Origin of the sequence: Streptomyces sp. ID05-26A, assembly GCF_033794685.1 — a bacterium.
In the GTDB taxonomy this organism is placed as follows: domain Bacteria; phylum Actinomycetota; class Actinomycetes; order Mycobacteriales; family Pseudonocardiaceae; genus Lentzea.
In genome coordinates, this window is the sequence record NZ_JARAYZ010000004.1 from 480,973 (window position 1) to 537,208 (window position 56,236).

General features: G+C 68.5%; 57 protein-coding genes, 1 tRNA gene and 2 pseudogenes (2 of these 60 running past the window's edge). 19 read left to right on the forward strand and 41 right to left on the reverse strand.

From position 1 onward, the window contains the following. Positions 1–169, forward strand: partial view of a glycosyltransferase family 4 protein gene (locus PV646_RS33490; RefSeq protein ID WP_500346303.1) — the 3' portion only. Its footprint begins 929 nt before the window's first position; only the last 169 of its 1,098 coding nucleotides appear in the window; the start codon falls outside the window, past its left edge; it ends in the stop codon at positions 167–169. Here PV646_RS33490 and PV646_RS33495 read toward each other — a convergent pair. Both PV646_RS33495 and PV646_RS33500 read right to left on the reverse strand, forming a co-directional pair. Beyond that, positions 150–1,385 carry a putative glycoside hydrolase family 15 protein gene (locus tag PV646_RS33495; protein WP_500346304.1) on the reverse strand — a complete coding sequence of 412 codons (1,236 nt, stop codon included), beginning with the start codon at positions 1,383–1,385 and terminating at the stop codon, positions 150–152. The two genes, PV646_RS33490 and PV646_RS33495, sit on opposite strands and share 20 nt — an antisense overlap. After that, positions 1,367–2,809, reverse strand: a complete 1,443-nt coding sequence (locus tag PV646_RS33500; RefSeq protein WP_500346305.1) for a sugar transferase — start codon at positions 2,807–2,809, stop codon at positions 1,367–1,369. Before PV646_RS33500 ends, PV646_RS33495 begins: the two co-directional genes overlap by 19 nt. A gap of 240 nt (positions 2,810–3,049) precedes the next feature. On the opposite strand from PV646_RS33500, the gene PV646_RS33505 reads away from it, so the two are divergent. From PV646_RS33505 to PV646_RS33525, 5 genes are all read left to right on the forward strand, one after another. Next, a complete protein-coding gene (locus PV646_RS33505) occupies positions 3,050–3,874 on the forward strand; it encodes a glycosyltransferase (protein ID WP_500346306.1) in 825 nt (274 codons plus the stop codon). Then, positions 3,874–5,208, forward strand: a complete 1,335-nt coding sequence (locus tag PV646_RS33510; protein WP_500346307.1) for an NAD(P)/FAD-dependent oxidoreductase — start codon at positions 3,874–3,876, stop codon at positions 5,206–5,208. The genes PV646_RS33505 and PV646_RS33510 overlap by 1 nt, the downstream gene beginning before the upstream one ends. Continuing rightward, positions 5,184–6,140, forward strand: a complete 957-nt coding sequence (locus PV646_RS33515; RefSeq protein WP_500346308.1) for a lysyl oxidase family protein — start codon at positions 5,184–5,186, stop codon at positions 6,138–6,140. Before PV646_RS33510 ends, PV646_RS33515 begins: the two co-directional genes overlap by 25 nt. 401 nt (positions 6,141–6,541) lie before the next feature. Next, complete coding sequence (locus tag PV646_RS33520) at positions 6,542–7,615, forward strand: tryptophan dimethylallyltransferase family protein (RefSeq protein WP_500346517.1); 1,074 nt, start codon at positions 6,542–6,544, stop codon at positions 7,613–7,615. A 203-nt stretch (positions 7,616–7,818) separates the two neighbouring features. Next, complete coding sequence (locus PV646_RS33525) at positions 7,819–9,180, forward strand: tryptophanase (protein WP_500346309.1); 1,362 nt, start codon at positions 7,819–7,821, stop codon at positions 9,178–9,180. Positions 9,181–9,233: 53 nt separating this feature from the next. Here the strand turns inward: PV646_RS33525 and PV646_RS33530 are convergent, their stop codons facing one another. The 10 genes from PV646_RS33530 to PV646_RS33575 form a co-directional block, all read right to left on the reverse strand. Then, positions 9,234–9,842 (reverse strand): GTP-binding protein, encoded by a 609-nt coding sequence (locus PV646_RS33530; RefSeq protein WP_500346310.1) that lies wholly within the window; start codon positions 9,840–9,842, stop codon positions 9,234–9,236. After that, the gene (locus PV646_RS33535) at positions 9,823–10,200 is read right to left on the reverse strand and encodes a DUF742 domain-containing protein (RefSeq protein ID WP_500346311.1); all 378 of its coding nucleotides are present in this window, start codon (positions 10,198–10,200) and stop codon (positions 9,823–9,825) included. The genes PV646_RS33530 and PV646_RS33535 overlap by 20 nt, the downstream gene beginning before the upstream one ends. Continuing rightward, entirely contained in the window at positions 10,197–10,634 is a 438-nt protein-coding gene (locus PV646_RS33540; RefSeq protein ID WP_030475700.1) for a roadblock/LC7 domain-containing protein, read from the reverse strand. The genes PV646_RS33535 and PV646_RS33540 overlap by 4 nt, the downstream gene beginning before the upstream one ends. A 26-nt stretch (positions 10,635–10,660) precedes the next feature. Further along, a complete protein-coding gene (locus PV646_RS33545) occupies positions 10,661–13,057 on the reverse strand; it encodes a sensor histidine kinase (RefSeq protein ID WP_500346312.1) in 2,397 nt (798 codons plus the stop codon). Between the two features lie 744 nt (positions 13,058–13,801). After that, positions 13,802–14,791 carry a hypothetical protein gene (locus tag PV646_RS33550; protein ID WP_500346313.1) on the reverse strand — a complete coding sequence of 330 codons (990 nt, stop codon included), beginning with the start codon at positions 14,789–14,791 and terminating at the stop codon, positions 13,802–13,804. Positions 14,792–14,843: 52 nt separating this feature from the next. Then, entirely contained in the window at positions 14,844–15,863 is a 1,020-nt protein-coding gene (locus PV646_RS33555) for a hypothetical protein (RefSeq protein WP_500346314.1), read from the reverse strand. Between the two features lie 12 nt (positions 15,864–15,875). Continuing rightward, complete coding sequence (locus PV646_RS33560) at positions 15,876–16,382, reverse strand: hypothetical protein (RefSeq protein WP_500346315.1); 507 nt, start codon at positions 16,380–16,382, stop codon at positions 15,876–15,878. Positions 16,383–16,439: 57 nt separating this feature from the next. Next, positions 16,440–17,465, reverse strand: coding sequence for an NAD(P)-dependent alcohol dehydrogenase (locus PV646_RS33565; protein WP_500346316.1), 1,026 nt, complete (start codon positions 17,463–17,465; stop codon positions 16,440–16,442). Continuing rightward, on the reverse strand, positions 17,462–18,118 hold the full coding sequence (locus PV646_RS33570) for an iron-sulfur cluster assembly protein (protein ID WP_500346317.1): 657 nt from the start codon (positions 18,116–18,118) through the stop codon (positions 17,462–17,464). Before PV646_RS33570 ends, PV646_RS33565 begins: the two co-directional genes overlap by 4 nt. Then, on the reverse strand, positions 18,115–19,128 hold the full coding sequence (locus PV646_RS33575; protein WP_500346318.1) for an amidohydrolase family protein: 1,014 nt from the start codon (positions 19,126–19,128) through the stop codon (positions 18,115–18,117). The genes PV646_RS33570 and PV646_RS33575 overlap by 4 nt, the downstream gene beginning before the upstream one ends. 149 nt (positions 19,129–19,277) lie before the next feature. On the opposite strand from PV646_RS33575, the gene PV646_RS33580 reads away from it, so the two are divergent. After that, positions 19,278–20,675 carry an AAA-type ATPase lid domain-containing protein gene (locus PV646_RS33580; RefSeq protein ID WP_500346319.1) on the forward strand — a complete coding sequence of 466 codons (1,398 nt, stop codon included), beginning with the start codon at positions 19,278–19,280 and terminating at the stop codon, positions 20,673–20,675. On the opposite strand, the gene PV646_RS33585 is transcribed toward PV646_RS33580, so the two are convergent. The 4 genes from PV646_RS33585 to PV646_RS33600 all read right to left on the reverse strand — a co-directional run bounded on the left by PV646_RS33585 (position 20,665) and on the right by PV646_RS33600 (position 25,773). Further along, a complete protein-coding gene (locus PV646_RS33585; protein WP_500346320.1) occupies positions 20,665–21,741 on the reverse strand; it encodes a serine hydrolase domain-containing protein in 1,077 nt (358 codons plus the stop codon). The two genes, PV646_RS33580 and PV646_RS33585, sit on opposite strands and share 11 nt — an antisense overlap. Positions 21,742–21,828: 87 nt before the next feature. Beyond that, positions 21,829–22,497, reverse strand: coding sequence for a phosphoribosylformylglycinamidine synthase subunit PurQ (locus PV646_RS33590; RefSeq protein ID WP_500346321.1), 669 nt, complete (start codon positions 22,495–22,497; stop codon positions 21,829–21,831). Beyond that, complete coding sequence (locus PV646_RS33595) at positions 22,494–25,277, reverse strand: AIR synthase-related protein (RefSeq protein WP_500346322.1); 2,784 nt, start codon at positions 25,275–25,277, stop codon at positions 22,494–22,496. The genes PV646_RS33590 and PV646_RS33595 overlap by 4 nt, the downstream gene beginning before the upstream one ends. A 304-nt stretch (positions 25,278–25,581) precedes the next feature. Then, a complete protein-coding gene (locus PV646_RS33600) occupies positions 25,582–25,773 on the reverse strand; it encodes a hypothetical protein (RefSeq protein ID WP_500346323.1) in 192 nt (63 codons plus the stop codon). A gap of 241 nt (positions 25,774–26,014) precedes the next feature. Between PV646_RS33600 and PV646_RS33605 the strand changes: the two genes are divergently transcribed. From PV646_RS33605 to PV646_RS33620, 4 genes are all read left to right on the forward strand, one after another. Beyond that, positions 26,015–26,854, forward strand: a complete 840-nt coding sequence (locus tag PV646_RS33605) for an SAM-dependent methyltransferase (protein WP_500346324.1) — start codon at positions 26,015–26,017, stop codon at positions 26,852–26,854. A gap of 117 nt (positions 26,855–26,971) precedes the next feature. Beyond that, entirely contained in the window at positions 26,972–27,808 is an 837-nt protein-coding gene (locus PV646_RS33610; protein ID WP_500346325.1) for a hypothetical protein, read from the forward strand. Then, positions 27,805–28,122, forward strand: coding sequence for a transcriptional regulator (locus PV646_RS33615; protein WP_500346326.1), 318 nt, complete (start codon positions 27,805–27,807; stop codon positions 28,120–28,122). The genes PV646_RS33610 and PV646_RS33615 overlap by 4 nt, the downstream gene beginning before the upstream one ends. Before the next feature lie 88 nt (positions 28,123–28,210). Continuing rightward, positions 28,211–29,083: a phosphotransferase gene (locus PV646_RS33620; protein ID WP_500346327.1), complete on the forward strand. Its 873-nt coding sequence runs from the start codon at positions 28,211–28,213 to the stop codon at positions 29,081–29,083. On the opposite strand, the gene PV646_RS33625 is transcribed toward PV646_RS33620, so the two are convergent. Continuing rightward, positions 29,084–31,024, reverse strand: a complete 1,941-nt coding sequence (locus tag PV646_RS33625; protein WP_500346328.1) for an FtsX-like permease family protein — start codon at positions 31,022–31,024, stop codon at positions 29,084–29,086. A 3-nt stretch (positions 31,025–31,027) separates the two neighbouring features. After that, a complete protein-coding gene (locus PV646_RS33630; protein WP_500346329.1) occupies positions 31,028–31,807 on the reverse strand; it encodes an ABC transporter ATP-binding protein in 780 nt (259 codons plus the stop codon). A 137-nt stretch (positions 31,808–31,944) separates the two neighbouring features. On the opposite strand from PV646_RS33630, the gene PV646_RS33635 reads away from it, so the two are divergent. Together PV646_RS33635 and PV646_RS33640 are read left to right on the forward strand one after the other, a co-directional pair. Continuing rightward, a complete protein-coding gene (locus tag PV646_RS33635) occupies positions 31,945–33,267 on the forward strand; it encodes a sensor histidine kinase (RefSeq protein ID WP_500346330.1) in 1,323 nt (440 codons plus the stop codon). Beyond that, on the forward strand, positions 33,264–33,929 hold the full coding sequence (locus tag PV646_RS33640) for a response regulator transcription factor (RefSeq protein ID WP_500346331.1): 666 nt from the start codon (positions 33,264–33,266) through the stop codon (positions 33,927–33,929). The genes PV646_RS33635 and PV646_RS33640 overlap by 4 nt, the downstream gene beginning before the upstream one ends. Positions 33,930–34,090: 161 nt before the next feature. Here the strand turns inward: PV646_RS33640 and PV646_RS33645 are convergent, their stop codons facing one another. From PV646_RS33645 to PV646_RS33670, 6 genes are all read right to left on the reverse strand, one after another. Further along, positions 34,091–34,531, reverse strand: a complete 441-nt coding sequence (locus PV646_RS33645; RefSeq protein ID WP_500346332.1) for a copper resistance CopC family protein — start codon at positions 34,529–34,531, stop codon at positions 34,091–34,093. Continuing rightward, positions 34,528–35,130, reverse strand: coding sequence for a DUF1775 domain-containing protein (locus tag PV646_RS33650; protein WP_500346333.1), 603 nt, complete (start codon positions 35,128–35,130; stop codon positions 34,528–34,530). The genes PV646_RS33645 and PV646_RS33650 overlap by 4 nt, the downstream gene beginning before the upstream one ends. Before the next feature lie 65 nt (positions 35,131–35,195). Then, positions 35,196–35,780, reverse strand: coding sequence for a hypothetical protein (locus PV646_RS33655; protein ID WP_500346334.1), 585 nt, complete (start codon positions 35,778–35,780; stop codon positions 35,196–35,198). Between the two features lie 11 nt (positions 35,781–35,791). Beyond that, complete coding sequence (locus PV646_RS33660) at positions 35,792–36,232, reverse strand: hypothetical protein (protein WP_500346335.1); 441 nt, start codon at positions 36,230–36,232, stop codon at positions 35,792–35,794. A 238-nt stretch (positions 36,233–36,470) separates the two neighbouring features. Continuing rightward, positions 36,471–37,169 (reverse strand): lipase family alpha/beta hydrolase, encoded by a 699-nt coding sequence (locus tag PV646_RS33665; RefSeq protein WP_500346336.1) that lies wholly within the window; start codon positions 37,167–37,169, stop codon positions 36,471–36,473. Positions 37,170–37,384: 215 nt separating this feature from the next. After that, positions 37,385–38,158 carry a DeoR family transcriptional regulator gene (locus PV646_RS33670; RefSeq protein ID WP_500346337.1) on the reverse strand — a complete coding sequence of 258 codons (774 nt, stop codon included), beginning with the start codon at positions 38,156–38,158 and terminating at the stop codon, positions 37,385–37,387. 139 nt (positions 38,159–38,297) lie between these two features. On the opposite strand from PV646_RS33670, the gene PV646_RS33675 reads away from it, so the two are divergent. Together PV646_RS33675 and PV646_RS33680 are read left to right on the forward strand one after the other, a co-directional pair. Continuing rightward, entirely contained in the window at positions 38,298–39,056 is a 759-nt protein-coding gene (locus PV646_RS33675) for a DeoR family transcriptional regulator (protein ID WP_500346338.1), read from the forward strand. 134 nt (positions 39,057–39,190) lie between these two features. Continuing rightward, entirely contained in the window at positions 39,191–40,324 is a 1,134-nt protein-coding gene (locus tag PV646_RS33680) for a hypothetical protein (RefSeq protein ID WP_500346339.1), read from the forward strand. Positions 40,325–40,345: 21 nt separating this feature from the next. On the opposite strand, the gene PV646_RS33685 is transcribed toward PV646_RS33680, so the two are convergent. Then, positions 40,346–41,167, reverse strand: coding sequence for an IclR family transcriptional regulator (locus PV646_RS33685; protein ID WP_500346340.1), 822 nt, complete (start codon positions 41,165–41,167; stop codon positions 40,346–40,348). 450 nt (positions 41,168–41,617) lie between these two features. Between PV646_RS33685 and PV646_RS33690 the strand changes: the two genes are divergently transcribed. Then, positions 41,618–42,766, forward strand: a complete 1,149-nt coding sequence (locus tag PV646_RS33690) for a chymotrypsin family serine protease (protein WP_500346341.1) — start codon at positions 41,618–41,620, stop codon at positions 42,764–42,766. A 17-nt stretch (positions 42,767–42,783) separates the two neighbouring features. Here the strand turns inward: PV646_RS33690 and PV646_RS33695 are convergent, their stop codons facing one another. From PV646_RS33695 to PV646_RS33730, 8 genes and pseudogenes are all read right to left on the reverse strand, one after another. Further along, entirely contained in the window at positions 42,784–43,908 is a 1,125-nt protein-coding gene (locus PV646_RS33695; protein ID WP_500346342.1) for a hypothetical protein, read from the reverse strand. 46 nt (positions 43,909–43,954) lie between these two features. After that, a pseudogene (locus PV646_RS33700) lies at positions 43,955–44,261 on the reverse strand (helix-turn-helix domain-containing protein); the annotation flags it as partial. Between the two features lie 251 nt (positions 44,262–44,512). Then, positions 44,513–44,932: a hypothetical protein gene (locus PV646_RS33705; RefSeq protein ID WP_500346343.1), complete on the reverse strand. Its 420-nt coding sequence runs from the start codon at positions 44,930–44,932 to the stop codon at positions 44,513–44,515. A 428-nt stretch (positions 44,933–45,360) separates the two neighbouring features. Continuing rightward, positions 45,361–46,401: pseudogene (locus PV646_RS33710) on the reverse strand (hypothetical protein); the annotation flags it as partial. A 254-nt stretch (positions 46,402–46,655) separates the two neighbouring features. Next, positions 46,656–47,060: a MobC family plasmid mobilization relaxosome protein gene (locus PV646_RS33715; RefSeq protein ID WP_500346344.1), complete on the reverse strand. Its 405-nt coding sequence runs from the start codon at positions 47,058–47,060 to the stop codon at positions 46,656–46,658. A 437-nt stretch (positions 47,061–47,497) separates the two neighbouring features. Further along, positions 47,498–48,205: an AAA family ATPase gene (locus tag PV646_RS33720; RefSeq protein ID WP_500346345.1), complete on the reverse strand. Its 708-nt coding sequence runs from the start codon at positions 48,203–48,205 to the stop codon at positions 47,498–47,500. A gap of 28 nt (positions 48,206–48,233) precedes the next feature. Next, entirely contained in the window at positions 48,234–48,458 is a 225-nt protein-coding gene (locus PV646_RS33725; protein ID WP_083471711.1) for a helix-turn-helix transcriptional regulator, read from the reverse strand. Further along, on the reverse strand, positions 48,451–48,708 hold the full coding sequence (locus PV646_RS33730; RefSeq protein ID WP_500346346.1) for a helix-turn-helix domain-containing protein: 258 nt from the start codon (positions 48,706–48,708) through the stop codon (positions 48,451–48,453). The genes PV646_RS33725 and PV646_RS33730 overlap by 8 nt, the downstream gene beginning before the upstream one ends. 100 nt (positions 48,709–48,808) lie before the next feature. On the opposite strand from PV646_RS33730, the gene PV646_RS33735 reads away from it, so the two are divergent. After that, positions 48,809–49,396: a hypothetical protein gene (locus PV646_RS33735; RefSeq protein WP_500346347.1), complete on the forward strand. Its 588-nt coding sequence runs from the start codon at positions 48,809–48,811 to the stop codon at positions 49,394–49,396. A gap of 15 nt (positions 49,397–49,411) precedes the next feature. Then, the gene (locus tag PV646_RS33740; RefSeq protein WP_500346348.1) at positions 49,412–50,578 is read left to right on the forward strand and encodes a tyrosine-type recombinase/integrase; all 1,167 of its coding nucleotides are present in this window, start codon (positions 49,412–49,414) and stop codon (positions 50,576–50,578) included. A gap of 117 nt (positions 50,579–50,695) precedes the next feature. On the opposite strand, the gene PV646_RS33745 is transcribed toward PV646_RS33740, so the two are convergent. The 7 genes from PV646_RS33745 to PV646_RS33775 form a co-directional block, all read right to left on the reverse strand. Beyond that, positions 50,696–50,769, reverse strand: a tRNA-Pro gene (locus tag PV646_RS33745). 172 nt (positions 50,770–50,941) lie between these two features. Beyond that, positions 50,942–51,787 carry a sensor histidine kinase gene (locus PV646_RS33750; protein ID WP_500346349.1) on the reverse strand — a complete coding sequence of 282 codons (846 nt, stop codon included), beginning with the start codon at positions 51,785–51,787 and terminating at the stop codon, positions 50,942–50,944. Between the two features lie 263 nt (positions 51,788–52,050). Further along, positions 52,051–52,683 (reverse strand): response regulator, encoded by a 633-nt coding sequence (locus tag PV646_RS33755; protein WP_500346350.1) that lies wholly within the window; start codon positions 52,681–52,683, stop codon positions 52,051–52,053. 71 nt (positions 52,684–52,754) lie between these two features. Then, positions 52,755–54,176: a ribosome biogenesis GTPase Der gene (gene der / locus PV646_RS33760; protein ID WP_500346351.1), complete on the reverse strand. Its 1,422-nt coding sequence runs from the start codon at positions 54,174–54,176 to the stop codon at positions 52,755–52,757. Further along, complete coding sequence (locus PV646_RS33765) at positions 54,173–54,805, reverse strand: lysophospholipid acyltransferase family protein (protein WP_500346352.1); 633 nt, start codon at positions 54,803–54,805, stop codon at positions 54,173–54,175. The genes der and PV646_RS33765 overlap by 4 nt, the downstream gene beginning before the upstream one ends. Further along, a complete protein-coding gene (gene cmk, locus PV646_RS33770) occupies positions 54,802–55,536 on the reverse strand; it encodes a (d)CMP kinase (protein ID WP_500346353.1) in 735 nt (244 codons plus the stop codon). The genes PV646_RS33765 and cmk overlap by 4 nt, the downstream gene beginning before the upstream one ends. Before the next feature lie 27 nt (positions 55,537–55,563). Beyond that, positions 55,564–55,689: a hypothetical protein gene (locus tag PV646_RS33775; protein WP_500346354.1), complete on the reverse strand. Its 126-nt coding sequence runs from the start codon at positions 55,687–55,689 to the stop codon at positions 55,564–55,566. 88 nt (positions 55,690–55,777) lie between these two features. Between PV646_RS33775 and PV646_RS33780 the strand changes: the two genes are divergently transcribed. Then, positions 55,778–56,218, forward strand: a complete 441-nt coding sequence (locus PV646_RS33780; RefSeq protein ID WP_500346355.1) for a pyridoxamine 5'-phosphate oxidase family protein — start codon at positions 55,778–55,780, stop codon at positions 56,216–56,218. Here the strand turns inward: PV646_RS33780 and PV646_RS33785 are convergent. After that, positions 56,208–56,236: the 3' end of a hypothetical protein gene (locus PV646_RS33785; protein WP_500346356.1), read on the reverse strand. Its footprint extends 781 nt past the window's final position; the window shows 29 of its 810 coding nt (coding positions 782–810); its start codon lies off the right edge, out of view; the stop codon is at positions 56,208–56,210. The two genes, PV646_RS33780 and PV646_RS33785, sit on opposite strands and share 11 nt — an antisense overlap.

A 56,236-nucleotide genomic window follows, 5' to 3' on the forward strand; every position in this document is an offset into this window, starting at 1 on the left:
CGGCGACGTGCCCGCACTCGCGGCACGGCTGGAAGCGCTGTTCGCCGACCCCGACCCGGCGAGCACCGGGGACCGGCTCGCCACGAGGGCACGGGAGCGGTTCACCCCGGAGGTCTGCGCCCGCAGGCACCTCGACCTCTACCGCAAGCTCACCGCCGCGGGCCGTTGACCAGCACCACCGCGTCGGCCGACGGCAGGTCGAGCTGGGCGGGCACCGCCTCGCCCTTGAGCGTCACGAGGCCCGGCGGAGGCGTCATCAGCACGGACGTCTTCGTCGGGTTCACGGCCACCCAGCCGCCCGAGTAGCGGCGGTTCCACACCCCGCTGGGCAGGCGGTTGGCCGACTCGACGGCCTCACCGAGCCGCGCGTCCTGGTACAGCGACCAGTACGGGTTCTTGTAGTCGGGCTGAGCCCTCGTCCAGCAAGTGTGGGGGCTCGCGAGGAGCGCGGCCGAGGCGTACCCGACGCGTTCCTCCTTGTCCGTCTTCGTGTGCGTGATCAGCAGCAGCCACGACTCGCCGAGCGCGGCCTGGGCGCGCTGCTCCTTGAACTGGTTGCCCTGGAACGTGATCAGCTCGCCGGTGCCGTCGTCGCCCTGCAGGCCGAAGTTCTCCTCCATCGCGCCCGCGTAGCGGGAGTGCGCCGACCAGCGGCCCGGGGTGAGCTGCGACTCGGAGACGTTGGGGATCAGCATCTTCCCGGCCTTCTCCAGGGCGTCACCGGTGAGCTGGAGCATGCCGTCGAGGCCGTCGCGCAGCAGCCGGTCCGTCCCGGCGGCGTCCGCGGTCCCCGCGAGCACACCGGACGAGTAGTACTTGAGCGAGCTGAAGTCGTTGTCCGCCAGCACGCCGTCCCAGCCCTCGCGCAGCACCTCGCCGACGACCGCGTCCGCCCACGCCTTCTGGTAGGCCGGGTCCCACACCGTCATCTGCCAGTGCTTCGGGTAGCCGTCCCACTCGATGCGCTGGCCGAGCGTGTTGATCGCGAACCACGCCGGCTGCTTCTGCTCCGCCGCGACGTACCCGACCCCGGTCGGCAGGTACCGGGCGTCCCGATCACCCTCGACCGCGCCGAAGTAGTTGCGGGTGCTGGAGAAGTCTTTGTAGACCAGCACTTTGACCTTGGGATTCAGCTCGTGGAGCTTGCGCATGGCCGCCGTCTCCCACGCGTTGAGCACGACCACGTCGTAGTGCTTGGCGGCCGCGCGGATCTCCCACGACGAGGGCGAGTCGCCGATGCCGTACCACCACGCGCAGGGCGCGAGCGCCTTCGGCAGCGGCCCGGTGATGATCGGGTCCGACTCGGCGGCACTGACCGCACATGCACTCGAAAGAAGTACGAAGGCGACAGCGACGAATCGACTTATCAGCGATTTCTCCGACAACACAACTCACCCGCTGTCATCAGTAGAATCCTCAGGTCGAGCCACAACGACCAATTCGCGATGTAGTAGTTGTCGTATCGAGACCTGTCGGCGATGGAGGTGTCACCTCGCAGACCGTGCACCTGGGCAAGTCCAGTGAGTCCGGTCGGGACGCGATGGCGCGCCCAATATAGCTCGTGAATAGCGGAAAACTCGCGAACGAAACCGGGACGCTCCGGGCGTGGCCCGACCACGCACATGTCGCCCCGCAGCACGTTCCACAGCTGGGGCAGTTCGTCGAGCGAGGTGCGGCGCAGGAACCGGCCGACCGGGCCGACCCGGGAGTCACCGACGACGGACCACGTGACCTGCGAGTCGTCCGCTCCGGACTGCCGGACGCTGCGGATCTTGAAGAGCGTGAAGGTGCGGTCGTCCATGCCGACGCGGACCTGGCGGAAGAACAGCGGCCGGCCGCTCTCGACCAGCACGGCGAGGGCGCACAGGCCGATCACCGGCGAGAGCACGACCAGGGCGAACGCGGCCAGCAGCAGGTCGGCCGCGCGCTTGATCCACCAGGTGGGCCTGCTGGTCGGGGCCGTGCCGAGGCGCATCAGCGGGTAGCTGCGCAGTCGTTCGATGCCGGGGCCGTCGGGGTGCAGCTCGTACATGCGGGGCACGACGAGCGTCGAGCACCCGAGCCGGTGGGCGGTGATCGCCGCGTCGACCAGCGGTGAGTCGCGGGTGTGCGAGAACGCGAGCACGACGGTGCCGGCCTTGAGCCGCACGATCGCGTCGGCCAGGTCGCCGTCGACGACGTCGAGCATCGGCGGCTCGCGGTCCGGATCGGGGCCGGAGTCGGCGAACGCGACGGGCCGCAGGCCGAACTGGGGGTGCTCCAGCATGGTCCGCGCGAGGTTCACGCCGACCTCGCCCGCGCCGACGATGATCGTGCGGTCGCAGCGATCGAACCGGCGCCGGCACCAGCGGCCGAACGCGAACACACCCCACCGCACCGGCTCGATGACCAGCGCGAACTCGATCATCGCCCACTGCACGGCGGTGAGCCCGGCCGGGTCGACACCGCTGATCAGGCCAGCGCCGGACAGCAGCGCGAAGGCCAGCGCCGTGCTCGCCGCGGACCGGGGCAGGTCCTGCAGCCACGACAGCCAGAGCCGACGCCGGTATAGCCGCCAGGCTCCCCTGATCGTGAGCACCGCGGCCAGGACCGCGCTGCTCCAGCCCCAGCCCAGACCGTGCCGCACGCACACCACGACGAGCGCCACGGTGTCGGCGAACGCGAGCAGGACCGCGACCGCGTTCACCCGGCTGAGCAGGTCCCGGCCCACCGAGGACGGCTTGAGCGGGCGCTGCGACGGGCGTCTGTGATCAGCCTCGCGCGCGTGCAGTGGGGCAGTGGGAACGGCAACCGCCGAGAATCGCCTCATTGGAAGATCATCCGATCGAAGGAGTTGTGGTCGCAGGAGCGCACGAAAGAGTGAATGAACTCTGAGAAATCATCTCTTCGGGTATCAATATTCCCTCTTCAGTGTCCCGCGTGACCGCAGTTGGTGAGGTTTCGACGCTGTTCCTGCCCTGAACTCACCCAGGGCCGCACTCAAAGCTTTAGCACGCCGTGTCAATAATTCTCGCCATCAACCACGAGCCACCGAAGAGGGGGCGTCAGAGTGAGAGTCGACGAACACGGCATCCGGCATTCCGCCGGTGAACCGGTCGCGATCGTGCAGAAGCCGATCCGCACGTGCGGCGATGTCCACGTCGTCCTGCCCGCCTACAACGAGGCCGTGGCGCTGCCGTCCCTGCTGGCGCGCATCGCCGGCACCGACCTCGCCGACCGGATCACGGTGTGGGTGGTCGACGACGGCTCGTCCGACGGCACCGGTGCCGCCACCAAGGGCGTGCGCGGGCTCGACGTCCGGCTGGTGACCCACCCGGTCAACCTCGGGCTCGGCCAGGCCGTCCAATCAGGACTGATGGCCGCGCTCGACGAGGCGGAGACCGACGACGTGCTGATCGTCATGGACGCCGACGACACGCACGACCCCGGCGTCTTCGCCGCCATGCTGGCCGAGGTCAAGGCCGGCGCGGACGTCGTGATCTGCTCCCGTTTCGTCGCGGGCGGCGACGACTCGACCGCGCCGCAGTGGCGCCGGTTGCTGTCGCGCGGCGCCCGCGTCGTGTTCGGCAAGGTGCTGCACTTCGACGGGGTCCGCGACTTCACCAGCGGTTTCCGCGCGTACCGGGTGAGCCTGCTGCGCCGGGCCGCCGCGCACTGGGGCGAGCGCCTGGTCGAGGAACGCGGGTTCGCCTGCATGGTCGAGCTCCTGCTCAAGCTGCGGCACTGCGGGCCGATCGTCAGCGAGATCCCGCTGCACCTGCGCTACGACCGCAAGCCCGGCGCCAGCAAGCTCCGGCTCGGCCGCACGCTCAAGCAGTACCTGCTCCTGCTCACGCGTGACCGCCTCGCGCCCGTGCCGTTCCGGAAGCTCTGATGCCCCAGCGCGTCGTCGTCATCGGCGGGGGCATCTGCGGCCTCGCCACCGCGCACCGCCTCGCCCGCGAGGGCCTGGCCGTGACGCTGCTCGAAGCCAGCGACCAACTCGGCGGCCTCGGCACGTTCTTCACCTCGCAGGGCCGCACGGTGGAACGCTTCTACCACTGCGTGATGCCGACCGACGACGCGTTGCTGGCGTTGCTCGACGAGGTCGGCCTGCGCGAGAGCATCGGCTGGAACCCCACCTCGATGGGCATGGTCGTCGACGGCGAGCACCGCTCGTTCAACTCGGCGCTCGACCTGCTGCGGTTCCGGCCGCTGAGCCTCGTGAACCGGATCCGCTTCGGCGTGATCTCGTTGCTGCTGCGCCGGTTGGGCAAGGGCAAGGACCTCGACGGCATGCGCACCGAGGACTGGTTGCGCGGCCTGTACGGCGACCGGATCTGGGAGATGCTGCTCGCCCCGATGTTCGGCGCGAAGTTCGGCGCCGCGTTCGGCGACGTGCCCGCGCTGTACGTGTGGCAGCGCCTGGGCCGCGAGAGCAACGAGGCCGTCCGCGGTTACCCCGCCGGTGGCTACAAGAGCGTGATCGACGCGTTGAGGGCGTCCATCGAGGCGCACGGCGGCGAGGTCCGCACTTCGGCGCCCGCCGCGCGGCTCGAAGCCGACGAGGACCGGGTGGTCGTCACGCTGGCCGGTGGCGAGACGATCGAGGCGGACCACGCGGTCTCCACGCTCCCGCTGCCGGCGTTGCGGACCATCGCGGACACCGCCCTCGCGCCGCTGCTGCCCGACGTGCAGCTGCCGTACCAGGGCGTCGTCAACACGTTGTTCTTCCTGCGCAAGCCGTTGTCCGGGCACTACTGGGCGCCGGTGCTGCGCTCGGGCACGGACTTCGACGGCGTGATCGAGATGACCCCGCTGACCGGTTCGGAGCGCTACGGCGACCGCCACCTGGTGTACGTCATGCACTACACCGGCCGCGACTCCGCGCTGTACCGCGAGGACTCCGACAGCATCGCCCGCCGCTGGACCGAGCAGCTGCTGAGCATCCACGACGGACTCACGCCGGACGACGTCGACGAGGTGCGCGTGTTCAAGGCGCCGTTCGTCGAACCGGTGTACCCGCTGGGATATCTCGCGAAGCGACCCGCCACCGAGGTCCCCGGCACCCGGCTGCGGCTCGCCACGACGGCCCACGTCTACCCGAACGTCACCAGCTGGAACTCGAGCGTCGAGCTGTCCAACTCGGTGACCGCCTCCCTCCTGCGCGACGCCAGGAGGTCCACGACCCAGGAGAACACCGCATGCTCAGCAGAATCGGCGCGGTGATCGCAGCACTCACGATCACCGCGGTCAACCTCGTCTCCTCACAGCACGTCCAGGCCGATCCCGCGCCGCTGCTGCCGGATCTCCGCCAGGCGCCCATCGGCTGTCCCGGCGGGCACGACGGCTCCCCGCTCCTGTGCCGGGCCTGGGACGTGTGCCTCGTCGAGGACGCGTCCGCGCCGCGCGGCAAGTGCATGAACCGCGGCGGTGCCGCCCAGGCCGTGCGCCTGCGGTTCACCACCTCGATCGACAACGTGGGCGACGGCCCGTTGCTGCTGCACGCGCACCGGGACAACACCTCCACGCCGACGATGAACGTCCGCCAGGCCATTCAGTCCGGTGTGGACGGTTCGATCGCCGGGTCGTACAACGAGGCCCGCCGCGAGACGAAGTCGAGCGCGTACTACGAGCCCGCGCCCACGCACACGCACTGGCACCTGCTCAACTTCGAGTACTTCCAGCTGCGCAACCCCGACGGCAGCGTGGTCGTGACGGACCGCAAGAACGGTTTCTGCCTCGGCGACCGCTACGAGGTCTTCGACGACCTCCCGCACCGGCCGACCGATCCCGCGACCCCGGCGGGTCAGCTCGCGAAGCGCCTGGACGGCCACATGTGCGAGCACCACAACCCGTCCGCCTTGGACGTCGTGTTCGGCATCTCGGTCGGCTCCGGTGACGACTACAAGTACGAGGTCGACTTCCAGTGGCTCGACCTCACCCACGTGAAGTCCGGTGTGTACGACGTCGTGAACGTCGTGAACTCCGACCGGGCGCTGCTGGAGAAGAACTACGACAACAACGCGGCGTCGATCGCGATCTCCGTGCAGTGGCCGAAGGGGGCGGTGAACCCGCCGGCCACGATCGACGAGGCACCGTCGGTGCGCATGATCCGCAGCTGTCCCGGCAAAGCGCGCTGCGCGAAGTCGAACGGCTGAGAGCCTTTTCTGCAAGCCCCGAACGGGGGGTGTTCGCCGCGGCGAACACCCCCGTTTTTCTTTTGTACCGGGACAAACGGTCACGTTGCGGGCGCATTACCACGACGGCCACTAATCGCACAAACCTTACTCTGCGACACCAATACCCGGCGCGCATAGCACACCCGTCCACGCAGACGCAATTGCACGGGACGTCAGTCGAAAACGGTCAAGTCAATAGACCGGGTGGTGCAATCTTCATCACAGCGCAGAGTGTTGCACGCAACCCCCTTGGCCCTTGACCTGGACATGTGGCTTATTGAGAGAATTCACGTTGCGATTCCACCCCGTCAGGATTGCAACCCGACCTGATTCCCCGTCCGATCAGGAGTGGCCCCGTCTTGAGCGCGTCCGCCGTCTCCATGCACGATTTCGCCATTGGACAACTTCACAACCTCCTGCGCGCGGTCGGTTTAGCGGACGCCGCCAATACCGCGACAAAACTGCTGGGTGAGGCATTGGGACCGGGTGCCCGCTTACCTCTCTCCGCCACTCCCCATTGGCCCTCTTCCGTCGCCGACGACCACACCCCGGTCGAATTCTCGGTGGCTTTGGCCCAAAACGAACGCCCCGCCGTGCGGATGATCGTGGAGTCACTCGCCGAGCAGCCCGGCAGCAGCGCCAACCTCGCCACCTCGCTCGCGGTGCTCGAGCGGCTCGCGGAGCAGTACCGGCTGCGGCGGGACAAGTTCGACCTGGTGCGCGACCTGTTCCTGCCGGACGACCCGCAGGGCGCGTTCGCGCTCTGGTACGCGTTGATCGTCCAGCCCTCGGGGGCGCCCGCGATCAAGGTCTACCTCAACCCCGAGGTGCGCGGGCCCGAACACGGCACGGGCCTGGTCACCGAGGCGTTGTCCCGGCTCGGCCTGAGCAGCGCGCTCCCCGCCATCACCGAGCACGCCCTGCGGCGCGAGGGACTGGACAAGTTCTCCTTCTTCGCCCTCGACCTCATGGACGAGAACCGGGCGCGCGTGAAGACGTACGTGTCGCACGACGACGCGATGGTCGCGGACGTGGTGCACGCCTCGGCGGCGGCCCTCGACGTCGACCCGGATCTACTGGCGGACGTCTGCGCGATCGCCTGCGGTGGCACCGGCCCGTTCACCCGCCGCCCGATGATGTCGAGCTACACGTTCATGGCCGGCGACACGGACCGGCCCAGTGGCTACTCCCTCTACATGCCGCTGCGCGACTACGTGGAGGACGACCTGGAGGCCTGCGAGCGCGTGCTGGCGATCATGGCTCGGTGCGGGCTCGACACGTCGCCGTTCGTGATGGCGCTCGCCAGCCTCGTGCGACGGCCCCTGAGCGACGGGGTGGGACTGATCGCCCACGTGTCGCTCCGGCTCGGCAACCCGAAGCCCGGGGTGTCGGTCTACCTGTCCTCGGAGGCGTACGACGTCACGCCGCCGCGCAGCAAGGCACTGCTCGTGTAGGGCCTGCGTCGAAGCCCGGTTCGCGACAGCCGGGCCCGAGGCGGCCCCTGGCGGCACGACCGGACGGCCCACGTACAACACCGGTACGCGGCCCGTCCGGCCGCACCACCAGGAACCACCTCAAGCGCGCCCCTCATCGAACCGGGCTTCGACACAGGCCCTAGCCGCACCACGTTCACCGCACCGCCAGAAAGGCCACCGCCGTGGAGCCGTACCGCATCAAGGTCGTCGAACCCATCCCCATCACCACCCGCGACTACCGGGAGCGCCGCTACGCCGAGGCCGGCTGCAACCAGTTCAACCTCACGGCGGACGACGTCACGATCGACCTGCTGAGCGACTCCGGCACCGGCGCGTTGTCCGCGGAGCAGCAGGCCGCCGGCATGCGCGGCGACGAGACCTACGCCGGGGCCCGGTCCTGGTTCCGGTTCCGCGAGGTGGCCGAGGAACTCACCGGGTACCAGCACATCTTCCCGGTGCACCAGGGCCGGGCGGCGGAGCGCATCCTGTTCGGCGCGCTGCTGAAGCCGGGACAGCTCTCGGTGGGCAACACCCACTTCGACACCACGCGCGCGAACGTCGAACTGGTGGGCGGCGTGGTGCGGGACCTGCCGTGCCGCGAGGCGGCCGACCTCGACAGCGACGCGGACTTCAAGGGCGACATCGACCTCGTCGCGCTCGAAGCAGTGCTGGACGGGCCGGAGGACGTCGGCCTGGTGCTCATGACGATCACCAACAACGGTGGCGGCGGGCAGCCGGTCTCGATGGCGAACCTCAAGGCCGTGAAGAAGTTGTGCCGCAAGTACGGGGTGCCGTTCTTCCTGGACGCGGCACGGTTCGCCGAGAACGCGTGGCTGGTGACGCAGCGGGAGAAGAAGTACCGCGACCACACCCCGCGCGAGGTCGCGAAGCTGGCGTTCGGCATGGCCGACGGGTGCGTGGTGAGCCTGAAGAAGGACGGCATCGTCCACATCGGAGGGATGCTCGCGCTGCGGGACACCGAGTTGGCCAAGCAGTGCGAACTCCTGCTGATCGCCACCGAGGGCTTCCGCACCTACGGCGGACTCTCCGGGCGTGACCTCGACATGTGCGCGCAGGGCCTGATGGAGGTCACCGACCCGCTGTACCTGCGCGAGCGCGCCGACGCCACCGCGTACCTGGCCGAGTGCGCACGGCAGGCGGGCGTGGACAGCGTCCGCCCGGCCGGTGTGCACGCGGTGTACCTCAACGCGGGCAGGCTGTTGCCGCACATCCCGTCGAGCCGGTTCACCGGCCACGCCCTCGCGTCGGAGCTGTACCTCGCGGGCGGGATCCGGTGTGCCGAACTGGGTTCGCTCTACCTCGGCGAGATCAACGAGTCCGGTGAGCTGCTCACGCCGGCGCCGTTCGAACTGGTGCGGCTCGCGATCCCGCGGCGCGTCTACACGCGCAGCCACCTGGAGTACGTGGCCGAGACGCTCGCGGGGATCGCCAAGAACCCCGAGCGGGTGCCCGGTTACCGGCTCACGGAGGCGCCGGTGATGCTGCGGCCGTTCCGCTGCCGCCTGGAGCAGGTCAAGCCCTGAGAACGCGGGAAGCCCTTGGCGCACAACGCCAAGGGCTTCCGTGAGAGCGTGTCTCAGGCCATCACGTCGAGCTTGTTCATCGCGTGCTCGATGACGCTGACGAGCACCTTCTTGCACGACTCGCGGTCGCGCGCGTCGCACAGCAGCAGCGGCACGGACTCGGAGACGTCGAGTGCCACGCGCATCTCCTCCGCCGTGTAGGAGTGGCTGCCCTGGAAGCAGTTCACGGCCACGACGAACGGGATACCGCGGCGCTCGAAGAAGTCGATCGCGCCGAAGCCCGCGTCGAGCCTGCGGGTGTCGACCAGGACGACGGCGCCGATCGAGCCGATCGCCAGTTCGTCCCACAGGAACCAGAAGCGGTCCTGGCCCGGTGTGCCGAAGAGGTAGAGGACCAGTTCGGGGTTGATCGTGATGCGGCCGAAGTCCAGGGCGACCGTGGTGGTGGTCTTGCCCTCGACGCCGTAGAGGTCGTCGATCTCCTCGCCGGCCTCGGTGAGGAGTTCCTCGGTCCGCAACGGGGTGATCTCGCTGACCGCGCCGACCATCGTCGTCTTGCCGACGCCGAAACCACCGGCGACGACGATCTTGACGGACGACGGGACGAGGAGCTCTTCCTTGCCCTGCCCGGAACCCGGGCGGTCAGATTGCACGGACACCATCGAGCACCTTCTGGAGTAGGTTCATGTCGACCGGGGCCACCGTGGTGGCCGGGCCGCTGGTGATGACGTCACCGCGCTGGATGAGGTCGCTCAGGAGCACCTTCACCACGACGAGCGGTGCGTGCAGGTAGGCGGCGACCTCCGCTACGGAAAGCGGTTTCCGGCAGAGCTTGATGATCTCCAGGTGCTCCACCGACAGCGTGCCCTGGTCCGTCGTCGTGCGCAGCGCCCGGACCTGGGTCGTCAGCGTCAGGTCCTCGCCGGCGGGCTTGGGCCTGGTGCGGCCGTTCACCATCGCGTAGGGGCGGACCATGGGGCCCGCCGCCTCGTCGTACCACCAGTCCGAGGAGTTGCTCATGACAGGCCGAGGGGGTTGGGCATCCTCGGTGACGCCAGTGTTCTCGGCGCGGACGACAGGTACGCGCCGACGCGCTTCACGAGCATGTTCATCTCGTACGCGATCATGCCCATGTCGGCGTCCTCGTCGCCCACCACCGCGAGACAGGCGCCCTGTCCCGCCGCGGTGACGAACAGGTGCGCGCGCTCCATCTCGACGATGGTCTGGCGGACCTGTCCACCTCCGAAGTGCCGTCCGGTGCCACGAGCGAGGCTCTGGAACGCGGACGCCATCGCCGAGAGGTGGTCGGAGTCGTCCTTGGACAGCTCGGGAGAGTGGGCGAGCAGCAGGCCGTCCGCGGAGAGCACCACCGCGTGCCGGGCACCGACCACTCTCGCGACGAGGTCCTCCAGCAGCCAGTTGAGCTCGGGGTGCCCGCCGGTCAGGTCGTCCACGGAAATAGCCCTTTCAGTATTCGTGATCACGGTTCCACGACGTCGTCGGCCTGGCGGGCGTCACGCGTGCCCTGCTGGAAGGCGGACATGCCGTCGCGGGTGCGTTCCGCCCGTTCCTCGGGGTTGAACTCCGCGAGTTCGGGCATCGGCCGGAGTTCGTCGTTGGCCAGCTGGGGTACGAGGTGCTGCTGCCGCCTCCGGCGCGGTAGCTCCGGCCGTCCGTTCTGACGCGTCGTCGCCTCACCTTCCGCCGGGTCGGCGGTCGGCCACGCGCCGCCCTGGCGGTCGTCCCGGGGCAGTTCGAGCTGCCCGCTGTTGCTGTCCAGATCCCTTTCCGGGTCCGGGCTCCGGCCGTTTCCCACTGCCCTCCCGGCCCAGAACTCGTCCAGCTGGAAGGTCTCGGTGGGCCTCTCGGGCGGCAGGGAGTCGTGCGTCAGTTCGCCCTGCATCGGCACGGCGGCCCCCAGTGCCTCCGGGGAGCGCGAGGCCTGCTGCAGCGTCTGCTGGCGGAACGTCGGCTTCGGCATCTGCACGGCGTCCGCGGGGTCGGCCGCGCCCGCCTCGCCGACGATCAGCTCGGACGGGATCAGGACCAGCGCGATGGTGCCGCCGGACGGGCAGTCGCGCAGCTCGACGTGGACGTGGCGGCGTGCGGCCAGCCGGGCGACGACGAACAGGCCCAGGCGGGACTCGCCGCGCAGCCGCATCGCCTCGAAGTCGGGCGGTGCCTCCAGCATCTTGTTGTGCTGCTCGCGGTCCTCCGGCTTGATGCCGAGGCCGTGGTCCTCGATCTCGATGACGAGGCCCTGCGGCACCTCGCTGCTGTGGATCTCGACCTGCGAGCGCGGCGAGGAGAACGAGGTCGCGTTGTCGACGAGCTCGGCGATCAGGTGGATCGTGTCGGCGACGGCGGCGCCGACCAGCGCGACCTCGGGCACCGGGTGCACCTTCACGCGGGCGTACTGCTCGGTCTCCGCGACGGCGGCGCGCACGACGTCGAGCATGCGCACGGGCTTGCGCCACTGCCGGCCCGGCTGCTCACCGGTGAGGATGATCAGGTTCTCGGCGTTGCGGCGCGCGCGGGTGGCGAGGTGGTCGAGCTGGAAGAACGCGTCGAGGTGGTCGGGGTTCTCCTCCTCGCGCTCCAGCTTGTCGAGGATCTTGAGCTGGCGGTGCACCAGACCCTGGTTGCGGCGCGCGATGTCGAGGAAGACCCGGTTCACGCCTTCACGGGTCTGCGACTCCTTCACGGCCGCAGCGACGGCGGTGTACTGCGCGGCGTTGAACGCGTCGGCCACCTGGCCGATCTCGTCGTTGCCGTAGTCGAGCGCGGGGACCTCGGCGGCGACGTCGACGTGCTTGCCCTCGCGCAGCCGTTCCACGATGCTCGGCAGCCGCTCGTGGGCGAGCTTGAGCGAGTCGCTCTTCAGGCTGATCAGGCGGACGATCAACGCCTTGTTGACGAGGCGGTTCGACACGCGCACCGCGACGAAGATGCCGGCGATGACCGCGATCAGGGCGATCAGGCTGCCGATGAGGACGGTGGTGAACTTCTCCTTGCCGTTCGCCATGGCGGTGTTCACGGCGCCGGTGGACTGCTCCTGCACCAGCGTGGTGAGCTCGGCCGACACCGCGCGGCTGGTGTTCTCCCAGTCGGTCAGCGAGACCTGCTGCCCGATGGGCCGTTCCGCGTTCTGCAGCAGGCGGTTCTCGAGGCCGACCAGCTGCTGGTACGGCGCGCTGCCGGTGAGCTGCTTGTAGTGGTCGCGCACGTTCTGCAGGGCGGTGGGCTCGATGACGTTGAGCGTGAAGTGGTACGCGCCGACGAGCTGGACGAACTCGCGGTGCTCCTCGGGCGTGAACCGGCCGGCCGCGATGGCGCCGGCGGCGATCGAGCTCGACCGCGAGGCCGCGTCGGAGGCCTGGAAGTACTGCACCGCGCCGATCGCGCCCTGGACGGTCTCGGCGTCCGGCACGACGCGGGCCTGCGTGCCGAAGAGCGATCCACCGGCGTCGAGCACGCTGTTGTAGTAGCGGTAGACCTCGTCCTTGGACGAGTTGCCCGCCTCCAGGCGCTCACGCTGGTCGGGCAGCTGGTCCAGCAGCCCGTTGAGCTTGTTGATGCCGTCGACGATCTCCTGCGGCGCCTGGGAGGCGAGCTCCGCGAACGCCGTCTTCATCTTCTCGACGTCCTTGTCGGTGTCCTGCTGCTGCTTGAGCAACGCCGACGCGTTCGCACCGGGACGGCTCAGGTTCGTCATGCTGAGCTCGCGTTCCTTCTGCAGCGACGCGAAGGACTGGACGGCGGGGATCGAAGCGTCCCGCACACCGGAGGCGACCAGCTGGAGGTAGAGACCCTCGAACACCGTGTAGGACGAGAACAGCGCCCACATGGCCAGAAGGACGACGCTGGGAACCACCACGACACCAGTGAGCCGAGAACGAATTGTCTTGTAATTCGTCTCAGGCACGTTCTTCAGCTTCACAACGCTCCACGACCACCCGAATTGGCGACGGAAAGATAACACCACATGATCAACATGACCAACAGCGATGATCTTGAGGGGGTGAGAGCAGAGTACTCAGTCGGATGCGCAACGCAACACCCCCGAACCTCGGTTCGGTGTCCCTCGTTGTCATGGATGAACACGCTCTCGCAGGCCAGGGCGGGTCAGACTGACCGAGCGGGCGAAAGGATGCCTAGCTGGGCTTATGGCAACAGAACTGTGGAAACGCAGTGGCTATTCAGCGTGAACTTGACACGGGCGCACGGCGTCTCCTAAGCGGGCGCGGAGCGCAACCAATCGTCGCTATCCGTTACCGACACTTATTCCGATATTCGCATGACGATCAAGGCGCCCCGCCCTCGTCATCAAGAACACGTCAATTCCGCTGGTCATCGCCGCGGCGAGCGCGGATCCGGCCCCGACCACCGCGCGAAACGCCCAGGGGCCCGCACCCCGGCCACCGCGTCGGCGGACACCGGCACGGCGAGCGCCTCCATAGTGGCCTCCGCCACACTTGGCCGTAAGACGCCGGTTCAGTCAACCCGGTTGAATCCATCAGTACGCAAAGCATCTACACGTTCTTGTCTGTTTTCTGTCCGCGCGCGCCCTCTCCCGTTCCGTTCCGCGATTCCCCGTTTCGTTCTGCCCGCGCGAGGAAAGTCAGTGGTACGACCGCTGGCCGCGTTCCGCCCGCGCCTGTTCGATGCGTGCTTCCAGATCCGCGAACCACTGCCGGCCTTCCGTGCCGCAACTGTCCCGGATCTCGTGCTTGAGCTCGTAGGTGTTGGCGTTGAGCGTGCGGACCTGTTCCAGACCGTGGTCGACCTGTGTCCGCAACTCGCCCCGCGACCTCTCCAGGTGCGCCGCGGCGGCCCGCATCTCAGCTCGGGCCTGTCTGCTCACCATCAGCTGACGCGGTGCGACCCGTGCCCGGCGGGCCAGGAACGACATGGTGTGCAGGGAGGCCTGCGTGGACTCGTAGTTGAGGTGCGCGGTGTCGGCGCACTGGTAGGACTCGCGGTGGAACAGGCGCAGGGCGTGGAACTTCACCTCGCCGTCGGCCGTGTTCCTCGCCCGCAGCTTCACGAGCCGTGCCCGCACCCGCTCGGCCTGGCGGCGCACCTTGGCGTTCTCGGCCCGGACGCGCTCGAGCGCGCGGTCCGCCTCCGCCGCCGCGGCGCGGACCTCCTCGACCGTGACCCGGCGGGCGCGGCGGTCCCAGAGCCTCATCGCGACCAGGACGAGCACCGCGGCCGTCGCCGCGCTGCCGAAGAGCGAGGTGCCGTCGTCGACGACGTGCTCGCCGGGCAGCGACGGCTTCTTGCCCAGGAACACGTAGGTGTTCACGGCGGCCAGCAGCACCAGGCCGCGCAGGAGCAGGCCGGACCAGCGCTTCAGCGGTGGCGAACCGCGCAGCCGGCCGTTGCGGTGCAACGCGAACCTGGTCAGCAACATCGCCAACGGCACGGCCGCCAGCGAGCCCCAGAGCCACTCGTGCAGGTGGACCGCGTGGCCGGGGACGCCGTCGAGGACGATGCGCGTCGCGACCGCCGGTGCCGCCAGGACGATCGCCGCCGGCATGGCGAGGAACAGGGCGAAGAACGCGATCGCGCAGCCGCCGCCACCACCGCCGCGCTGGTTGCGGCTCACCGGCGCCACCCGTCCGACGACGTCACAGCACTCTCCTTGATGCGAGGGGGTTTCAGTGCAGCGGACTCTCGCCGCGTGCCGCCCGTGCCTTGTCGATGCGCGCTTCCAGCTCGGCGTACCACTGCTGTCCCTGCGGGCCGCAGGTGTCCCGGATCTCGTACTTGAGGTCGGCGGTGCCGATGTTGAGGCCGCGGACCGCGTTGAACCCCTGGTCGACGTCCACCTTCAGCACGTCCCGCTGCCCTTCCAGGTGCGTGGCGAGTGCCTGCATCTCGGCCTGGACGCCTTCGCGCTTCAACCACGACGACGCCTTCCGCGTTCTGCGGGCCAGGTACTCCACCCGGTGCAGGGACGTCTGCGCGGACTCGTACCTGCCGTACTCGAGATCGGCGCACTGGTAGGACTCGCGGTGGTCTCCGCACAAGACCGGGAACTCGAGCCCCGATCCCCTGGGCGCGTGCGCGAGACCGCGCGGCCCGGCCTCCCGCATCATCCGCAGGCGCGTGCGCACGTGCTCCGTCTGCTGCGCCACCCGCTGGTTCGCGGCCCTGACCTCGGCTATGACGGTGTCGGCCTCCTGGACCGCCCGGCGCAGGTTGCCCCGCGTCGGCAGCCGCCAGGAGTGCCTGTCCCACAACCTCATCACGATCAGCACGACGATCGCGGTCAGCCCCGACTTCCAGAGGGCGGGCCAGACGTAGTCGGTGATCACCTCGGACGGACGGCCAAGCGGCGCGGAGAGTGCGAGCGCCTGGTAGGCGACGAGGTTCACGGCGCAGAGCAGCACCACGGCCCGCAGCAGGATCCCGAACCAGCGCCGCGGCCAGGTCGAGTCGCGGCGCAGCCTTCCGTCGCGGTGCAGCACGCACCGGACCAGCACCATGGCCAGCGGCACGGAAATGGCCGTGCCCCAGAGGTTGTCGGTCAGCCGGTGCGCCTGGTCCGGCCGGTCGCCGAACACGATGTGCGCCACGGCCGCGGCCGACAGCAGGTACCGGACCAGGAGCCACAGGACGACCGGGACGATCAGCAGGAGGCCGCACCCGAGTGCGGACCTGTCGTTCTTCGCCACGACCCGGTGCCCCTACCTCCGCCGGCCCTTGCCGCGCCGCCGCTCGACTCCCGCCGCAGCCGCGACGTCCCGCGCACCCCCGCCGTTGAGGACCCTGTCGACGACCGCCGTGACGTCGTCGCCGAGGTCCTTGTGCTGCTGGACGAGCAGGGTGGTGAGGCGCTCGGTGAGGTCGATGTACATCTGGCGTTCTTCCAGCGGCAGTCCCGGTTTCACCGCCTTGCGCTGCATCTCGAGCAGGCACTCGCGCATCGCCACGGCGTTCTTCTCCACGCCGCCGAGGTGCTTGCGCGCGTGACGCAACGTGCTGGAGGACTCCTGGCGCCGCTGGCCGAGCAGCGCCAGGACGATCTCCTTGCGTTCCGAGGACTCCGACTCGACCCGCCGCATCTCGGTGTTGAGCGCGTGCGACTCGGCGATGTACCGCCCGAGGGGTCCGAGCGGACTCAACGTCTTGGCGACACGGGACACCGTCTCGGTGAACCGGACGTTGTCGCCCTGGACCGTCACCAAACTCATGGCCCGTTCATCCGCGAGGCGGGGCAGGACGTTACAGCCCGAACGAGTTTCCCCCGGTCAGGGCGTGAGGATCGCCCTGCCCCGCACCCGCCCGCCGTCGAGGTCGTCGATGGCGTCCTGGAACCGGTCCAGTGGGTACTTCTGGGTGTGCAGCCTGACCTTGCCCTGTGCCGCCAGCACCATCAGCTCGCACAGGTCGGTGTAGGAGCCGACGAGGTTGCCGATCAGGTTGATCTCGGTGGAGATGATGTCGATCGTGGGCACGTCGATGTTCTCGCCATAGCCGACGACGTGGTAGTCGCCCGCCCTGCGCAGCATCGCCACGCCGTCCTTCGTCGCGCCGCCCTCACCGACGAAGTCGATCACCGTTTCGGCGCCGTACCCACCGGTGAGGTCCAGCACCGCCGCGACGTGCGAGCCGTCCGCGACGACGCCGTGGTCGGCGCCGATGGTCTCGACGAGCTTCACCGCGTCCGGGTTGCGGTCCACGACGACGATCTCGGCCGCGGTCAGCGCCTTGAGCACCTGCACGCCGATGTGGCCGAGGCCGCCCGCGCCGATCACCACGCACCGGTCCCCCGGCCGCAGCCTGCGCGCCGCCTTGGCCGCCGCGTGGTACGCCGTGAGGCCCGCGTCGGCGAGCGCGGCCACGTCGGAGGGTTCGAGCGCGTCGTCGATCTTCACCACGCTGCGCGCCGAGGTCTTCAGGTACTCCGCGTAGCCACCGGCGGTGTCGATGCCGGGGAACTGCGAGGCGGCGCAGTGCACGTCGTCACCGCTGCGGCAGGCCCGGCACAGGCCGCACGTGATCAGCGGGTGCACGATCACCTTGTCGCCCTCCGCGACGTTCGTGACGGCCGCGCCGACCGCGTGCACCCAGCCGGCGTTCTCGTGGCCGATCGTGTACGGCAGCGTGACACCGGACTTCTCCGCCCACTGCCCTTCGAGGATGTGCAGGTCCGTGCGGCAGACGCCCGCACCGCCGATGCGCACGACCACGTCGAACGGGCCGGTCACCTCAGGCTCCTGGACCTCGATGAGCTCCAACGGCTTGTGGTAGCCGACTACCTGCACGGCCCTCATGACGTTCCCTCCATTGCGTAACGGGTGCGGAGCAGACCACGGCAGAAGTGCGCGTTGCCCTCGATGGAAATGCCGACCGACCTCGCGAACCGCAGGCGCAGCGGCAGGTCGCCCGGTGGCAGCGGCACGCCGTTGTCGTCGACGAGCACCAGCGCGTCCGGTGCGGTGTCGAAACCAAGCGCGGACCGCCTGCGCCGCAACGCCTCCGTGGCCTTGGCGGCGGGAAGGTCCTGCAGCCTCAACGACCTCAGGCGTTCCAGCGGCACGGTGCGCACCGCCCGTTCCATCGCCGCCGCGTGGGCCTTGCGCTGGAACGTCAGCCGCAGTTCCTCGAGATCACGGGACGCCTCCTCGCCGTACGTGCCGACGAACCCTGCGTCGGCGGCGACCCCGCGATTGATCACGTCCGAGTCGTGGTGGTCGTCCAGCACCACGAGCACGTGCCTCGCGAGACCGCGCAACACGTCCTTGGCGTCCGATGCCATGAGGTACGCGAAGTTCGGCGAGCAGAACGCGGTCGGCAGTCGCAAGTGGACGGTGAGCACGTCGCCGTCCAGCGCCACCGACCGGACGAACCCGAGCGTGGTGATGGGCTCGTCCAGCTCGGGGTCCATGACCTCGTCGAGCGCCTTGTACACGGCCGCCTCGATCATGCGACCGACACCGCCTCCTGCTCGACCGGGGCGACGTCGAGACCGGTGGGCACCGGGATGTCGTACATGCGGGCCGCGTTGAGACCGAGGATCTTCTTCTTCTGTGCCACGGTGAGCGGCGCGTACTCGGTCATGTCGGCGGGGATCTGGAAGTCGACGAACCGCTCGACCAGCCAGCGCGGCGTCCACAGGGCGTAGTCGCTGGAGAACTGGATCCGGTCCTCGTTCAGCCAGTACAGCAGCTCGCCGATGATCTGCGCGAAGTAGCGCGGCCGGGTGTGGATGAACGGCATGGCGACCGCGAGGCCCGCGTGCACGTTCGGTTCCTGCGTGGCGATCCAGCAGAAGTCCTCCAGGCGCGGCAATCCGCAGTGCTCCACGACGAAGTTCAGCTCGGGGAAGTCCGTGGCCGCGTGGTCGACGTCGGCCACCTCGAACGCGTCGCGGTCCAGCGGCCGGATCGTGGGCCCCTTGTGGATGTGGATGTTGCGGATGCCCAGCTCCTGCGCGGTCTCCAGGTACCGGTAGCTCCACGGGTCGTCGAGCCGGTAGCCGCGCGAGTCGCCGTACCACTCGGCGGTGTAGAGCTTCACGCCCTTGAGCCCGAACCGTTCCGCGTCGCGCTTGAGCTCGTCGAGCCCCTTCTGCTCACGGCGCGGGTCCCAGCAGTGGTTGTAGGTCAGCTTGTCGGGGTGCTTGGAGGTGAGCGCGAACGCTTCCTCGGTCTGCCCGAAACCGTTGTGGTAGAAGGCACCCAGGTGCGCGGGCTGGAAGATCGCGTGGTCCACGTACCCGTCGTCGAACAGGTCCTTCATCAGGCGTTCGCCGCCCTGGTACAGGTACTCCTCGTACGACCAGACCTCCTCCTCCGGCGAGAGGTTGCGGTGGTAGTCGTAGAAGCAGTCGATGAACTGCTTGCCGTGGATGTTGCGCTGGTTCTCCGGGCGGGCGTCCCAGAGCGCGACGTGCGCGTCGACGATGAAGTAGTTCTCGCCGTCCTTCGAGTACATGGCCGCCTCCTGTGGTGGTGGGGACGACCGTAGGAAGATCGCCGCAGCTCAGGGAGGTGCCCGGTGTCTCACTTTGAGACATCCGGTACCCCTGCTCACGAACCCGGGGGTCGTACTCTGGGGTCCGGACGGGCGACGAGGAGGTCGACGTGGACGACCGGCGGCTGGCCGCGATCCCGCAGCGCCTTCGGGCGTCGTGGCTGCGCAGCGAGGGCTACGGCGTGCCCGAGGACGAGGTTCGGCCCGTCTTCACCGGCACGGTCGACACGACGTCGTTGTTCTACGAGTGCGGCCACGAGGTCCTGCGCGGGCTGCACGCCACGTTGTCCAACGAGCCCATCAGCCTGATGATCACCGACAGCGAGGGCCTGGTGCTGACCAGGCTGTGCACGGACCCCGGCATCGTCCGCTCGCTCGACCGCGTCTACCTGGCACCCGGCTTCTACTTCGCCGAGACCAACGCCGGCACGAACGGCCTGGGCCTCGCCCTCGCCGACCGCACCGCGTCGCTGGTCAGGGCCGACGAGCACTACTGCACGGGCCTGCGCGGCTACACGTGCGCGGCGGTGCCGGTGCTCGACCCGGTGTCCGGCGCCCTGGCCGGCAGCGTGAACCTCACGACCTGGTCCGACCAGTCGTCCGACCTGCTCCTGGCGCTGGCCCAGGCCGCGGCGGGCAACACGGCGGCGTTGATGCTGGCCCGCGCCTCCGGCCGCAAGGCCCGTCCGGCGCCGCGCGGCGAGGTGTTCCGCGTCTACGCCGACCGGGTGGAGCCACCCCGGCTGTCCGCGGCGTGGACGTCCGCGGTGGCCACGGCGGTCGACGCGATGCGGAACGACCGGGTCGTGGCCGTCGTCGGCGAGCCGGGAGCGGGCAAGACCGCGCTCGCGACCCTCGCCCGCCGCACCGTCCGTCCGCGGGAACGCCTGCTCAACGCCCGTCCCCCGGCTCCGGACGACGTCGGCTCGTGGCTGCGGCTGTGGACCCCGGAACTGGGCAAGGCCGACACGTGCGTCGTCGTCTCGGACGTGGACGCGTTGCCCGCGTGGGCGGCCTCGTCCCTGGCCCCGCTGCTCACGGGGTTCGCGCTGACCTCGACGGACGCCCTGCCCGAGGCGCTGGCACCGTTGGTCGACGTGGTCGTGGAGGCCCCGGCACTGCGTTTCCGCCCCGACGACGTCCTGCCGCTGGCCCACTACTTCGCGCACCGCGACCGAGGCCGTGAGGTCACGTTCACCTCGGCCGCCGTGCGCGCGTTGCTGTCCTACGAGTGGCCGGAGAACACCAGGCAGTTGCGCCAGGTGGTGCGCGTCGCCGCCGCCCGGTCGGACGTGATCGACGTGCAGCACCTGCCCGCCGAGGTGTTCACCGGCGTCGGCCACCGGCTGAGCAGGCTGCAGGCTCTGGAGCGCGACGAGATCGTGCGCTGCCTGACCGAGCCGGGCGCGACGATCGCGCGGGCGTCCGCCGAGCTCGGCATCGGGCGGGCGACGATCTACCGCAAGATGGCGCAGTACGGCATCAAGGCCGACCGGCTCAGGGGCTAGTCACGGCGTTCGCGATGCGCAGCGTCATCTGCTGCTGCGTCGCGTCGCGCACGGTCGGCGTGAACGAGTAGGCGATGCGCCGCTGCTGGTCCCTGGTCGAGAACACACCCGCCGCGTAGCCGTGCCACTCCCCCGTCTTGCCCCAGACCTGGATGCCGTTGATGGTGAAGGTCTGCAGCCCCGTGGCGTAGGAGGCGGGTTGACCGTCCAGCATGGACACCTTCGGCAGGGTGAACATCTTGTCCAGCAACGCTTCTGGCAGCAGGCGTCCGCTGAAGAGCGCCTTGCTGAACCGGGTGAGGTCACCGGTCGTGGAGATCATGTCTCCCTCGCCGTGGGCCCTCGACGTGCTGAAGTCGCTGACGTCGACCCTCTGCCCCGAGACGGTCAGGTAACCGTGGACGTGCGCGCCGCGGATCCTGGTCTCGGTGCGGGCCGGCACGTAGGTCTTGGTGAGGCCGAGCGGCCGGGTGATGCGCTTTTCCACGTCCAGCGCCAGATCACGGCCGGTGATCTTCTCGATGACCATGGTGGCGAGCAGGTAGTTGATGCCCCGGTACTCCTGCTTGGTGCCGGCGTCGAACTTGGGCGTGGTGGCGGGGACCAGCGCGCGGAGCTGCTCGGGCGTCCACTGGTCGTAGCGGTGCGCGAGGACCTTCTCCGGCGTGCTCAGGTCCGGGTAGCCGACCTCGTTGGGGATTCCGCTGGTGTGGTTCAGCAACTGCCCGACGGTCACCGCGTCGATGGTCTCCGGCAGGTCGGGGAAGTAGTGCCGGACCTTGGTGTCCAGGCTGAGTCTGCGCTCCGCCACCAGTTGCAGCGCGACCGTCGCCACGAACACCTTGGTGACGCTGCCGATCCGGAACCTGTCGTCCGGGCGGACCTCCCGCTGCCCGTCCGCGAGGCCCTCCGCGCCGTACCAGCGACCGGCTGGGCCCGCCACCCTCAGCTGCGCCGACGTGACCACCGGGTGCTCCAGGTCGGCGATGGCCGCGTGCAGCAGTTCCGGTTGCAGCGGCGGCAAAGGAGTCACCGCGACCATCGCCGCGATCAGGAGTGATTTCATGATCACCACGATGGCGTGGTGATCATGGCACGGCCATGGCGCTGGCCCCCGCGCTCGCGGTAGGGCCAGCACCAAGCCGGTCTGCCGCTACCGGACCGCGCGGACGCCGTTCTCGAAGAACGCCAGCCGGACCTCGCGGTCCATCGCGCGTTCCGGGTGGTCCATCAGGCCGAACGCCAGTCCGTCGGCGCTCGTGATGCCCGCGACGTCCTCGAACGACCCGTCCGGGTTGGAGTCCTTCTCGTACCGCAGCGCGACGCGGTACCCCTCGGTCTCACTGCCCGGGTCGAACCGGCCTTCCCCGTGCGCGCACGGGAAAGCGAGGGTCTGACCACCCAGGCCGGTGAGCCACGGGCTGTCGTTCTCGCTGTCGACGACGTGCCGCTGGTTCTCCTCGTTGTGGAACGTGCCGGCGCTGTTGACCTTCAGGCCCACCTTGCCGAAGCACCCTCCGCGCACGGCGATCTGGAAGCCGTTGCAGATGCCGATCAGCGGACGCGTGCGGGCCGCCTCGAACTGGTCCGCCAGGTGGCTGCGCAGCAACGCCGCCGCCACCGCGCCACCGCCGAGGTGGTCGCCGAACGAGAACCCTCCGGGAATGCAGAGGATGTCGGCGTCGTCGAGCCGTTCGGTGCCCGCGAGCAGGTCGGCCGCGAACCTCATCCGCGGCTGCGCACCCACCTCGGCGAACGCTCGGACGGTCTCCTCCTGGCAGTTGGTGCCGGGCAGGTACAGGACGTTGACGGTCGGCTTCATGCGATCCTCGCCGTGAACGAGTTGAGCCAGCCGTCGCGCGCGGCCGGGGCGAACAGGTCGACGCCTTCGAGCACGATGCCGGTGCCCTCCAGCGTTCCTTCGAGCGTGCCGAGGACGACGGGGGTGAGCTCGGCCGGCAGCGCGGCCACGTCCTCGGGGGCGACCTCGACGACGGCGCCCACGCGGTGCTCGGCGAAGAGCGACTCGGTGGTCCCCGACTCCAGCTTCACACCGATGCCGCTCGCGAGCACGCCCTGGGCGAGCGTGGCCGCGACACCACCGGCGCCGATGCGGGCACCGCTGCGCAGCAGGTGCCTGCTCGCGGCGAGCGCGGTCAGGTAGCTGTCCACATCGGACAGTTCCAGGTCGTCGAGCGCGCCGATCGGCAGGCCGAGCTTGCGCGCGGCGACCGTGCCGACCGGGGACGACGTGCGCAGGCCGATCTGGACCAGCACGTTGCCCGCCGTGGTCCACTGCTCGCGCAGCAGGCCGTCGGTGTGCGGCACCTTGCCCAGAGCGCTCAGGAACACCGCGGGCGGCACGCTGACCAGGCCCTCGTCGGTCTGCACCGAGCCCGCAGACGAGTCCTTGCCCGAGATCAGCGGCACGCCGAAGTGGCGCACCAGCACCGCGAGCTCGTCGACCATGCCGACCAGCCACTCACGCCAGTGCGGCGAGAGGTGCGGGGTGTAGAAGTTGTCGCACATGCAGATGTCCTTCACCGCTGCACCCGCGAGCACCTGGCCCGCGATGGCCGCGACGAACATCTGACGGGTCGCGGCGACCGGGTCGGCGTCGAACATCCACGGGTTGAACGCGGTGTTGAGCACCGCCGCGGCGGGCGAACCGGTGACCGGCGTGCCGGCCCAGTAGGCCGTGCGGACCGAGTGCTCGGTGCCGTAGTGCGGGCCGTACCAGGTGTTGCCCTGGACCGTGGAGTCGTACTGCGAGTCGGCGAAGTGCTGCGAGGCCACCTCCGCGTCGGCGACGACCTCCTCCAGCAGTCCGGCGAGCTGAGTGGGCGCGAGCTCGGGCCACTCGACCACGTCGGACGGACGCGGCGGCGGGCCGACCTCGAACCGTTCGACCTCGATGTCGAGCAGGTCGTAAGACACGTCGAACCCGGTCTCGCCCTGGTGCGCCGGAGCGGCGTCCGGGGCGGCGGCGATGAGGGCCTGTTCGGTCAGGTCCGGGGCGTGGAACACGTGGTAGCGACCCGTGTCCGCGAACCGGCCGATGACCGTCGACCGCACCATGTGGCGGTCGAGGATCTTCTTCGCCCGCTCCTGGTGCTCCGGCGGCACGGCGAGCAGCATGCGTTCCTGCGACTCGGACAGCAGGATCCGCCACATCGGCAGCGCCGCCGTCTTCAACGGCACCAGCGCGGTGTTGATCCAGACACCGCAGGCCTCGCCGATCTCGCCGACCGCGCTGTTCAGGCCCGCGCCACCGACGTCGGTGAGGGCGCTCATGCAGCCCTCTTCACGGAGTTCGATCAGCGCCTTGCGGAACTTGACCTGCTCCAGCGGCGCACCGATCTGCACGGCGGTCGTGTCCATCGTGGCGCCCGCGGAACTGGCGGACGCGCCGTGGATGCCCTCGTTGCCCGTCAGGCCACCGATCAGCACAACGAAGTCACCGGGCCGCGGCGTCCCCCGCTGCGCCGCCGACACCGGCAGCAACCCGATGCTGCCGCCGAGCGCGAACGGCTTGGCGCGGTACGCCGGGTGGAACGTCATGCGCGACGACATCATCGGCACGCCGAAGGTGTTGCCGTACTCCTTGATCGCCCGGATCGTCTCGCCGGCGAGCCTGCGCGCGTCCGGCCGGCCCTGGATGGGCGCGGGCGCCTCGGGCTCGCCGACCGCGGTGTACTCGAAGCTGCCGATCGGGTCCGCACTCAGCCCGGTCCCGAGGATGTCCCGCAGCACACCACCGAGCTTCGTCAACTGTCCGAAGTAGCCGGAGATGGCCGACGGCCCGTTGTGCGTCTCGGCCTTGATGGCGATCGCGTGGCCGTCGTAGAAGTCCCAGACACCCGCGTTGTCGTGGAACATGCTCAGCACGTTGGGGTTGTCGACGTCCTTGGCCGCCTGGATCAACCGGCCGAGCAGGCTGCCCAGCGACTTCCACGTGGTGTGCGCGCAGTGGTCGCTCCACCGGGCGTCCAGCGCCTCCAGCAGCACGTCGGTGACGAACTCGTCCCCCAACGTGACCTGCACGTGCTGCACGTGCTTCATCTGCGCGAGCGTCAGGTTCCGCCCACCGGCCGTGCCGAGTTCTTTCAGCTCGTCGTCACCGAGCCCACGAAGGTCGAACTGCGCGGCCTTGTCGTAGTGCCCCTGCGGCACGAGGGTGTCGTAGCGCGGCTCCTCGTCGTGCAGCTCCTCGATCGTCGCGTTGAACCGCGTCGAGAGGATGAGGTCCCGCAGCCGCGGCGACGCCGACCGGTAACTGGTCGCGACCTTGCCGGCCCGTGCCTTCACCCCGAGCAGCCCGCACACCGTGATGATGGAGTCGCTCTCGTTGTCGACCACACCGCGCTTGTAGGCGACCTGCACGGCCCCGGCGTCCAACGGCTGGTCGAGCGAGACCTCGACGTCGAGTTGGTCACCGAGCACAGCGGCCACCTCGCCCAGCGCGGCGGCGTCGGGCGCGTCCACGAACTCGACGTAGTAGTCGCGCCACACCTCGAGGTCGTCGAGCCCCCACGATCGGCCGAGCTCACGGATGTCGGGCTCCGCTACCCCCGCGGAGCGAACCGAGAACTTGTGGATCAACAATCCTCCTGGAGCTGAACGGTCGGGAGCAATTGTCCCCGGCAGCGACCGCGCTCGTGGAAGCACCCAGGCATCCGGGCGGGACCGCACTGCGACACATGCAGCACCCTAGGCGGTGGGTCCTCGCCTGGCCGAATCGGAGAAGGGCGACGCGCGTCACTCGTGAGCGGGAACGTCGTCCCGTCACGCCGCCCTGGCCAGATCCTCGGACAGGTTTCCCTCGAACACGTGACCGATTGACCCCGAACGGGCTATGAAGACAGGCGCGGCGACAAAAACCGCGACCTGTCTGGGGGCCCTCTTGTCAGAGCACGACCTGTCCTGGGCGGACGCCGGTCACGACGATCCCGCGTTTCTCGGCGAGATCTTCTCGCTCGCGTTCGTGCGCGGAGTCGAACCGCTCGACGCGTTGCGCGGCTACCCCGAGGTGGCCTCGGCCTTCTCGCTGGGCGAGTGGACGGTGCTGGCGCAGCCGACCAGCTACCGGCTGGGACACCTGGCGGACGCGCTCTCACGCGGCCCCGGACCGCCTGCTCCCGCTGATCCGCAAGGCGGGCTTCGTTCCGGACGACTCCGACAGGTGGTCGACCCCGGCGCGGCGGGCGAGCTGGTCGCTCAACCTCGAGCGCGGCCGCATGACCGACGAGGAACGCGCCCGCGGTCACCGCTTCGGCCACCTGACCAGAGCACTGGCCGCCGCGTTCCGCGCCGACCTGGCCTGACCGGAGGAGAACCCGATGCCGGACCTGAAGATCCCCGCGGACGGACTGAGCCACACCGCCCTCTACACCGCCTGGGTGCGGCACGTCGAGGCCGGGCAGCCGCACCCGCTCTTCACCGACCCGCTGGCCGGTCACCTCGTCGACGAACTGAGGGACCACCCGCCCTCAGCCGCGTTCATCGCGCAGATGGGCGTCACATCGAGCGGTTTCCCCTCCTACCACGTGGTGCGCACCAGGTTCTTCGACGACCGGATCGCGACCGCGCTGGACGCCGGCGCGCGGCAGGTCGTGACCCTCGCGGCGGGCGTCGACGGCCGCACGACGCGCCTGCCGTGCCCGCCCGGCACCCGCTGGTACGAACTCGACCTGCCGGACATGACCGAGTTCAAGACCGCCCTGGTCGCGCGCTCCGGCCTGACACCGGCCTGTGAGCGGATCGGGGTGGCCGCCGACCTCACCTCGGACTGGACGAACCCGTTGCGCGCCGCCGGGTTCGACGAGGAGCAGCCGACCGCGTGGCTGGTCGAGGGCGTGCTGATGTACCTCACGCCGGCGCAGGGCGACGCGCTGCTGGCCGAGGTGACCGCGCTGTCGGCTCCCGGCAGCCACCTGCTCCTCGAACACCTGCAGGTGTCGATGCTCGGCGAGCAGGGCGCACAGGTGCGGGCAGACCTGGGCAAGCACGGGGTGGTCTTCACGGCGGCACGCGACGACCTGGCGGACTGGCTCGGTGCCGCCGGGTGGCAGGCGAGCGTCCACGCGGGCGTGGACCCCGCGATCGGCCACGGCCGGACCGTCGCACCGGTGCCCGCGGCCTGGCTGGCCGCCGCGACCAGGGTCAGCGCTGCCCTCTGAGAACGGCCCCCGTTGAGCCGACGGACCAGCACCGCGTCCCTGGGCCGTCGGCCGCGTTGACAATTCTGGTTTGCGATGCAAACCTAACTGCATCACAGTCAAGTTTGGGGGAACACCATGACGAGTGATCCGGGCGAACTGCTCGACGAACTGGCCGGCCTGCGCAAGCGCGCCCGCGACGACCGCCACGGGTACTGGTTCCCGTTGCTGCTCATGGGTGTTCTGACCCTCCTGTCGCTGCCGCTGTCCCAAGCCGACCCGAACCCGACCGACCACCTCGTCGACGGCGGGCCGGGCTGGTGGATGAACCCGTTGGTGCACCTCAGGTTGAAGACGGAGGTGGTGCACCCGCTCGGCCTCGCGGTGTACTGGCTCGTGGCGCTGCTCGTGGGCGTGCTCGCAACCGTGTGGTGGTATCGGTGGCGTGCCCAGCGCGTCGGCGTGGAGACGCCGACGGGCACGTACGTCCAGGTAGCACTGTTCGGGCTGGTCGCCGTGCTGTTCGGAATTCCGTTGAGCACCAGCGTGATCCTGCATTACACGCTCTTCTACCCGACGGTCCTCGTCGCCGCGATCGTCATGGCGGTGTTGCTGGGCTTGGCATTGCTCTGCTTCCGCGCGCGGCGGTGGCGGCCGCTGTTCGTGCCCGTCGGCCTCCTGCTGGTGTCGGTGGCGTTGTCGCTACTGCAACTGCCGGACGTCGACATCGATCTCGGGATGGCCGGCGGGGCCCAGTTCATGGCGATCGCGCTCGGTCTGGTGACGCTGGCGTGGATCGAACGCAGCGTGCTGTGCACGGTGATCGCGGTGGTGTTCACGGCCTGCGTGCTGATCGTCAACAATCTGTCCATGGAGAACGACGCTCTGGGCGGCGCCGGTGGCGTGCTGCTGCTCGCGACCACCCTTGTGCTGGGCGGACTCGGCGCGCTGCTGGCAGGCCGGGCCTCGTCGTGACGGAGCACCCGACAGCGGCACTCGACGACGTCGTCCACCAGCGGCACCGGCTGGGGATCCTCACCATCGCGGCGGAGGTGAAGAGGGTGGAGTTCGCGTACCTGAAGTCCACTCTCGGCCTCACCGCCGGCAACCTCTCGCGCCACATCGCGGTGCTGGAGGAGGCCGGGCTGCTGGTGATCGAGAAGGGCTACGAGGGCAAGCGACCCAAGACGTGGGTCAGCGTCACGGCCACCGGACGCCAGGCGCTCGCCACCGAGATGGCCGCGTTGCGGGCGTTGCTGGAACGCCACGGCGACACCCGAAAGGCGTGAAGACCGTTCGGCGTTTCCCTTGGAAAAACTCCAAGCAGTAGAACAAGCAGAGGAACACGGTCGATGCGCCCACGATGAAGGATCCCCGGTGTCGGAACAACCTGAACGCACAACGGTTCTCAGGCACCACGCCCCCGCGTCGAGGTCGCATCTCAGCGAAGCCGACGTGCAGTTCCGGGAGTGGATGCACGAGAACCTCGACCGCGCGGCCGAACACTTCGGTCTCACCGTCGTCGGGAAACCTCGACCCGGCTGGCTGGACCGATCGATCAGCGCTCCGGTGCAACGGAACGACGAGCGGTTGTGGCTACGGGTGGTGTCCGAGGACGGGCAATGGATCGAAGGTGAGTTCTGGACCGGAAATCTCGAAGCGAACTCCTTCGCCGGCCTGTCCAAGCCTCGTGTCATCGACGTTTTCGAGTGGGAGCACGGACGGCACCAACGCGCGGAGTTGATGACGTTGATGCCGGGTACGCCGTGCTCCCGCACCGACGTCCTGCGCCACGCGGCCGACCTCCCGGACGAGTGGTGGGCCGAACTGCGCAGGACGAGCGCGTCCATCGCGGCGACGCCGACCGAGCGCGTCAACGCCGACCAGGCCCTGGTCACCGGCCGGATGCAGCAGCAGTTCGGAAACTCGGTGAACCCCGTTGTGCGCCAGTGGGAAACGGTCCACGGCGATCTGCACTGGGCGAACCTGATGGGCCCTGAGTTCGGTCTGCTGGACTGGGAGTCGTGGGGCCGCGGTCCCGCCGGAACGGACGCCGCCACGTTGCTGAGCTACAGCCTCCTCGTGCCGCAGACCGCCGAGCGGGTGCGCGACACGTTCGCGAACGTGCTGGCGACCGACGCCGGCTTGCTCGCCCAGTTCTACGTCGCCGCCCGGCTGCTGCACCGCGCCGGCAAGGGCGATCACCCGGACCTCGTCGTACCACTCAGGAAACACGTCGCCAGCTTGTGATCATTCCTTGGCTGCGACCAGGGACACAGGGCGGTCCTTCGTCGCGACGGCCGCGGTGATCGCGCTCGTCACCGCCACGATGCCGACCGAAGCGATCGCGACGACGGCCAGGAGCGTCCACGGGACGAACACGACGGTCGTGCCGATCGCCTTGTGGACGGCACCGCCGATGCCGGCCAGACCCGCCCCGGCCACCACGCATCCGAGCACGAGACCGATGATCGCCACCGCGACGGCCTCGGCCACGGCCGTCCCGACCACCTGACGCCGAGTCAGCCCGGTCACCCGGGATACCGCGAACTCGCGCCGCCGTTCGGTCCCGGCGATGACCACCGAGTTCACCACGGCCATCAGCGCGTACAGCCCGGCGAGGCCCATCAGCACCGTCAGGATCTTGACGTTGCCGTCCTGGGCGCTCTCCGCGCGTGCCCTCGCCCAGTCGGACACCGCCCGAACCTCACCGAAGCCCGCCTGCTCGATCCGGCCTGCCACGTCCTCCGGGTCCTGTCCCTGCGCGACCTGGACGACGGTTTCGGTCGGTGCACCCGCCCACACCTGTGCGGGCAGGGCCTGGCGAGGAACCAGGAAGCTGTCCCCCGTCTCGAGGGTCTCCGGCAGTCCTCCGACGACGGTCAGTCGCAGCGGCTGTCCACCGGCATCCCCCACGAGCACCCGGCCGGGACCGATCCGGTCGGCGTGCCGGGCGGGACCGGTGAACACCGTGTTGCCGGTCAGTGCGCCCAGGTCACCTGCCGACGGCGGCAGCGTGTGCGTACGCGCGTAGTCGGCGGCGTCGACCGCGATGATGCCGCTGTAGAAGTTCCTCGTGATCACCCGCTGGTTCTGCGTCCTCTCCACGGTGATCGTGATGTCCACGGCGTTCTGCCGGGAGGCGACCGCCACGCCCTCGATCCCCTGCAGCCGTTCCGCCTCCTCGCCCGTGGAGGTCACCACCAGGTGGGCGTTCACCGATCGCTGCGCCTCCGCGCCACCCGCGGCGGCGAGCGAGCCGAAGGTGCCCGCCAGCCCGAGCAGGAGCGCGACCAGCACGATCAGCGGAGAGGCGGTGGCGGCGCTGCGCCGCACCCCGTCCCGCAGGTTGGCCTGCGCCAGGCCGGCCAAGGTGTTGCCAGGCAGGAGAATCCCGAACAACCAGGCCATGAACGGCACGACCAGAGGGCTCAGCAAACTCATGGCGACCGCGCCGAACATGGCGATGCCGAGCGCGGCCATCATCGCGCCGATCAGGTTGGCGCCCTGCGCCCACACCACCATGGCGAAGGTGAAGGCCGCGAAGGACAAGCCGAAGAACCACCGCGCCGGGGTCATGACCCTGGCCGCCTCGCCCGTCTCCCGCAGTGCCTCCAGCGGCCGGATCTTCGCCGCCCGCAGGGACGCGGTGAACACCCCGGACAGGGCGACACCGATGCCGACGACCCCGGCGACGATCACGGCCCACGTGTGCCACGGGGCGGTGAACCCCTTGGGCAGCAGACCGATCTCCACGAGCAGCCACGTCTGCGCCTGCTCGGCCACCAGTCCGATCGGCACCCCCAGCGCCGATCCGGTGATCCCGAGCAGCAGCGACTCGGACAGCAGCAGCGCCCGCAACTGGCCACGGCTTCCGCCGGTGAGGCGCAGCAGGGCGAGGTCGCGGCGACGCTGCGCGACGGTGAAGCTGAACGTGGAGCTCACGATGAAGACCGCGAGGAACATGGCGAGGAACGCGGTCATGCCCATGACGGTCGCTGCGGCGACGTAACCCTCGCGGATCTTGTCCTCGGCCTGGCGCGGCAGCCCTGCCGGCACCTGGGGAGTTCCGGTGGCCACCAGGATCAGCATCGACGCCTGCACCAGTGCGACACCGACGCCGACGCTGAGAATCGCGCCGACGAACAGTTCCCACCGTTCGCGGAACGTGCTGAACGACATCTGGAACATGGCTCAGCTCTCCAGCCGCGCGAGCCGCTCGGCGACGTCGTGGATGGTCGGCATGGTCACGCGGTCCACGATCTGGCCGTCCGCCAGGAAGATCACCGTGTCGGCGCTGGCCGCGACCGCCGGGTCGTGCGTCACCATGACGATGCTCTGGCCCACTGTCCGCACCATGTTCCGAAGCAGTTCCAGGACGATCTTCGCGGAGTGCGAGTCCAGCGCGCCGGTGGGTTCGTCGGCGAACAGCACGGCGGGACGGGAGATCATCGCGCGGGCGATGGCGACGCGTTGCTGCTGACCACCGGAGAGCTCACGGGGCCGGTGGCTCGCGCGGTCGGCGAGCCCGACGCCGGCGAGAGTCTGCCGGACGTCGTTCTTCGACACCCGCACCCCGGCGAGCTTCGACGGGAACGCGACGTTCTGCTCGGCGGTCAGCGAGCTGATCAGGTTGAAGTTCTGGAACACGAAGCCGATCGTGCGGCGGCGCAGCTCGGTGAGCACGCTGTCCGGCGCCATGGTGATGTCACGCCCGGAGAGCACGACGCGTCCGCTCGTCACCTGGTCCAGCCCGGCCGCGCAGTGCAGCAGTGTGGACTTGCCGGAGCCGGAGGGCCCCATGACGGCGGTCCAGGTTCCCTCCGGACAGCTCAGGCTGACGTTGTCCAGCGCGGCGACACCGGTGTTCTTCGACCCGTACATCCGCGTGACCTGCCGCAGTTCCACAGCCGGGTAACCCGCGTTCGGCACCCCCTGCCGCTGACCGGCGGTGAGGTGCTGATTCCAAGCCATGAAAACCCCCGTGTTCGGTGCAACGTTTGCAGCCAACCGCAAACAGGGGTCGTGGTCACTGTCCTCAACTTCCGAGTTGGAGGTAGTAGAACCTCTACCTCCGAACGGGGAAGTCGATGTTGACTACGGTGGTCTTCGTGTCGACGAGCAGCGCACGCACGATCTGGGAGTCGGTGGGGCTTCCCCGGTTCCTCCTGACCGCGTGGCCGTGGCGCGGCCTGTCGTACGTGCTGAGCACACCGGTGGTCTCGCTGCTCGCCGGCATCCCGGTCGCCGCGCTGGTCCTGCCCTGGTCGTACCTGGCTCTCCGCTTCCTCGGCCCGGACCAGGCCGCGCTGGGCGAGGTGGTGCTCGCAGCCCTGGCCGGCCTGCTGCTCATAGTGCTCGCCGGCCCGCTCGTGGCCCTGCCCGTGGCGCAGGTGGAGCGACTACGCCTGCGCCTGGTCCACCTCGACCCGGCGCCCTCGCCGCACCACCCGGTGAGGGACGGCCGGCTCGGCTGGTTGCGCCGCCGCTACACCGAAGCGGCGACCTGGCGAGAGCTCGCCCACCTGGTCCTGGTGACCCTGGCGATCGTGCCGAGCGCGGCACTGCTCCTGATCATGACGATGGTCGTCTCGTTGATCGTCAGCCCGTTGCTGGTCAGCCCGGACAGTCCGCTCGCTCTCGGGTTCGGACATGCGAGCACCGTGCCGGAGGCGTTGCCGTACGCACTCGTGGGCGCGGTGCTGTTGCCGGTGACGATGTACCTGTTCGCAGGCTTGGCCTCGCTGCACGCGACGGCGGCCAGGGCGCTGTTGTCCGGCGTGTCGGACGAGCGGCTGAGGACCGAACTGGTGGAGGTCTCCCGGTCCCGTCAACGCCTGGTCACCGCCTTCGAGGCGGAACGGCGCCGGATCGAGCGGGACCTGCACGACGGCGCTCAGCAGCGCGTGGTCAGCCTGATCCTGCAACTGGGCCTGGCAAAGCTGGAGATGCCACCGGACTCCCCCGGCACCGAACCCGTCGCCAACGCCCACGAGCAGGCCAAGCTGCTGCTGACCGAACTGCGGGAGTTCATCCACGGCATACACCCGCAAGCGTTGTCAGACCTGGGTTTGCCCGCCGCCTTGCGAGAACTGTCCGACCGCTCGGCCACACCGGTCGCCGTGAGCTGCGCCATTCCGCACCGACCACCGAGCGCGGTGGAGGGAGCAGGCTACTTCGTAGTGGCCGAAGCGCTGAGCAACGCCAGCAAACACAGCGGTGCCACCGAAATCCAGGTGACCGCACACGTCCGGCGCGACGTGCTCACGGTGGAGATCACCGACAACGGCCGCGGCGGCGCCGACGCGAGCCACGGCACCGGCCTCACCGGCCTGGCCGACCGAGCCGCGGCCCTCGGCGGCACCTTGTCCCTGTCCAGCCCGACCGGCGGGCCCACCACCGTGCGAGCGGAGTTCCCGTGCAACAACCGATGATCCGCACCGTCCTGGCAGAAGACGGTGCGCTACTGCGGGAAGGACTGGCGGCGCTGCTCGACAGGTTCGGCTTCCAGGTCGTGGCGTCGGTGGGCGACGCGGAAGCCCTGATCGCCGCTGTGACGGAACACGACCCCGACCTGGTCGTCACCGACATCCGCATGCCACCGGGCTTCTCCGACGAGGGCCTCCGCGCGACCGTGCGCCTGCGCCAGAACCGCCCAGACCTGCGCGTGGTGGCCCTGAGCCAGTTCGTGGAACCCAGCTACGCCTCCGACCTGCTGGACTCGGGCGGCGGAATCGGCGTCGGCTACCTGCTGAAGGACAGAGTCGGGGACGTGCAGGAGTTCATCTCCGTCCTGCACCGGGTGGCAGCCGGCGAAACCATCGTCGACCCACAGGTGGTGCGCACACTGCTGAAACGCAGCAGCACTCCGCTGGCAACCCTGTCGAACCGCGAACGAGAGGTCCTCGGCCTGGTGGCGGAGGCCTACTCCAACGCCGCCATCGCCGGGAGACTCTTCATCTCCGAGGCTGCGGTGAACAAGCACGTCGGCAACATCTTCACCAAGCTGGGGTTCACACCCGGCGACGACCGCAACCGGCGGGTGCTCGCGACACTCACGTACCTGCGGGATGGAGCACAGCCGAACCGTCCGTGATCAACAGCCGACACACTCGACGCAATCAGCCGGTCGTTGAAACGTGCCACTCGAAAATCGTCACCGCAGCGTGCCAGCGCATCCCCCCGGTCCGCTACGAGCCCGCAGACCGATTCTGATTCGCCGACGAGATGCGGACACCCGCACCTCGCCGTGCGCGTTCACCGGTACGCCAGCCGGTAAGCCGTCGCGGCCACGCCGGCGACGGTCGCTCCCACCACGAGCCACACCCACCACGGCGTCGGAGCCCTGTCCTGGAGCGAAAACCGGTATTCCCCCTTCACCTGCACGCCGTCCGGAGGTGTCAGCTCGTAGCTGACGAGGTAGTCGCCTGCCGGCATCGCGGGACGCAACGGCACTGTCAGCACGGTGTCGTCCGCGCCGATCATCGGCTCGGACCACTGCTCGCCCCCACCTGTCACGGCGATCGAGTACGGACCAGCACCCGCGATCGTCCGGTCGAAGGTCAACCGGACGTCTCGCGGTGCCACCGAGATCGTCGAGTTCGTGCCCGGGTTGGCGGTCAGCAGAGCGGGCGACGCCGAGGCTGGTGGCGCCAGGCAGAGGACCAGAAAGAACATCACGAGCAGCACGCGCGTCATGAGATCCCCTTGCGGCGGATGAGGACGAACCCGCCGACGGCCAGCAGCAGTCCCACTGTGAGCAGGCCCACCACCGCACCCCAGGGCACGTCGGAGGCGATCGTGGCGTGGTGTCCGTGCCTGGACGGCTCGGCGAGCGCGACCACCGGTGCGGGACGGTCCGGCTGGTCGTCCCACCTCACCGTGCTGCCGTCGGAGAGGAACTGGGTGGCGGGCATCAGGACGTGGTCGGCATCGGCGGGCAGGGGCCCGAGAGTGACGCCGAAGTCCTCGTAGTGCTCGTTCCCGCCGGGGATTCCGCTGTCGGGCCGGGCGGTCCAGACGACCGCGGTGACGACACCGCCGTCACCGCGCCGCACCGCGGCGTCCCAGCCGGGGACGGGACGGGTGCGTGCGGTCGTGATGCCGAAGGACGGTGACAGCGTGACTTCGAAACGTGTGGTGGACTGCGTTTCCTCGTTCGGCACGCGCAGCACGACGGTGCCGTGCCCGCCCTTCTCCGGCGGGCTGTCCGGTGCGTGCGCGGTCACGTGGGCGACAGCTGTGCCCGTGCCCAGTGCGAACAACAGGGTCAGGCATGCGAGCGACTTGATCAGCATGATGGACCTCGTGGGACGTGGGGCCCCGGCGGGGAGAGCGCCGGGGCCCCGGTGGACGACGGGACTCAGCAGACCGCGTTGACCTCCTCGGCCCTGATGTCCCACGCCTGGTCCTTGGTCTGGCCGTCGACGCTGCCGTTCACGTACCAGTAGTAGTGGCCGTAGTAGCGCTTGCCGAAGTGGATCTCCCACGTGCCGTTCACGCGCGACTTCTGCTTCGAGGCGAAGATGTTCACCTTCTTGCGGGGCTTGATCTCTTGGCGGACCTCGTCCGTCTTCGTCTCCGAGAACGACCACTCACGGGTGTAGCTCGCCTTGATGGACGCCTCGAAGATCTTTCCGAGTTGGACGCCGCCGCTGATCTCCACACCGAACGTGTTCTTCGTGCCGGTGGTGGCGGAGTAGTTGATGACCCTGGTCATCAGGCTGCTCGTGCAGTTGGTCCCGCTGCCTGCCAGCTGACGGGGGCCGCTGAAGATCTGCATGGCACCGTTGGGCTTGAACTGGCAGTAGTCCGCGCTCACGCACCTGTACATCAGTTCCTGCGTGGTCGGTTGGCCGTCGTGCGTGGCGTTCGCGGCCGGCAGGGCGGTGAACACGGCTGTGATCGCCATCGCCAGTGCCGCCAAGACCTTGTTCCTGTTGATCACGTCTTGCTCCTTCAGCTCAAGCCGATTTGGAAGGTGCGGTCACCGGCGAAGGTGAGGTCCGGGTGGTTGCCCTGGAACGGGCCGTCGCGGTTGCCGTCCTTGCGGTAGAGCCACACCCAGCAGGTCGAGAACGCCTGCGCGGAGTTGACCCGGTTGCGCCAAGAGCTGTCGTTGAGGAGCATGAAGTGATCGACTTTGTCGTTCTTCGGGCACGGCTGCGGCACCCAGATCGTGAGCATGTCGCCGGTGTAGCCGGTGCCGGTGTAGATGCGGGCGCCGATGACGTCCGTGCTCTTGCGGACACCGTTCGAACCGGTGCAGCCGAACTTCCCGGTGCTGAACGAGAAGTCGCACTGCTTGGCCGCGCTGGCCGTCCCCGCCGGTACCAGACCGAAGATCGCGGCACTCACGGCCAGCACGGCCGAGACCCTCCGCGAGAACATCGTTTTCATACGACTGAACCCTTCTGTCGAACAGTTGCAGGGGTGTCCGGCGCGAATCACCTGCGCCACGGGAGATCCGCGCCCGAACAGCAGGGCGCAGCCCGATTCGTCGATTCCCGCCGGATCGGATCTCCGATCACTCCGTCGACCGGAGATCCGCGGCGAACGCTAGGAAGAAGAGGGTGAGGTCCTCAACGGAAGTGCCGTCCACCGAAACAAGAACTCGCCGTTGTGCGTCGAATGCCGGTCAGGCTCTGGAACAGTCCAACGCGATCGCCCTGCCCTGCAGCACGTCTCGGACCCCGCTGTAGACCGTGCCGTCGAAGGGCATGCCGAGGTGGACCACAACCCGGTACGGGCACTGCGATTGCACCAGGACGTTCGTGGCGCCGTCGTTCATCCGGGCGTTGTCGATCGGTCGCACGAGCGCGTCGAAGCGGGTGTAGAGGTTCGTGTACCGCACCGCCCCGACCGTGTCGTCCCCGGCGTTCAGACTGCTCAGGAAGTCAGATCCCACCTGCATCTGCTGGCAGGCGACGATTCTCAGGCAGTCGCCACCGCCGAAGAAGTCGGCGATGTTCGCGACGACGGTGCCGTGGTGGGGCGTGGAAAGGGTGACCAGGTTCGCGACTTCTCCCGCACCGCCCTCGTTCTTGACGTACTGCCGGGCGACCAGTCCGCCCTGCGAGTGGGCGACGAGGTCGACCTGACTCGCGCCCGTTGCGGCGCGGAAGTCGTCGACGAACCTGTTCAGATCGCGTGCGGAGACGCGGATGTCGGCCGTTCCCAGCCCCGTGAGCGGGAAGACCGCCACCGGGCGTCCGTCCGCGCGGAGGCGATCGGCGAGCGGCTCGTAGAAGAACGCGGGACCGAACGTGCCCGCAACGACGATGACCGGGCGTGGGACCGCGGCGGCGGCCGGAAGCGCCAGAACCACGGTTGTCATCAGGAGAAGAGAAACGCAGACGGCGGAGATTCGTCGAATCACAAGGCCTCCTTGCCCTGGAACGAGGAAACGCCGGAAATCCCGTGCTCGGGGAGCACGGGAGGAACGAGATCGGCGAATGTGTTCCGGACGCTAACAAGGCCCGCGGGGCGGGAACGCGCTCGTTCCACTCAGCGGCACAACCTGCCGCACCGCCGGGAAAGCGCTTCGCCGGGTCAGGAGACGGCGAAGATCCGGAGCCCTGCGGCGCGCAACGGCGCGGCCACCGCTTCGTCGAGAGCCCGGCTCGTGATGCACGCGTCGACGTGGTCGAGGGAGCAGACCAGATGCTCCCCCGGCCCGTCGAGGGCCTCGGGCGGGACGACGACGATGCCACGCCGGGCGGAGAAAGCGGCACGGCGGCGGGCGAAGGCCTCGGGTTCGGTGCGCGCCAGGAGCCCGTCAGCGCTGACGCCGGCACAGCCGAGCACAGCGAGGTCGGCGTTCGTCTCGGTCTCCCGGTCGGGCACGACGCGGTGAGTCGCGTCCAGGGTTCCTGCGGGTACGACGACGGTGAACCGGTCGGAGTGGCCCGCGAACGGCGCGAGGACGGGGAGCGACTCGGTGTGCACGGTGATGCCGGACAGGTCGCGCCGGGAGACGAGCGCTTCCGCGACGGCACGGATGCCGGGACCGTGGTCGAGGACGATCGTGTCCCCGCTGCGGACGAACGCGGCCACCATGGTGCCCACGGCGGGGTCGGCCCAGTCCGCGCGCGCCGGTCGGGCCGGCGCGGCCGTGCCGGAGGTCGCCGCCGCTCCCCCGCGGACCCGGTGCAGCGCACCGCACTCCTCGAGCGACCGCAGGTCCTGGCGGATGGTCACCTCGGACACGCCGAGCTCCTGCGCGAGCGGTCGCACCTGGACGAACCCGAGCTGCCGGACCACCGCGACGATGCGCTGCCGGCGTTCGGTGACGGTGAGCTCGCCGGGTGCCTGCTCGGTGGCCATACCCCTCCTCGCTCGCCGTCTCGTACGGGCCTTCACATTCGAAGGCGAGGATGTTGAAACCTAAATGTACACTGGGTGAGCGGCGGCTTCAGCACGCTCACAGCCCGTGGCGACGCCAGCCGATGGCGAGGAGGACGGGATGGCGGGACGACCACCGTCGGACCGTGTCCGCAGACAGGGACAGCTCCTGGAGATCGTGGCACGGGCGGACTTCGTCGGCATCGGGGACCTCAGTCAGCAGCTCCGGGTTTCGGAAGTGACGATCCGGTCCGACCTGCGTGACCTGGAGGCCGCCGGGCACGTGCGCCGCGTGTGGGGAGGCGCGCAACCAGCCGTGAGCGAGTCACGCCGAGTTCGCCGCGATCCCGTGGCGGAGGCGGTGATGGCCGCGGCCCTGCTGCGCTCGCACGACACCGTCTTCCTCGGTGCCGGCCGACTTTCGGCCGACGTCGCCGCCGCGGTGAACCAGCGCTCCGACCTCACCGGCATCACGGTCGTCACCGGCGACCTCGCGGCGTGCGAGCAGCTCGCGGACGACCTCGACCGCTTCACCGTGCGCGTCACCGGCGGAACGCTGCACGGCGGGGTGCTGAAGCCGGCTCCAGAAGGCGGACAGCGCGATCGTGTCGACGTGGCCTTCCTCCCGTGCCACCGCGTGGACACCAGCGGCGTGGTGCACCTCGACGAAGACCAGTCGGCCGCCGTCGAAGCGTTCTCCACCGTCTCCTCCGGACGCACCGTTCTGCTCGCCTGCGGTGATGTTCTCGCCGCGACCGGCGGAACGCCCTGGCTCGCACTGGGCGGAGAACACACCCTCATCACCGCGCCGATCCAGAACCGCCGTGCTCTCGAACGACTGCGCGCCACCGGAGCGCAACTGCTCGTGGCAGCGTCCTGAGCAAACTCGACGTCGGCTGTGAGAGCGCATCCACCGTCAGGCCACAGTGGACTGTCGCTGCCACCGCCGGCGTGCGCCTCGATCCAGGCCGACGCGGTTGCGCGCCGATTCGCCCTGCACGAAGATGACCGTTCGTGTTCGAAAGCAAGTTCGCTGAAGATCCCCTGATAGCGCGGGTGCGGCACTTCCTCAACGCTTGCCAGTTCGTCGAAGTCGTGGAGGGCACAGCTGACCTGGGCCCTGAACCGGCCGATCCAGGTCTGCGAGCCCGGTGGCGCGAGCTGCTGCACCTGAGACTGGCGGCGTTGGTCGTACTGGTGCGTTACGCAGAGGCCGAGGACACCTGCCGGCTTGTTCTCCAGTCGGCCGAGGCCGACGACGACCAGACCGCGCGCGCACGGGTCCTCGGGTACGGCTTGGCCACCGCCTACTTCCTGGGCGAGACCGAGAAGGCGGTGGACCGGCTCGACGAGGTCCTGGCGGCCGCGGAGACCATGTCACCAGGGGCCGAGCGGATGTCCACGCTGGTCGCCGCGGCGATCGGGTCCGGCATGATCGGACTGACCGAATTGAGCGACCAGCTGCTGAGCGGTCTCGTGGACCAAGTCGCCGCCGCTCCGGATGGAGTCGTTCCCGCGGGAATCAGCATGTTCCTGCGCGCCCTGATGACGACTCGCCGCTGTCAGCTCGCCATCGAGCTCGAACAACGGGAGCCCGCGAAGTCAGCCGGCCTCTACCGCGGTGTTCTCGACCTGGCAGCCAAGATCGGCGTCGACGTCCACGGCGACAGGGCGCGAGGATCACTGGCTGCGCGGCCCGCCGAGCTGTACCTGGCCCACCTGTGCTTCGCCAAGACAGCGATCGGTGAGACCGCCGACGTCGAGGAGATCGTGCGGTCCAAGTCGGTGACCGGCCTCGTCGACCCCTTCGACGCGGTCGGCGCGACCACGGAGATCATGTGGGGTCTGTGCCGGCTGCGCATCGGCCTGGAGGACGACGAGGTCGACCTCGCCCGCTGGGAAGGCCTGGCCCAGCGCCTCACCGAACTCGCCCACCGCACCAGAACGCTTGTGCTGCAGGCGGAAACGACCCGCGTGCTGCTGGAGGTCAGCCGACTCGGTGGCGACCCGCTCAAGAGTGCGGCGGTCCGGGAACGCCACGAAGCGGCGCTCGACGAGTTGGACTGGACCACGCGGTTGGAGCGGGCGCGGTTCGCGGGTCTGCGATCGCAGGCCATGCGCGACATCATCCGACGCATCGCAGAATGAGCGGCCAGACCGGAAGCCGCGCTAACCGCACGAACGACCGGCAACTCCGGCTCCGGGCGAGGTGGGGTCGTCCGGAAAACCGTGGACGGGCGAGGCGCGGATGCTCTGGTTCACGGCGTGACAGGTCGCCATGACCGCGGTGCGCAGAGCCGGGACGTTGCAGCCGGGCGCCCGCACGACGACGGCGAGCGAAGCGATCACCTGTCCTCTGTGGTCCACCACCGGCGCGGACACCGCGGTGTGCGCCTCCGGCACCGCACAACTCACCACCGCCACGCCCTCGCTCCGCACGGCGGCCAGTCGCGACCGCAACCGTTGAGGACAGGTCGGAACGTTCTCCGGCACCGCGAGCAACTCGCCGGCGAGGACCTGCTCCTGCAGGGCCGCCGGGCCGTTCGCCAGCAGGCACTGCCCTTGCGCGGTCGCGTGCAACGGAGATCGGCTGCCCACGCGGTACGGCATCCGCACCGCGTCCGGCGCTGACAGCAACTCGGTCATCACCGCTTCCACGCCGTCGAGCACACTCAGAACCACGTGCTGCCCGGTAACTCCGTGCAACTCTCGCATGAACGGGAAAGCTCTGGCACGAAGCCCTTCTGCCCGCGGCGCGAGCGTCGCGAGCTCCCACAGACCGAGCCCGATGGTGTACCCGCCCTCGGCGCACCGTTCCAGCGCCCCGAGACGCACCAGCGTCCGCGTCAACCTCAGCACAGTGGACTTCGGCAAGCCGGAACGCGCGCTCAGCGAAGTCAACGACAGCGGCCGCCGTTCCGCACCGAACGTGCGCAGCACCCGGAAAGCCCGTTCGAGCACCGGTTCGCCAATGGTCTTCGTCTCGTTCACGTCCGCTCGCACCTCCATCCGTCCCGAAGTGGTGGTGGCAGCCACACCGTGTTTTGCCGTCGCGTCATCTCGCCCGCGGGTCAACGGGTGCGCACAACCGCGGACCCCGGTGCACCACTCAGCGTGACACTGTCGATCATTTTCGAAACTGTAAGTTCATTGTTTCTGATGTGTCAAGAATTCCCGGCTTCCGTCTCAACTGGGGGACGTTAGACACATGAGGAGCACTCACAGCGCAGTCGTTTACATCGACTAGAAGCCAGATCACCAGCGCAAGAACAGGTACGAGAACTCGTCGACAGGGTTTCACTTTCGAAAGAAAGTTCGTGTTCGCTGCGACGTGTGCCACCCAGCGGCACGCGCCTTGTTCCGGCATGTGCCCCTCAATAGCTTCTCCCGGACGCGGAATCGGCGGCATCTCCCGTCGCCGGGACATCGAGGAGATCCAGGATGTTGTCGACGAGGAAATCAAGGCATCACAAGGCTGCGGCCTCAGCCATCGCACTGTTCTCCATCGGGATGGTGGTCGCGGGCCACGTCGCGGAGCAGACCGCGAGCACGTCAGCGTCCTCCGGGAGGAACAGCGCGGCCGCACTCGAGTTGCAGGAGGAGACAAGGGCGGCGAAGACGATCGCCGGCATTCGCGCCGCCGGAGCCCTGCAGGCCACCTACGACCGAAAAACATCCAGGTACAGCGCCGTTTTCCCAGCCGGGTCGGCCCTGCCTGCACTACCGGCGTCGGTCGACACGGTCAGCACGCCGTGGGACAAGGCGTCGATCGACCGGTTCGGTGAGGTCGTCAAGGCCGGCACCTGGGCGCCGGGGGCGACCGACCACACGTACGTCTACTCGGTCGACGCCAAGACCGGAAAACTCGACCTCCGGACCAGCGCACCGCCGATGGTGGTCGAAGCACTGCCGCAGGAGTTCCGTTCCCTGCTCCAGGTCCGCTACTCCGACAGCGGTGCCACAGAACTGGGACGGACGGACGACCTTTCACCCTTCAAGGGAGGAGCGTCGATCCGCACGGCCGCGAAGACGTGTTCCAGCGGCTTCTCCGTCAAGCACAGGAAAACCGGGCAGCGTGGTCTCATCACCGCGGCGCACTGCTGGACCGAAGGCGTCGAGGTCTTGACCGCGGCCGGAAACCCCATCGGCACGGTGACCGCGCGCAACGCCGAGCACGACATCGCGATGATCACTGGGAAGACCTACTCGTACCGCATGTACGTCGGCCCCCTGAGCGGGAACTCGACCGCGTATCTCAAGGGATCGGGCGATGCGGCCCCGGGCTTCGAGTACTGCGCGAGCGGGCAGTCGAGCGGTACGACCTGCAACCACGTCATGGTCAGGGACGACGTGACGATGTGCAAACAGTTCGACGCGATCTACCGGTGCATCTCCCACCTGGCGGTGTCGACGAACGGCAACTCGGTCTTGGAAGGGGACTCGGGCGGGGCGTTCTACCGCAAGCAGAGCGAGACCGAGGTCTCCGTGCGGGGCACGGTCGTCGGGAAGTACGACGGCCAGCTCTACACGCAGCAGTACGGTACCATTTCCGAGGATTTCAACGTGATCGTGTACGCATACAACCCCTGATCAGCCTTCGCTCGCTGTCAGAGGCCGTCCCGGACGCTCCGCATGATCTCCGAGCGAAACCCTGAGAAGGACGCCCATTCGAGCCGGTCGCTCCACTCGAGTTCGTGAACCGCGGCCTCGTGCCTCTCCTTGAGCATCGCACTCAACAGCGTCTCACCGGCTCGCTCGGCGACCGCCAGGTACAGGCGATAGCTCTCGGCACGTAGCACCAGGGTGGGCATGCCCACGGCCAGATCCGTGACGCCACGGCCGAGCTCCAGCATGGTGCGGAGCTCGGCCGGTCGAGGCTGATCGCCGCCCAGGAACGCACGCAACCGGCACAGCCCCCACATGATCGCCGCGGTCATGTCCAGCGGATCCGGATCGGACCGCAGGACGGGGGAGTCCGGAATCTCCAGCCCTGCTCTCTCCTCCCCCACGGCGATACGGGCGAAGGTGTGGTGCGCCTTGAAGAGCGAAGCCGGTCGTTCGAGCGCACCCGCCTCCACCGGCGACGAGGAACCGTCACCCGTCGCTGCGGAATCGGGGCCGCACCCCGCCTGCTGAACCAGGCAGACCACACTGCGGTACAGCTCGCCGGCACGATCCGGATCACGGGATTCCAGCGCCATGGCCAACTGACAGCGCCTCACGACCATCAGGGCGTGGAGCATGCGCATGACCCCCGGGTGGATCACGCCGGCGGAAGCGGCTCGCGTCACCTGACCGACGACCTCGGAGATCAGCCGATCGCTCAGCTCCGAGAGCCCGATGATCCCGGTGGTGGTCGCGGCGGCGACGAGCGCGAAGGTCCGCTCCGGGCCGGGGTCCATGGTCTCGGCGGCGGCCAGTACCTCGTCGAGTCGGCCCAGGGCTTCGTCCACTTTCCCTTGCAGGAAGGCGGCGGCAATGCCGTATCCCAGAACCCTGATGCGCGCGACGTGGTCGCCATCCGCGTCCGCCGACCGCAGGACGGCCTGACACGCGACTTCCGCTTCGTCGTAGCGAAGAAGGTTCACGAATGCCACCGACCGGATGTACAGCGCCAGCCGCCACCGGGCCCTCTCTACGGGCGAATCGGGTTCAGGGCCGAGGCCATCGGTGCGGTCGACGACTTCAGCGAACCGGCATTCGATCATCATGCAGGCGAGTTGCGCCGCCACCGGGTCCGCGTCTTCCCCGCTTGTGAACACAACAGATCATTGTTCATCATCGATCGCACGGCCGCCAAATACGTCCTGACGCGCCCGTCGACCACCCACCAGGACGCACGAAACCGCTCTCATAGGCGTGGACGCGGTCACGCAAGTCCAGTTTGGACAGAACCCGGCTGACGTGCGTCTCCCCGAGGAACAGCCGCTCCGCGATCTCCGCGTTGCTGGCGCCCTTGGCCAGCAGGACGAAGACTTCGCGCTCCCGGTCGGTGAGGCGGTGCAGGCGCGGGTCAGGAGGCGGCGCTGCCGAGGTGCCGTTCGACGAGGCGGCGCACCACCGCCGGCGCCATGGCGGCGTCACCACGCAGGCCGTCGGGACGACAGGATTTGAATCTGCGACCCCTTGACACCCAGGACACACAGGCACCCTGACCTGCGAAAACAGCTTGTTCCAGAACAGAGGCATTCGGCCAGAGCGTGACTCGGAACCTTCTACTGTCAGTGGCCAGTTCCGTTCGGATTCCCACTGGCGGCCATTTAGCGGGGAGCTGTCTGGCTGAAGTGTGAGCGCGGGGCGTAACGGCAATCGGCGCATGTGAGGTTCCGGCGTTCCTCAGTCCCAGTAATTGAAGAGCGCTTCGCCGAGGGTGCCAGGACGCCAGTACGTGATGTCCTTCGACGAGATGTGGGGCCAAATTGAGGCGTCGAACGGGCCGTTCAGCTCGGACGGCGTGAGCACCTGAGACCCCGGCAGCAGCGCGGCCAGTACAGCCACCAGTTCAGGGGCGTCGACAAACGTCAGCGGGCCCGACTCCTCGACGCCGTCGACAAAGTCGATGGTCCGGGGCTCGGCGAGGGCCACCACCGCTGAGTCGCGCGCGCAGGCCACGGCGACCGTACGCTCGCGGTAGGCGATAAGCCCCTGGTGGAAATTGGGTGTCACGTTGTCGGCGACGCGGAACTCGATCACCTTGCCACCAGTGCTACGGGCAGCTGCGTAACAGGCGCGCCGGAAGCTGCGGACGTCCGTCATCCAGTGAAGATACCCGCGCCCGGTGGCAGTCGGTGCCCGACGCGGCGACTCAGCCGAAGCTGGACACCGTCACTGTCTGTACAAGTGGGCGGGGAGCGTATCCGGCCGCTGTCAATCTACTCAGGTTGCCGATCCCCAACCGCCTGAGAAGGCTGGGGATCGGCAACTCGATCACCGCGCCCGACCGCGATCCGGGCCTCGCGGTTGTTCATGTCCTCCGATCACGGGTCGCCGCACCCAGGGCTGCTGGTTCAGCCGCCTGACCAGGTCCGCCTTCTCGGGTGAAGGCATCTTGGAGGAACTGAGTTGCACTGTGGAGGGACGCTGCCCCTGGACAACACTGTGCGAGCTCAAGAGGCCGGCAGCACGACGCGCCTCAGCAGCTTGCCGCAGCTGCCCTGCCTGCTCGCGCCACGCCGCGATCTCGGCTACAAGTGCAAAAGAGCGAGCACGAGGGCTACCGCTCCCAGGCCAGTTCGAGCGCGCCTGGACAACACATCTGCCTTGAGCAGTGAGCGCGCCGCTCGGCGCAACTCGACGGCAACGCCCTTCCAACGAACGGGCTGAACGCGATGAGGCGCTACTGCGACCCACTCATAGGCTGCCGCCGCATCGCTCAACGTTCCCGATACCGGTCCGTCGATTGCCTTCGACGCCGCGATGAGCATGTCGGCCGCCGCATGAGCAACGTCGTCGCCGCCACTTCCAGCCGACGTGTCTTCGGCTTCAACGAGCGCCTTCATGTGGCGGCGGGCGCTGTGCGTCGCCTCCGCAGCCATGTCCAGTACATGAGCGTTGCGCGACAAACCTGTCGTGTCGTTCAAATCGGCCGGCCCGCGAGTGCTGGCCCATCGGTGCATCAACTTCGGCGCGGACAGATCATGGGCGAGTCGGCCGCCGCCGAACCAGACCCGACCGTCCTCCGAGCTCGCGCTCAAGTCCGCGAACAACGCCACGCGGTAGCCGGTCAACCGGTTCTCCGAATCCCAGCGCGCGTGCACAGACACCAGCGGCTCCCGTTCCAGCAACTCAACGAACTCCGCCGCCGTGGCAGCCTCAGCCGCAGCAGCACGGACCACCAGGCGCAGGAAGTCACGGCTAGGTCGACGCTGTGGCCCGCGGACCGCCTTCTCGACCTCGGCGCGTGATGGACGCACTGCCGCTGTTTTGTTCGCTGGCGACGTCGGAGTGAGTCCAAGACGCTGTTCGACATCCAGGCACCACTGTCGCCAACGGGGCCAGCCTCGGTAGGTGTCGGCAACGGTGCCGTCGCCCCGGACCAGATTCACCGCGAGGTGGATGTGGTCGTTGCCGTCCTTGCTCAGGCCGTGGTGCGCTGCGACCCATCGGCAGCCGGCGCGGCCCTCACCGTCAGGGCTGAATCCAAGTCGGGCAACAGCGTCCTCCGCGAGTTCACGCCAACGGCCATCGCCGAGTTCTCCGTCTTGGCGCGGGATCGACAACGCGACGTGGTAGACGTGCCCGCCAAGCGCGTGTCACGTCGTGTCCGATCATCGATGCATCGATGCATCGATCTCGCGAGCCAAGCGAGCCATCCAACCTCGGTGGCGAGTCGCGAAGACCCCACCAGAGAGCCACTCGGGATCCCACGACGCCACGAGGTGCGGGTTGGTGTGCTCGTTCCGCTTCCCCGGACCGAAGAGGTACTGCAGGAGTCCGTAAGAATCGGCTCCGTACTTGCCTTTCGCCGGCACTTTGGCGATCACGTCTTCGGATCCCGTGACGGGTCAGCCGGGTCGATCGCAGCGAGGATCGTTTGGAGCTCTTCCAAGGTCGCGGTGAAGTAGGCCAGCGCCGCAGGAAGCCCGTCTGGTGCTTGCCCCGTGCTGTTGATCCTTGCGGCCATCTGGTTGAGGTTGGTACCGATCCGGATGAGCCTTGTCTCGACGGTGTCGAGACGTTCCGCCCACCAACGTTGTTCGCGCAGACTCCAACCTTCAGCTGACTCACGCAGTGCCGATTCGACCAGGTACCGCGGAATCGACAGCCTTGCGAGCTCAGCCTGGATCTCAAGACGGTTGTAGGTCGTCATGGTGGTGCGGACGTGGATGCTGACAGGTGAGCCACCCTGCACCCGCCGCTGCCGCCGCTTCTTGTTGTGCGTCATCAGTTCCCCCGAGATGATGCGCGGCGTGTCCCCAGGCACGCCGCTGGTGCTGCCACGACTTCTTGTCGTGGCAAGGGATCGAAGGGAGCGGCACTCCCGGCACCGCTCCCTTCGAGCCTGATTCGCCACACCCAACCGCTACCGAAGGCGGCTTTCTGCGAGCGAACCTTGGCCTTCGACTTCGCGCGTTTCAGCGTGTCCTTCGAGAAACCGGCCTGGTCCCCGTTAGACAACACGTCGTCGACTGCGGCCTCGCCTCCGCAGTCGACGAGGTATTCGGTGAGCCACGCGACGCCGTCCGCACGGTCGTCACCGTCGTCGTGTGCGGGATGTAGGAGAAGGTCGGCGACCGATGTCGCCGACTCTCCCAACCAGTGAATCCTCCCGACGGTGGCCTCGCCTCCATCGTCAGCGGAGACCGAAACAGCCTCGGTGCCTTATGCAAGCGACGGGACAGTCGAGACCGACACGATGTTGGATTTGATGACCGAGAGGACGAAGTTGTCCTCGTCCGCTCCGCACGCCAACACGTGTCGAACAACCTGTGTGTACGCGCCAGCGCCGCCGATAGCGTCGACTGGATCGACGCCTGCCGTTGCCTTCCGGAAGTGCCCAACTCCCAGAATCGCCGCGCCCGTGTGGTGCGCCAGCAGCTTCAGTTTCTCCAACTGCGGGCGCACGACGGAGTTGTCGTTGAGTTGGCCGGACAAGGACGAGTTGAGCGCATCCAGCACGAGCAAGACCGGCTGCCATGCCGCGATCGCTTCACGTGCTGCGTCCAGGTCGAGGTTGACGATCAGCGGTGTCCCGTCGACCGATTCGCCGTAGACGACGTCGACCAGGTGTAGGTAGTCCGGATCTCCGCCGGCTGCGACGAAGCGGACCTTCAGCGTGGACGGTGAGTCCTCTGTGGTCGAGTAGAGGACATGGTGCGGCTCGTCTTTGAAGGCGCCGTCCAGCTGTCCCGTGGTCAGTTTGGCGGCGAGGTCCACAACAACGGTGCTCTTCCCGAGCCCTGGTTTGCCGACCAACAAGGACACCTCGCCAACAGGCAGGTAGTCGTTCCACACGTACCGCGTTTGCACGATCTCGACGTCGCGAATCGCTCGCACCCGCAAGCGCCGGCTCGGCGGTTCATCTGTCATGGCCGGTCCCCCGAACGTGGCCATCGCGTCAGTCCGTTGCCGACAGCTTGCGGATGATCGACTCGGTGTATGCGACGTAACGGCTCCCGAACCTGTCCACTCGTGCGGGGAACTCTCCGCGTGCAACGAGTTCGTAGGAGTAGCTGCGACTCAGGCCGAAAGCCTCTCCAGCTGTCGGCACATCGACGGTCGGCGGCCACTCTGCTTTGATCTCCGCCAAGGTCGGGCGCTTCTTGGGCTGTCGTCTAGTCATCGCGCTCCCCCAGCCGCTCGCGCTCGACCAGGCGAGCCAGGAGGCTGTGGTACGCAAAGATGTTGCGTCCACGAGGCAACCGATCACCTGTTTCCCACCGGTGCACAGTGGACGCTGTGACCTCACAGTCCTGGGCGACCAGCGCCTGACTGAGACCGGCAACGACGCGTAGCTGACGCGCCCTCCCGGTCCTGATCCATTCACGAAGCTCTGCGTATCGCTCCGCCAGAGCCATTCCCCCGATAGCCATGCCATGCACGATAGAATCAAAGACATTGACTATGCCACCGTGATGACATAGCTTGTAGTCGTCCGATTACTCGCGATGAGGGAGGTCGTATCGTTCTGCCGTGCCTCGCCTGCCGAAGAACTTCCAGATCGCCTGGGTCAGCATCGACGAACTGGCACCCGGCGGCTATCTGTCCACGGGGCCGAACACCGCGATACCGAACCGCTTCCAGGCCAACTTCCAGTTGGAGAGTCCACCAGCAGCCGTAGCCCTTGAGGTGTTCGTCGGGACTGACCTTCGTCCCGTCGCGATCTCAGTGAAGGTCCAAGCGAGCACCAAGACTCCAGTCACGACGTCAGTGATGAGGCAGATCCTCATCGACCAACTCGTGCAGCGAGCGGTGGAGGAAGCCACGGTGCCGGCCTCTAAACGAGAGCAATGGCTCGCCACGCTCCCGCCTGGCGCCGTACAACCAACGGACCGCAGCGACGCCGCACCGAGCGCAGATCAACGCACTCGCACGCAAGCCGATGACGATGCCCGGCGCGCCGCATTGATCTACGCGGAAGCCGTGTCCAGGGGCAACAGGGCGCCCGCCGTGGCGGTCGCCAACGTCATGAACCGTTCACGCACGCAAGTCGCTCGGTACATCCGCCGAGCTCGCGAGCTAGGAATTCTTCCCCCTCTGGGCGAGACCGAGGGGGACTGATCGCCAAGGGGAAACATGGGGAATCCGATCAAGAAGATCGAGCTGAAAGACGGGACCATCAGGTACCGGTTCGTGATCGACGTCGGACGTGATCCCGACGGCAAGCGCAAGCAGCTGACCAAGACCTATGACACTCGGAAAGATGCCCGCGCCGAGTACGCGAAGATCAAGCACCAGACCGACGAGGGAACGTTTGTCAGGCCGGACAAGATGACCGTCACTGAGTGGCTCGACATCTGGCTGACGTCGGCGACGATCGATGTCGAGAAGGCCACGGCGTCGAACTACGCCGACGCGCTTCTGCCAGTGCGGGAACTACTTGGCCATCGGCGCCTTCAACAACTCAGCGAAGAAGACGTGGACGGCCTGGTGAGCTGGATGCTCACCTCCGGTCGCAAGCGCGGCGGCAAAGTCGGCAGTGGACTCGGAGTCCGGTCGGTCCAGCTGACTCTCGGCCGCTTCAGGGCCGCGTTGAACATCGCGGTGCGACGGAAGCTGGTCGTGCGCAACGTCACTCAGTACACCCAGATTCCCCGCGAGGCACGCAGGAAGGCAGCAGCGGCTGCAGCTGAGCGAGTGCCCTGGAGTGAGACGGAGGTGAGACAGTTCCTCGCCGCGATCCGGGACCACAGACTGCACGCCCCGGTCCTGCTTTCGCTGATCGGGATGCGCCCTGCCGAAGTGTGCGGACTCCGCTGGTCAGCCGTCGATCTCGAAGCCGAGACGTTGTCCGTGGAGCTCACCCGGACGCTCGTTGACGGCGAAGTCGAGGAGAAAGGGCCGAAGTCCGAGAAGGGCAAGCGCAGGTTGCCGCTGCCCAAGCCGCTGCACGCCGCTTTGAAGGCCATCAAAGCCCGCCAGGCACGCGAGGCGATGAAGGCAGGCGACGCCTACAACCGCTCAGGGTTCGTGCTCGTCGACGAGCTGGGAGCGGCATGGAAGACGGACAAGTTCAGACGGGCGATCTACAAGCTGATGGCCCAGGCGAAGGTCCGGAAGGTCCGGCCTTACGACGCACGGCACGCCTGCCTGACCTATCTGGCCACCTCTGGCGTCCCTGACGTCATTGTCAGTGCTTGGGCGGGACACGCTGACCTGAGCTTCACCAAGCGGGTCTACATCCACCCCAACGCCGAGCACCTGAAAGAAGCCGCGAACCAACTGGACGAGTTGCTCGGCTGAGAAGCAGTACAAGCGTTCGTGAGAAATTGTGAGATGACGGCCCTTAAACGCAGTCAGGGCCTTGTCTCACCGTAGTGATCCAAGGCCCTGACCTGGGCTTTCGCCATACTTCGACCGTCGGGACGACAGGATTTGAACCTGCGACCCCTTGACCCCCAGTCAAGTGCGCTACCAAACTGCGCCACGTCCCGGCCACACTCCCGGTTTCCCGGCGTGCATGAGAAATCCTACAACACCGCGGACAGAGATCAAAAACGACCCCCGCAACGGGCCGCTAGCTGCGGAAATACGGCGGGGACCCGAAGTTCGGGTCCCCGCGTCCCTCGGTCCGACCGATCCCCCGATCCTCGACCGACACCCGAACTATGCGGTGGCGGCGTCTCGGTTGCTACCTCCGAAAGTCGAGTCTTGTCCGTCAACCTTCGGCTTACCGGGCGGTAGGACCGCGGTGACGCTGAAGCCTCCATCTGCCCTGTAGGAGGTGGTCAGGGTGCCGCCTGCCAGGCGTACTCGTTCTGACAGGCCGTGCAGGCCCGCGCCTCCGCCGTCGGCTGACGCCGGTAGGTTGCCTGGGCCGTTCACCACTGAGACTCGTACTGGGGTGGCTCTGTCCACCGTCACCGTCACCGAGGCGCCTGGGGCGTGTTTCGTCACGTTGGTCAGGGACTCCTGGACCACTCGGAAGAGGGCTCTGGAGACTGCTGGTGACAGGGCTGCGTCGCCTGTTTCCGACAGGGTCACGGAGACGCCTGCCACTCGGGCTCTGTCGATGAGTTCTTGCAGGGACGGGTAGGTCGTGTCCGAGTTGAGCAGGCCTAGTGCTGCTCGCATCTCGGACAGGGATTCCTTTGCCAGCGCCCGTAGACGTAGTGCTGACTCGCGGACTGTCTGGTCCGGGGCGGTGGCTGCCAGGGCTGCGGCCTCCACTGCGATGAGGGTGGCGTGGTGGCCTACCGCGTCGTGGATTTCGCGGGCTATTCGGGCTCGTTCCGCGGCACGCGCTGAGGTCTCTTGCGCTTCCAGTTCTGCTGCTCTTGCCCTGCGGGTTTCGTAGAGGGACTGGGTCAGTTCCTTGCGGGTGGTGAGGAGTGCGCCTAGGGCTGTGGGGGCTGCTGCCAGGCCGAAGGCGAAGGTTGTCGCCAGGAGTAGCGGGCCCAGGGGGACTGTCTCGGTCACGAGGACGGGGACGATCGAGGCGGCGGTCAGCATGAGGACCCAGAAGACCTGGACCGGGATCGACTTCTCCTTGCTGCCCAGGCCGTATTGCGCGACGAGGGTGGGGACCCAGCCCAGGCCTCCTGCTACCGCTGGGACGCAGAGCAGGGATGCCAGCCACGGCCAGCGCAGGCGGAGGGGCAGGAGCAACGCTGCGGCTACGGCTGCCCAGAGGGACCACACGAACGGGCGGTCCTGGGTCAGGAGTACTACTCCTGTGGTCGTGCCCACGGTGAGGAGTTCGCGTAATACTGGTTTCACCAGACACCGACCTGGTGGGCGACCAGGGCCGCCTGCACCCGGTTCTCCACGCCCAGTTTGGTCAGGACGGTGGAGACGTAGCTCTTCACCGTCGCCTCGGAGAGGCAGAGTTTCTCGGCTATGGAGTGGTTCGAGCGGCCGGCGGCCACGAGTTCGAGGACTTGGCGTTCGCGGGCCGACAACGAGTCGAGTTGGCGGTTCGCTCGGAAGCCTCGCAGGCGCGGGAGCAGGCGCGCGGTTATTCGCGGGTCCAGGACTGCTCCGCCTGCTGCCAGGTCCATCACGGCTCGGACCAGTGCTTCTGGTTCTGCATCCTTCAGAAGGAAGCCCTGTGCGCCCAGGTCCAGGGCGGTGGCCACGTAGTCGTCGAGGTCGAACGTGGTCAGCACGGCTATCGCGGGCGGAGTGGCCCAGGTTCGCAGTCTGCGGACTGCCTCCAGGCCGTCCACGCCGGGCATCTGGACGTCGACCAGCACCACGTCCGGCAGGTGGGTCAGGGTTGCTTCCACGAGTTCGGCGCCGTCGGCTGCCTCGCCCACGACCTCGACTCGTCCGTCGGTTTCGAGGAGGACTTTGAGGCCCCGCCGCAGCAGGGCCTCGTCGTCGGCTAGAACCACTCGTACGGCCACGAACCCAACCAACCGCACCCCGTCACAAAGGGCAACCAGCCGGTCGGGTCGTCACCCGGAACCGCGGAGAACTACTTCTTGGAAGCGCCGGCCTTCTTCTTCTCGCGCACGCGTACGGAGATGCGGACCGGGCTGCCCTCGAAGCCGAACTCCTCGCGCAGGCGGCGTTCGATGAACCGGCGGTACGACGCCTCGAGGAAGCCCGTCGTGAACAGCACGAACGTCGGCGGGCGGGTCGAGGCCTGCGTCGCGAACAGGACCTTCGGCTGCTTGCCGCCGCGCACGGGCGGCGGGGTCGCGGAGATCAGTTCGGTCAGCCACTGGTTCAGGCGGCCGGTCGGGACTCGGGTGTCCCACGAGTTCAGCGCGGTGCGCAGGGCCGGGGCGAGCTTGTGCACGGCGCGGCCGGTCAGGGCCGAGATGTTGACCTTGTCCGCCCACGGCACGCGGACGAGGCCTCGCTCGAGTTCGCGGACCATCTCGTTGCGGCGGTCCTCGTCGACGAGGTCCCACTTGTTGAACGCCAGCACGCACGCGCGGCCCGACTCGACGACCATCGTCAGGACGCGCAGGTCCTGTTCCGCCAACGGCTCGTGCGCGTCCAGCAGCACGACCGCGACCTCGGCGGTCTCGATCGCGGACTTGGTGCGCAGCGAGGCGTAGTACTCGGCGCCGCCGGAGAACTTGACCCGCTTGCGCAGGCCTGCGGTGTCCACGAAACGCCAGATCTCGCCGTCGAGCTCCACCAGCGAGTCGACGGGGTCGACGGTGGTGCCCGCGACCGAGTCGACGACCGAGCGGTCCTCGCCCGTGAGGCGGTTCAGCAGCGACGACTTGCCCACGTTCGGCTTGCCGACGAGCGCCACGCGACGGGGACCGCCGTGGCCGCCGCCGAAGTCGTCGCGCGGGGTCTCGGGCAGCCTGTCGAGGATCACGTCGAGCAGGTCACCGGAGCCGCGGCCGTGCAGTCCGGAGACCGGGTACGGCTCGCCGAGGCCCAGCGACCACAGCGACGCGATGTCGGCCATCAGCCTGTCGTCGTCCACCTTGGACGCGCACAGGATCACGGGCTTCTTCGACCGGCGCAGGACCTTCGCGACGGCCTCCTCGGTCGAGGTGGCGCCGATGGAGCCGTCCACGACCAGCAGGATCACGTCGGCGGTCGCCATCGCGAGTTCGGCCTGCGCGGCCACGGAGGCCTGCAGCCCGACCGCGTCCGGCTCCCAGCCGCCCGTGTCGACCACGGTGAACTTGCGGCCGTTCCACAGCGCGTCGTACGCGACACGGTCACGCGTCACGCCCGGCACGTCCTGCACCACGGCCTCTCGGCGGCCGATGATGCGGTTGACCAGTGTGGACTTGCCGACGTTCGGCCGTCCGACCACCGCGAGCACTGGCTGTGGCGGCGCCGACTCCTCGCCCTCACCGCCGTCGAGGTCGTCGAAGGCTGACCAGTCGGCCTCGTCCTCCCAGGTGCCGTCCAGGTCCGTCATCGTCTTCCCTCACTCATACGAAGTCCATCGAGTTCGGCGACCAGTGTCGCCAGGCGATCGCGCACCTGCTCGGTGGCAACGCCGAGGGCCGCTCGCCCCTTCCCGTCGGGAAGGTGGAACGGCTCACCGATCAGCACGTCGACCTCGGGCCTCCAGCCCTTGGCCTGATAAGTCCCGCGGCAGGCGATCGGCAGCACCATCGCGCCGGACGTCTTGGCCAGCCACGCGGCGCCGTTCTGCGCGCTCGCCACGTCGCCCTCGCCGCGCGTGCCCTCGGGGAAGACCCCGATCACACCACCGGCTTTGAGCACGGACAACGCGCTGGTCAGCGCAGTGCGGTCGGCCACTCCCCGATTGACGGGGATCTGCCCGATCTTGCCCAGGAGGTAGCCGACGACGCCCTTGAACATCTCCTGCTTGATCAGGAACGTCACGCGCCGGGGCAGCACCCCGAACAGAATCGGCCCGTCGGCCATGGAGCTGTGGTTGGCGACGACGACCACGCCGCCGCTCAAGGGTACGCGGTCGCGCCCGTGCACCCGAATCCGGAACTGCCAGGCGTAGGGAACCCGCCCGATCCAGCGTCCGAGGTCGAACAACCAGGGCACCGTCCCCCTGGGAACGCTCACCCGGTCACCCGCAGCCCACCGCGCTCCACGAGCTCCAGCAACGCCGCGATCGTGCCCGCGAGGTCGAGGTCGGTGTTGTCGAGCACCACCGCGTCGTCGGCCGCCTTCATCGGCGACACCGCGCGCGAGGAGTCGTACTTGTCGCGCCGTTGCACGTCGGCCAGCGCGTCGTCCACAGTGGACGTACGTCCGGCGGCGCTGTCCTGCTTGGTCCTGCGCGACGCGCGGGCTTCCGCCGACGCCGTCAGGTAGACCTTCAACGGGGCGTCGGGCGTCACGACGGTGCCGATGTCACGGCCCTCGACGACGATCCCGCCGACGTGGTCGACGGCGTCCGCGATGATCGCGCGCTGCTGGGCCACGAGCAGTTCCCGCACACGCGCGGTCGCCGAGACGGGCGAGACCGCCAGCGACACCTCGGGCCCGCGGATGTCGGACGACACGTCGTCGCCGTTGAGCGTGGTGCCCGGCTGCCTGGGATCGGTGCCGACGACGAGCACCGCGTTCTCCGCGACCGCCACGACCTTGACCTCGTCGGCCGGGTCGACGCCCGCGCGCAGCACCGCGAGCGCGATCGCCCGGTACATCGAGCCGGTGTCGAGGTAGCGCGCGTCCAGCGCCATCGCGAGGCGCTTGGCCACGGTGGACTTGCCGGTGCCGGCCGGTCCGTCGAGAGCGACCACACCGCGCAACTGACCCTGGCCCACAGCAGCTCCCTCCGAGACACCCACGGCCCACATTGTGCCTGGTGCGGACGCTCACACCGCAGGCGGGACGGTCCACGACGGCTCCAGCGCGACAACCTCGCCGGTGACGCGCCGGAGATCACCCGCCACCAGCGCGTCAGGCGACCCGGCCGGGAACGCCCCGAGGGCGCCGGCCACGACGGTATCGATCGGTGGAATCCGCACAAGGCACGCGAGGCCCGCGCCGATCTGGTGTGCGCATGACCCGATTACCGAAAGGGCTCCAGTGACCACCATCGAACAGCACAGCGCCGTCGAGGCGTTGCTGCACCGCACGCTCGCCGCGCACAAGTCGATGTTCCTCGCCACGGCGGGTTCGGACGGCTCGTGGGTGAGCGGCGTCTACTTCGCCGAGGACGGGCCGCACACGCTCGTGCTCGTGCTGGAGGAGCGCGGCCGGACGCTCAAGGCCATCAAGGAGAACCCCGAGGTGGCGCTGGTCGTGTCGACCGGGTCGCCGATGGAGCCGTTCCTCCAGGCGCGCGGCACGGCCGTGGTGGTCGAGGGTGCCGAGGACGAGGCCGTCCGGCAGCACCTCGTGGCCAAGGTGCCCGAGGCCGGGCCGTTCCTCGCCACGCCGATCCGGACGGTGAAGGTCTCGGTGCCGACGTGGCGCGTCACGGACATCCCCAACGGGTGGCTGCCCGGCAAGGACTTCAGCGCCTGAGGCCGCCGGAGCCCCGCT

Bases quoted from the DNA above. Each gene is read 5' to 3' on its own strand.
- PV646_RS33500 (WP_500346305.1), bottom strand. From the start codon at position 2,809: ATGAGGCGATTCTCGGCGGTTGCCGTTCCCACTGCCCCACTGCACGCG.
- PV646_RS33510 (WP_500346307.1), top strand. From the start codon at position 3,874: ATGCCCCAGCGCGTCGTCGTCATCGGCGGGGGCATCTGCGGCCTCGCC.
- PV646_RS33515 (WP_500346308.1), top strand. From the start codon at position 5,184: ATGCTCAGCAGAATCGGCGCGGTGATCGCAGCACTCACGATCACCGCG.
- PV646_RS33520 (WP_500346517.1), top strand. From the start codon at position 6,542: ATGCACGATTTCGCCATTGGACAACTTCACAACCTCCTGCGCGCGGTC.
- PV646_RS33530 (WP_500346310.1), bottom strand. From the start codon at position 9,842: ATGGTGTCCGTGCAATCTGACCGCCCGGGTTCCGGGCAGGGCAAGGAA.
- PV646_RS33535 (WP_500346311.1), bottom strand. From the start codon at position 10,200: ATGAGCAACTCCTCGGACTGGTGGTACGACGAGGCGGCGGGCCCCATG.
- PV646_RS33560 (WP_500346315.1), bottom strand. From the start codon at position 16,382: ATGAGTTTGGTGACGGTCCAGGGCGACAACGTCCGGTTCACCGAGACG.
- PV646_RS33565 (WP_500346316.1), bottom strand. From the start codon at position 17,465: ATGAGGGCCGTGCAGGTAGTCGGCTACCACAAGCCGTTGGAGCTCATC.
- PV646_RS33570 (WP_500346317.1), bottom strand. From the start codon at position 18,118: ATGATCGAGGCGGCCGTGTACAAGGCGCTCGACGAGGTCATGGACCCC.
- PV646_RS33575 (WP_500346318.1), bottom strand. From the start codon at position 19,128: ATGTACTCGAAGGACGGCGAGAACTACTTCATCGTCGACGCGCACGTC.
- PV646_RS33585 (WP_500346320.1), bottom strand. From the start codon at position 21,741: ATGAAATCACTCCTGATCGCGGCGATGGTCGCGGTGACTCCTTTGCCG.
- PV646_RS33590 (WP_500346321.1), bottom strand. From the start codon at position 22,497: ATGAAGCCGACCGTCAACGTCCTGTACCTGCCCGGCACCAACTGCCAG.
- PV646_RS33605 (WP_500346324.1), top strand. From the start codon at position 26,015: ATGCCGGACCTGAAGATCCCCGCGGACGGACTGAGCCACACCGCCCTC.
- PV646_RS33610 (WP_500346325.1), top strand. From the start codon at position 26,972: ATGACGAGTGATCCGGGCGAACTGCTCGACGAACTGGCCGGCCTGCGC.
- PV646_RS33625 (WP_500346328.1), bottom strand. From the start codon at position 31,024: ATGTTCCAGATGTCGTTCAGCACGTTCCGCGAACGGTGGGAACTGTTC.
- PV646_RS33630 (WP_500346329.1), bottom strand. From the start codon at position 31,807: ATGGCTTGGAATCAGCACCTCACCGCCGGTCAGCGGCAGGGGGTGCCG.
- PV646_RS33640 (WP_500346331.1), top strand. From the start codon at position 33,264: ATGATCCGCACCGTCCTGGCAGAAGACGGTGCGCTACTGCGGGAAGGA.
- PV646_RS33645 (WP_500346332.1), bottom strand. From the start codon at position 34,531: ATGACGCGCGTGCTGCTCGTGATGTTCTTTCTGGTCCTCTGCCTGGCG.
- PV646_RS33650 (WP_500346333.1), bottom strand. From the start codon at position 35,130: ATGCTGATCAAGTCGCTCGCATGCCTGACCCTGTTGTTCGCACTGGGC.
- PV646_RS33660 (WP_500346335.1), bottom strand. From the start codon at position 36,232: ATGAAAACGATGTTCTCGCGGAGGGTCTCGGCCGTGCTGGCCGTGAGT.
- PV646_RS33665 (WP_500346336.1), bottom strand. From the start codon at position 37,169: ATGACAACCGTGGTTCTGGCGCTTCCGGCCGCCGCCGCGGTCCCACGC.
- PV646_RS33670 (WP_500346337.1), bottom strand. From the start codon at position 38,158: ATGGCCACCGAGCAGGCACCCGGCGAGCTCACCGTCACCGAACGCCGG.
- PV646_RS33675 (WP_500346338.1), top strand. From the start codon at position 38,298: ATGGCGGGACGACCACCGTCGGACCGTGTCCGCAGACAGGGACAGCTC.
- PV646_RS33690 (WP_500346341.1), top strand. From the start codon at position 41,618: ATGTTGTCGACGAGGAAATCAAGGCATCACAAGGCTGCGGCCTCAGCC.
- PV646_RS33705 (WP_500346343.1), bottom strand. From the start codon at position 44,932: ATGACGGACGTCCGCAGCTTCCGGCGCGCCTGTTACGCAGCTGCCCGT.
- PV646_RS33715 (WP_500346344.1), bottom strand. From the start codon at position 47,060: ATGACGCACAACAAGAAGCGGCGGCAGCGGCGGGTGCAGGGTGGCTCA.
- PV646_RS33720 (WP_500346345.1), bottom strand. From the start codon at position 48,205: ATGACAGATGAACCGCCGAGCCGGCGCTTGCGGGTGCGAGCGATTCGC.
- PV646_RS33725 (WP_083471711.1), bottom strand. From the start codon at position 48,458: ATGACTAGACGACAGCCCAAGAAGCGCCCGACCTTGGCGGAGATCAAA.
- PV646_RS33730 (WP_500346346.1), bottom strand. From the start codon at position 48,708: ATGGCTATCGGGGGAATGGCTCTGGCGGAGCGATACGCAGAGCTTCGT.
- PV646_RS33740 (WP_500346348.1), top strand. From the start codon at position 49,412: ATGGGGAATCCGATCAAGAAGATCGAGCTGAAAGACGGGACCATCAGG.
- PV646_RS33750 (WP_500346349.1), bottom strand. From the start codon at position 51,787: ATGCTGACCGCCGCCTCGATCGTCCCCGTCCTCGTGACCGAGACAGTC.
- der (WP_500346351.1), bottom strand. From the start codon at position 54,176: ATGACGGACCTGGACGGCACCTGGGAGGACGAGGCCGACTGGTCAGCC.